47 protein-coding genes, 4 pseudogenes and 2 CRISPR repeat arrays (2 of these 53 cut by a window edge) are annotated in these 57671 nt (G+C 65.3%); of the genes and pseudogenes, 13 read left to right on the top strand and 38 right to left on the bottom strand.

The features are described 5' to 3' along the window. From trmB to EPD82_RS04080, 5 genes are all read left to right on the top strand, one after another. Window positions 1–509: the 3' portion of a tRNA (guanosine(46)-N7)-methyltransferase TrmB gene (trmB, locus tag EPD82_RS04100; RefSeq protein ID WP_141055616.1), read on the top strand. 229 nt of this gene lie to the left of the window's left edge; 509 of the gene's 738 nt are visible here — the last part of the coding sequence; its start codon lies off the left edge, out of view; it ends in the stop codon at window positions 507–509. 99 nt (window positions 510–608) lie between these two features. Beyond that, complete coding sequence (sppA, locus tag EPD82_RS04095; RefSeq protein ID WP_141055613.1) at window positions 609–2447, top strand: signal peptide peptidase SppA; 1839 nt, start codon at window positions 609–611, stop codon at window positions 2445–2447. A 14-nt stretch (window positions 2448–2461) separates the two neighbouring features. Continuing rightward, the gene (locus EPD82_RS04090) at window positions 2462–3067 is read left to right on the top strand and encodes a carbonic anhydrase (protein ID WP_141055610.1); all 606 of its coding nucleotides are present in this window, start codon (window positions 2462–2464) and stop codon (window positions 3065–3067) included. Between the two features lie 49 nt (window positions 3068–3116). After that, the gene (locus EPD82_RS04085; protein ID WP_141055608.1) at window positions 3117–3989 is read left to right on the top strand and encodes a phosphate/phosphite/phosphonate ABC transporter substrate-binding protein; all 873 of its coding nucleotides are present in this window, start codon (window positions 3117–3119) and stop codon (window positions 3987–3989) included. Next, the gene (locus EPD82_RS04080) at window positions 3986–5983 is read left to right on the top strand and encodes a putative bifunctional diguanylate cyclase/phosphodiesterase (RefSeq protein ID WP_141055606.1); all 1998 of its coding nucleotides are present in this window, start codon (window positions 3986–3988) and stop codon (window positions 5981–5983) included. The genes EPD82_RS04085 and EPD82_RS04080 overlap by 4 nt, the downstream gene beginning before the upstream one ends. Before the next feature lie 17 nt (window positions 5984–6000). Here EPD82_RS04080 and pdxH read toward each other — a convergent pair whose 3' ends face one another. From pdxH to argS, 6 genes are all read right to left on the bottom strand, one after another. Continuing rightward, on the bottom strand, window positions 6001–6645 hold the full coding sequence (gene pdxH, locus EPD82_RS04075; protein ID WP_055423129.1) for a pyridoxamine 5'-phosphate oxidase: 645 nt from the start codon (window positions 6643–6645) through the stop codon (window positions 6001–6003). A gap of 11 nt (window positions 6646–6656) precedes the next feature. Beyond that, entirely contained in the window at window positions 6657–8153 is a 1497-nt protein-coding gene (locus EPD82_RS04070; protein ID WP_055423128.1) for a YifB family Mg chelatase-like AAA ATPase, read from the bottom strand. Continuing rightward, window positions 8150–9412, bottom strand: coding sequence for a tyrosine--tRNA ligase (tyrS, locus tag EPD82_RS04065; RefSeq protein ID WP_141055604.1), 1263 nt, complete (start codon window positions 9410–9412; stop codon window positions 8150–8152). Before tyrS ends, EPD82_RS04070 begins: the two co-directional genes overlap by 4 nt. Before the next feature lie 101 nt (window positions 9413–9513). Next, window positions 9514–10152, bottom strand: a complete 639-nt coding sequence (locus EPD82_RS04060) for a thiol:disulfide interchange protein DsbA/DsbL (RefSeq protein ID WP_198288995.1) — start codon at window positions 10150–10152, stop codon at window positions 9514–9516. A 15-nt stretch (window positions 10153–10167) separates the two neighbouring features. Then, entirely contained in the window at window positions 10168–10785 is a 618-nt protein-coding gene (locus EPD82_RS04055) for an SPOR domain-containing protein (RefSeq protein WP_082438364.1), read from the bottom strand. A 7-nt stretch (window positions 10786–10792) separates the two neighbouring features. Beyond that, on the bottom strand, window positions 10793–12577 hold the full coding sequence (argS, locus tag EPD82_RS04050) for an arginine--tRNA ligase (RefSeq protein WP_141055682.1): 1785 nt from the start codon (window positions 12575–12577) through the stop codon (window positions 10793–10795). Window positions 12578–12685: 108 nt separating this feature from the next. On the opposite strand from argS, the gene ubiB reads away from it, so the two are divergent. Next, window positions 12686–14212, top strand: coding sequence for a ubiquinone biosynthesis regulatory protein kinase UbiB (ubiB, locus tag EPD82_RS04045; RefSeq protein ID WP_141055601.1), 1527 nt, complete (start codon window positions 12686–12688; stop codon window positions 14210–14212). 503 nt (window positions 14213–14715) lie between these two features. Here ubiB and atzF read toward each other — a convergent pair. The 8 genes and pseudogenes from atzF to EPD82_RS04005 form a co-directional block, all read right to left on the bottom strand. Next, window positions 14716–16518 carry an allophanate hydrolase gene (gene atzF, locus EPD82_RS04040; protein ID WP_141055599.1) on the bottom strand — a complete coding sequence of 601 codons (1803 nt, stop codon included), beginning with the start codon at window positions 16516–16518 and terminating at the stop codon, window positions 14716–14718. A 127-nt stretch (window positions 16519–16645) separates the two neighbouring features. Beyond that, on the bottom strand, window positions 16646–20245 hold the full coding sequence (gene uca, locus EPD82_RS04035) for an urea carboxylase (protein ID WP_141055597.1): 3600 nt from the start codon (window positions 20243–20245) through the stop codon (window positions 16646–16648). Window positions 20246–20404: 159 nt separating this feature from the next. Continuing rightward, window positions 20405–21040, bottom strand: a complete 636-nt coding sequence (locus tag EPD82_RS04030) for an urea amidolyase associated protein UAAP2 (RefSeq protein ID WP_141055595.1) — start codon at window positions 21038–21040, stop codon at window positions 20405–20407. A gap of 14 nt (window positions 21041–21054) precedes the next feature. Next, window positions 21055–21783, bottom strand: a complete 729-nt coding sequence (locus EPD82_RS04025; RefSeq protein ID WP_141055593.1) for an urea amidolyase associated protein UAAP1 — start codon at window positions 21781–21783, stop codon at window positions 21055–21057. Window position 21784: 1 nt separating this feature from the next. Then, on the bottom strand, window positions 21785–22606 hold the full coding sequence (locus EPD82_RS04020; protein WP_141055590.1) for an ABC transporter ATP-binding protein: 822 nt from the start codon (window positions 22604–22606) through the stop codon (window positions 21785–21787). Beyond that, entirely contained in the window at window positions 22603–23418 is an 816-nt protein-coding gene (locus EPD82_RS04015; protein ID WP_141055588.1) for an ABC transporter permease, read from the bottom strand. The genes EPD82_RS04020 and EPD82_RS04015 overlap by 4 nt, the downstream gene beginning before the upstream one ends. Before the next feature lie 132 nt (window positions 23419–23550). Further along, complete coding sequence (locus EPD82_RS04010) at window positions 23551–24615, bottom strand: putative urea ABC transporter substrate-binding protein (RefSeq protein WP_141055586.1); 1065 nt, start codon at window positions 24613–24615, stop codon at window positions 23551–23553. A gap of 45 nt (window positions 24616–24660) precedes the next feature. Next, window positions 24661–25287 (bottom strand): annotated as a pseudogene (locus EPD82_RS04005) (type III glutamate--ammonia ligase); the annotation flags it as partial. Window positions 25288–25508: 221 nt separating this feature from the next. On the opposite strand from EPD82_RS04005, the gene EPD82_RS12035 reads away from it, so the two are divergent. Continuing rightward, a complete protein-coding gene (locus tag EPD82_RS12035; protein WP_206202178.1) occupies window positions 25509–25772 on the top strand; it encodes an alpha/beta hydrolase family protein in 264 nt (87 codons plus the stop codon). A 362-nt stretch (window positions 25773–26134) separates the two neighbouring features. Here EPD82_RS12035 and EPD82_RS03995 read toward each other — a convergent pair whose 3' ends face one another. The 11 genes from EPD82_RS03995 to EPD82_RS03945 are packed head-to-tail and all read right to left on the bottom strand — an operon-like array spanning window position 26135 to window position 35348. Further along, a complete protein-coding gene (locus EPD82_RS03995; RefSeq protein ID WP_206202177.1) occupies window positions 26135–26974 on the bottom strand; it encodes an ABC transporter ATP-binding protein in 840 nt (279 codons plus the stop codon). A 2-nt stretch (window positions 26975–26976) separates the two neighbouring features. Further along, window positions 26977–27855 (bottom strand): ABC transporter permease, encoded by an 879-nt coding sequence (locus EPD82_RS03990; protein WP_141055582.1) that lies wholly within the window; start codon window positions 27853–27855, stop codon window positions 26977–26979. Beyond that, window positions 27852–28661, bottom strand: a complete 810-nt coding sequence (locus tag EPD82_RS03985; protein ID WP_141055580.1) for a hypothetical protein — start codon at window positions 28659–28661, stop codon at window positions 27852–27854. Before EPD82_RS03985 ends, EPD82_RS03990 begins: the two co-directional genes overlap by 4 nt. Beyond that, window positions 28658–29440 (bottom strand): N-acyl homoserine lactonase family protein, encoded by a 783-nt coding sequence (locus EPD82_RS03980; RefSeq protein WP_141055578.1) that lies wholly within the window; start codon window positions 29438–29440, stop codon window positions 28658–28660. Before EPD82_RS03980 ends, EPD82_RS03985 begins: the two co-directional genes overlap by 4 nt. Then, window positions 29437–30093, bottom strand: a complete 657-nt coding sequence (locus tag EPD82_RS03975) for a cysteine hydrolase family protein (protein ID WP_141055576.1) — start codon at window positions 30091–30093, stop codon at window positions 29437–29439. The genes EPD82_RS03980 and EPD82_RS03975 overlap by 4 nt, the downstream gene beginning before the upstream one ends. Further along, complete coding sequence (locus tag EPD82_RS03970) at window positions 30090–30851, bottom strand: creatininase (protein WP_141055573.1); 762 nt, start codon at window positions 30849–30851, stop codon at window positions 30090–30092. Before EPD82_RS03970 ends, EPD82_RS03975 begins: the two co-directional genes overlap by 4 nt. A 2-nt stretch (window positions 30852–30853) precedes the next feature. Then, window positions 30854–31732, bottom strand: a complete 879-nt coding sequence (locus EPD82_RS03965) for a DMT family transporter (RefSeq protein WP_141055571.1) — start codon at window positions 31730–31732, stop codon at window positions 30854–30856. Beyond that, entirely contained in the window at window positions 31729–32487 is a 759-nt protein-coding gene (locus EPD82_RS03960; RefSeq protein WP_141055568.1) for an SDR family NAD(P)-dependent oxidoreductase, read from the bottom strand. The genes EPD82_RS03965 and EPD82_RS03960 overlap by 4 nt, the downstream gene beginning before the upstream one ends. Next, complete coding sequence (locus EPD82_RS03955) at window positions 32487–33275, bottom strand: SDR family NAD(P)-dependent oxidoreductase (RefSeq protein ID WP_141055565.1); 789 nt, start codon at window positions 33273–33275, stop codon at window positions 32487–32489. The genes EPD82_RS03960 and EPD82_RS03955 overlap by 1 nt, the downstream gene beginning before the upstream one ends. Window position 33276: 1 nt before the next feature. Then, window positions 33277–34299: a fatty acid desaturase family protein gene (locus EPD82_RS03950; protein ID WP_141055562.1), complete on the bottom strand. Its 1023-nt coding sequence runs from the start codon at window positions 34297–34299 to the stop codon at window positions 33277–33279. A gap of 47 nt (window positions 34300–34346) precedes the next feature. Next, window positions 34347–35348: an ABC transporter substrate-binding protein gene (locus EPD82_RS03945; RefSeq protein WP_141055559.1), complete on the bottom strand. Its 1002-nt coding sequence runs from the start codon at window positions 35346–35348 to the stop codon at window positions 34347–34349. A gap of 231 nt (window positions 35349–35579) precedes the next feature. Between EPD82_RS03945 and EPD82_RS12030 the strand changes: the two are divergent. Beyond that, window positions 35580–35945, top strand: a pseudogene (locus tag EPD82_RS12030) (ubiquinone biosynthesis regulatory protein kinase UbiB); the annotation flags it as partial. A 24-nt stretch (window positions 35946–35969) separates the two neighbouring features. On the opposite strand, the gene EPD82_RS11895 reads toward EPD82_RS12030, so the two are convergent. Then, entirely contained in the window at window positions 35970–36131 is a 162-nt protein-coding gene (locus tag EPD82_RS11895; protein WP_170210782.1) for a hypothetical protein, read from the bottom strand. Window positions 36132–36306: 175 nt separating this feature from the next. On the opposite strand from EPD82_RS11895, the gene EPD82_RS11890 reads away from it, so the two are divergent. Continuing rightward, window positions 36307–36456 carry a hypothetical protein gene (locus tag EPD82_RS11890; protein ID WP_170210781.1) on the top strand — a complete coding sequence of 50 codons (150 nt, stop codon included), beginning with the start codon at window positions 36307–36309 and terminating at the stop codon, window positions 36454–36456. Window positions 36457–36667: 211 nt separating this feature from the next. Here EPD82_RS11890 and EPD82_RS11885 read toward each other — a convergent pair whose 3' ends face one another. Next, a complete protein-coding gene (locus EPD82_RS11885; RefSeq protein WP_170210780.1) occupies window positions 36668–36817 on the bottom strand; it encodes a phage virion morphogenesis protein in 150 nt (49 codons plus the stop codon). Next, window positions 36814–36987 carry a hypothetical protein gene (locus EPD82_RS11880; protein ID WP_170210779.1) on the bottom strand — a complete coding sequence of 58 codons (174 nt, stop codon included), beginning with the start codon at window positions 36985–36987 and terminating at the stop codon, window positions 36814–36816. Before EPD82_RS11880 ends, EPD82_RS11885 begins: the two co-directional genes overlap by 4 nt. 508 nt (window positions 36988–37495) lie before the next feature. Here EPD82_RS11880 and EPD82_RS03935 point away from each other — a divergent pair. Both EPD82_RS03935 and EPD82_RS03930 read left to right on the top strand, forming a co-directional pair. Next, window positions 37496–38758 (top strand): annotated as a pseudogene (locus EPD82_RS03935) (IS1182 family transposase); the annotation flags it as partial. Window positions 38759–38825: 67 nt separating this feature from the next. Further along, window positions 38826–40036 (top strand): IS3 family transposase gene (locus tag EPD82_RS03930; RefSeq protein ID WP_141055556.1). Its coding sequence is split into 2 segments (ribosomal slippage): window positions 38826–39108 and window positions 39108–40036, totalling 1212 coding nucleotides; the frame shifts between segments, so codons are not numbered across the junction. A gap of 357 nt (window positions 40037–40393) precedes the next feature. On the opposite strand, the gene EPD82_RS03925 is transcribed toward EPD82_RS03930, so the two are convergent. The 4 genes from EPD82_RS03925 to EPD82_RS03910 form a co-directional block, all read right to left on the bottom strand. Then, window positions 40394–41632, bottom strand: coding sequence for a type II restriction endonuclease (locus tag EPD82_RS03925; protein ID WP_141055553.1), 1239 nt, complete (start codon window positions 41630–41632; stop codon window positions 40394–40396). After that, complete coding sequence (locus tag EPD82_RS03920; protein ID WP_141055550.1) at window positions 41629–42075, bottom strand: very short patch repair endonuclease; 447 nt, start codon at window positions 42073–42075, stop codon at window positions 41629–41631. The genes EPD82_RS03925 and EPD82_RS03920 overlap by 4 nt, the downstream gene beginning before the upstream one ends. Before the next feature lie 5 nt (window positions 42076–42080). Further along, the gene (dcm, locus tag EPD82_RS03915) at window positions 42081–43352 is read right to left on the bottom strand and encodes a DNA (cytosine-5-)-methyltransferase (RefSeq protein WP_141055547.1); all 1272 of its coding nucleotides are present in this window, start codon (window positions 43350–43352) and stop codon (window positions 42081–42083) included. Window positions 43353–43530: 178 nt separating this feature from the next. Then, window positions 43531–43797, bottom strand: a complete 267-nt coding sequence (locus EPD82_RS03910; RefSeq protein ID WP_276607285.1) for a transposase — start codon at window positions 43795–43797, stop codon at window positions 43531–43533. 86 nt (window positions 43798–43883) lie between these two features. Here EPD82_RS03910 and istA point away from each other — a divergent pair. Continuing rightward, window positions 43884–45206: pseudogene (istA, locus tag EPD82_RS12350) on the top strand (IS21 family transposase). Next, the gene (gene istB, locus EPD82_RS03900) at window positions 45206–46003 is read left to right on the top strand and encodes an IS21-like element helper ATPase IstB (protein WP_141055544.1); all 798 of its coding nucleotides are present in this window, start codon (window positions 45206–45208) and stop codon (window positions 46001–46003) included. The pseudogene istA and the gene istB overlap by 1 nt, the downstream one beginning before the upstream one ends. Window positions 46004–46243: 240 nt before the next feature. Continuing rightward, window positions 46244–47683: a CRISPR direct-repeat array (repeat unit 29 nt; unit sequence CGGTTCATCCCCGCGCACGCGGGGAACAC). 187 nt (window positions 47684–47870) lie between these two features. Here the strand turns inward: istB and EPD82_RS03895 are convergent. The 6 genes from EPD82_RS03895 to cas7e all read right to left on the bottom strand — a co-directional run. Continuing rightward, window positions 47871–49229: an IS1182 family transposase gene (locus EPD82_RS03895; protein ID WP_141055675.1), complete on the bottom strand. Its 1359-nt coding sequence runs from the start codon at window positions 49227–49229 to the stop codon at window positions 47871–47873. Between the two features lie 80 nt (window positions 49230–49309). Then, a CRISPR array of direct repeats spans window positions 49310–54247; the repeat unit is 29 nt; unit sequence CGGTTCATCCCCGCGCACGCGGGGAACAC. A gap of 41 nt (window positions 54248–54288) precedes the next feature. Further along, entirely contained in the window at window positions 54289–54606 is a 318-nt protein-coding gene (gene cas2e, locus EPD82_RS03890) for a type I-E CRISPR-associated endoribonuclease Cas2e (protein ID WP_141055542.1), read from the bottom strand. Further along, window positions 54587–55507 carry a type I-E CRISPR-associated endonuclease Cas1e gene (gene cas1e, locus EPD82_RS03885; RefSeq protein ID WP_141055538.1) on the bottom strand — a complete coding sequence of 307 codons (921 nt, stop codon included), beginning with the start codon at window positions 55505–55507 and terminating at the stop codon, window positions 54587–54589. The genes cas2e and cas1e overlap by 20 nt, the downstream gene beginning before the upstream one ends. A gap of 10 nt (window positions 55508–55517) precedes the next feature. Next, complete coding sequence (cas6e, locus tag EPD82_RS03880; RefSeq protein WP_055423121.1) at window positions 55518–56243, bottom strand: type I-E CRISPR-associated protein Cas6/Cse3/CasE; 726 nt, start codon at window positions 56241–56243, stop codon at window positions 55518–55520. Beyond that, window positions 56228–56881 (bottom strand): type I-E CRISPR-associated protein Cas5/CasD, encoded by a 654-nt coding sequence (cas5e, locus tag EPD82_RS03875; protein WP_055423201.1) that lies wholly within the window; start codon window positions 56879–56881, stop codon window positions 56228–56230. Before cas5e ends, cas6e begins: the two co-directional genes overlap by 16 nt. Before the next feature lie 5 nt (window positions 56882–56886). Next, a protein-coding gene (gene cas7e / locus EPD82_RS03870) for a type I-E CRISPR-associated protein Cas7/Cse4/CasC (protein WP_141055535.1) crosses the window boundary here: on the bottom strand, window positions 56887–57671 show its 3' portion. 352 nt of this gene lie beyond the right edge of the window; only the last 785 of its 1137 coding nucleotides appear in the window; the start codon falls outside the window, past its right edge; the stop codon is at window positions 56887–56889.

Raw genomic sequence — 57671 nt, 5'->3', positions numbered from 1 at the left:
AGATCGCCGCCGCCAACCCCGGCAGCGATTTCCTCGCCGTGGAGGTGCACGGTCCCGGCGTGGGCAATCTCCTGAACCTCATCGAGACCCAGGGGCTCACCAACCTGCGCGTCATCCAGCACGACGCGCTCGAAGTGCTCGAACACATGATCGCCCCGGGAACGCTCGCCGGCATCCACCTCTTCTTCCCCGATCCCTGGCCGAAAAAGCGCCATCACAAGCGCCGCATCGTCCAGCCCGGCTTCGTTGCGCTAGCCGCCGAGCGGCTCGCTCCCGGCGGCTACCTGCACTGCGCCACCGACTGGGAAGAATACGCCCAATGGATGGAAGAGGTGCTCTCGGCCGAACCGCGCCTGGAATCGATCCACCCCGATCCCACCGAGCGGCCTTCCTGGCGCCCCGAGACCAAGTTCGAGCGCCGCGGCCGCGCCCTGGGGCATGGCGTGTGGGATTTCGTCTATCGCCGCCGCGCCGAAGCGCCGCCCATGCAAGCACCCGCCCATGAATGAGCGAACCTCCCGGCACGACACCAGGCAGCGATCCGTGCGCGTGACGCGGTGTCCGAACTTCCATTGCCCATCCCCCCGTCCGCAGGGAGGAGTCCAACCATGAGTTTTCGCCCCTTTCGCGCCCTGTGGCGGGCGCTGCGCTGGCTGATCCTGCTGCCGCTGCGCCTCGTCGAATTCCTTGGCCGGATCGCCATCGGCCTCGCGGTGCTCGTCTTCGTCGCGGCACTGCTGATCAGCCAATGGGAACCGGTCCTCAAACTGCCGCCGCGCTTCGTGCTCACGCTCGCGCTCGACGGCGACCTCGTCGAGCAGCCGCCGCTGCCCGACGGGCTGCGTTCACTGCGCTCGCTCGAACCGGGCCCGGCTCCCCTTGTGCTGCGCGACGTGCTGGATGCGCTCGATCGCGCCCGCCGCGACGAGCGCGTGCTCGCGGTGGCGCTCGACCTCAGCCGCCTGGGCGGAGCATCGTTTGCCCAAATCGAAGAGCTGCGCGGGGCGATCGCCCGGCTGCGCCAGGCCGGTAAGCCGGTATACGCCTACGGCGACGTTCTGCCGCAGAAAGCCTACTACCTCGCTGCTGCGGCGCAAGAAGTCACGCTCGACCCCGAGGGCATGGTGCTGCTGCCGGGCGTGGCCGTCACCCAGAACTATTTCCGCGACGCGTTCGACCGCCTCGGCGTGCGGGTGCACGCCTTCCGCGTGGGCAAGCACAAGTCCTTCGTCGAACCCTTCACGCGCAACGACATGTCGCCCGAAGAGCGCGAGGTCACCCAAGACCTGATCGGCGGCATCTGGCAGCGCCTGCTCGACGACCTCGCCCGCGATCGCTCGCTCGCGCCTGCCGTGCTGCGCCGCTACAGCGAGCGTTACGACGAGGTGCTCGCCGCACACGAAGGCGACTCGGCCAAGGCGGCCCAGGCCGAGCGCCTCGTCGACCAGCTCCAAGGCTACGAAGACTGGCACGACGGGCTCCTCGAACGGTATGGGCGCGAAGGAAACCAGGCCGAGGAAGTGGCTTTCGACGATTATCTGTACGCCACCGCGCCGGCCCTGCCCGCCGCCAAAGCCCCGGTGGTGGCCCTGCTGCCCATCCAGGGCACCCTCATCGACGGACCGCCGCGCGACGGCATGGCCTCGGCCGACAGCATCGTCGATCGGCTCGACGAGGCGGCTGAGGATGAGACCATCAAGGCCGTGGTGCTGCGCCTCGATACCCCCGGCGGCAGCGCCTTCGCCGCCGAGCGCATCCGCCGTGCCGTGCTGCGCGTCAAGGAAGCCGGCAAGCCCGTGATCGTTTCCATGAGCGGCACGGCCGCCTCCGGCGGCTACTGGATCGCCTCGGCCGCCGACGAAATCTTCGCCGACCGCTTCACCCTCACCGGCTCCATCGGCATCTTCGCCCTCTTCCCCGAAGCGGCGGGGCTGCTCGACAAACTCTCCGTGCACACCGACGGCGTCAAGACCGGGCCCTTCGCCGACGGGCTGGACCCGCGCGTGCCGCTCGCCGATCCCGTGGCCCGCGCCGTGCAAGCCGAGATCGAACACGGCTACCGCCGATTCCTCGCCGTCGTGTCCGAGGGGCGCAAGATCCCGGAAACCGAGGTCGATCCGATCGCCCAGGGACGCGTCTGGCTCGGCGAGACGGGCCAGAAGCTCGGCCTGGTCGACACCCTCGGCGGGCTGGATGCAGCCCTCGATCGCGCCCGCGAACGCGCCAAGCTCCCGCAGGCGCCGGCTCGCTGGCTGCTGCCGCCGCTCTCCGCCCGCGACGTGCTCATGAAACTGCTCTTCGAAGGGCGCAGCGACGAGTTCGACAGCCGCCTGCAATCGCTGGGGCTGCTCCCGCCGGGCGTGTCGCTCGCCGAACCGCGCCGCCTGCTTCGAGCCTTCGATGACCGCCGCGGCCTCTATGCCCATTGTCTGTGCGCCGCGCCTTGAAGAAAGGATCCCCCATGCTCCGTCCCCCTGAAATCGACGCCTTGATCGCCAACAACCGCGCCTGGGCCGAGGCCATGCGTGCGCGCGACCCCCTCTTCTTCGAGCGCCTGAAAAACATCCATCAGCCGGAATTCTTCTGGATCGGCTGCTCGGACGCCCGCGTGCCCGCGAACGAACTCATCGGACTCACCGCCGGCGAAGTCTTCGTGCATCGCAACATCGCCAACCAGGTGCAGGCGGCCGACCTGAGCTGTGCGGCGACCATCGAATTCGCCGTCGCCCGCCTGCAAGTGCGCCACATCCTCATCGTCGGGCATTCCGACTGCGGCGGCGTCAAGGCCGCCATCCGCGCCGACGCCCCCGAGCTCGTCCAGCACTGGGTGCATCCCATCCGCGAACTCTACCTGCAGCACCGCGCCGAGCTCGACGCCTTGCCCGAACCGGAGCGCACCAACCGCCTCGTGCGCCTCAACGTCGTCACCCAGATCGAGCGCCTGGCGCAGAACCCCGTCATCCGCCGCGCCTGGGATCGCGGCGAAGGCCCCATGCTGCACGGCTGGATCTACGACGTCGGCGACGGGCTCCTCGAAGATCTGGGCGTCTTGCGCGGACCTTGCTGAATCGAATCCGGCTGGCGCGGCATGCCGGCGTCTTCTACAATGAGGCATCATGGAACCGCCCATCGACCCTTTTCGCCGGCGCACGCTGGGCCTGCTCGCCGCCGTGGCGCTGGGCGCGCTGGGCTGCGCGCGCGCCGAGGAAGCGCAACCCCTGCGCTTCGGCATCCAGCCCTTTCGCACGGCCGAGGTCCTGCTCACCTTGCACAAAGGGCTGCTCGATACCCTCGCCCAAGCGCTGGGTCGGCCGCTGCGTTTCTCCACCCGCCCCACCTACGATGCCTATACCAAGGCGTTGCTAGCCGGTGAATTCGATCTGGCCATCATGCCGCCGCATATCGCCGTCTGGCTCGCCGGGCGCGGCGACTGGGAGCTCGAAGCCAAGTACGAAGTGCGCATGTCGGCGATCCTCGTGGGGCGCAACGCCACGCCCGCGCCCGAAGCCGAGGCCCTGCGCGGGCGGCGCATCGCCCTGGGCGACCCGGACTCCATCGTCTCGCTCGTCGCCCGCGAAACCCTCGACCGTCTCGGACTCGTGCCGCAGCGCGACTTCACCCTCGTGCTCACCGCCTCACATGGCGCCTCGCTGCAGGTGCTCGCCAACGGCAGCGTCGATTACGCCATCGTCGCCAACACGGTCTATGGCCAGTTTCGCGCCAGGTACCCCTCGCTGCAGGCCGTCCCCTTCGGCCTGGACGTGCCGCACCTCATGGCCGCGGCCCGACGTGCCCTGCCCGAGGCGCTGCGCACGCGCTTTCGCGCCGCGCTCCTCTCGTTCCATGAAACCGAGGCGGGACGCCGCTTCTTCGCGGACACGGGTTACCGCCGCTTCGTCCCCATCACCGAAGCCGACTTCGCCGAGATGGCCCCTTTTCTGCCGGCCCTAGATCGACGGTATGGCTCCCCGCCGGAGCTTTCACGATGAACTGGTACCGCCACATCCCCTTCCGCCTCCAGATCCTGCTGGCTGCCGGCGCCGTACTGCTCCTCATCGTCGCCGGCTTCACCTACGCCCATTGGCGTGCGCTCGACGAGGCCCTGTCGCGCGCTGCCGAGCGGGAAGCGCAGCACTACACGCGCCAGCTCGACACCCTCGCCCGTCAGGCGTTGCTCACGCACGACTACGAGCAGTTGCAGGATCGGCTCGAAGCGCTCCTCGCCGGCGAGACCATCGCCTTCGCCGTCGTCCTCGACGAAGACGGCCAACCAGTGGCCACCTACGGCTGGCAAGATTCCACGCAAACCCTCCCTCCCCCAGGCGCGAAACTCGAATGGCAGGGGCAGCCTGTGCGCGTCTGGCACCACGCCATCGCCAGTACCCCGGAAGGAGAACCCATCTCGTTCGGCAGTCTCGTGCTGGGCATTTCGCTCGCGCCTCTCGAGACAGGCCGAGAGCGGCTCGTCCTCAGTACTGCCCTGCTCCTGCTCTTCTCCCTCGCCTTGGGTGGGCTGCTGCTCGACGGGGTTGCCCGGCGGCTCGCCCAGCGGCTCGCGGCGCTGGCCGAATTGAGTCGCACGCTCGCCGCGGGCGATCTCTCACGCCGCGCCGAGGCAAGCGGCAGCGACGAAGTGAGCGTGCTCGCGCAGAGCCTCAACGCGCTCGCCGACGCCGTGGCCGCAAGGATCGACGAGCTGCACCACCGCATCGAATACGACGCGCTCACCGGCCTGCACAGCCGAATCTACTTCGACGAAGCGCTCGGCAACCTCCTGCAACGCTACGAACCGGGACGAATCTGGGTGTGTGCCATCGATCTCGACCACTTCGCCGCCGTCAATGACAGCTGCGGCCACGAGGCGGGGGACCGTGTCCTGCGCGACGTCGCCCGCCTCATGGAAGAGATCATTCCCCCGCGCGTCGAACAGGCCGTGCTCGCGCACCACGATGCCGACGAATTCGCCGCCTGCTGGGTGGGGACGAGCGAGGATGCACCCAACGAGGCGCTCGCGCGCGAGATCGGCGCCAAGATCCTGGCCCACCCCATCACCGACAACGGCCTCAACCTGACGGTGGCCGCGAGCATCGGACTCGTACGCGCCGACCGCGTCCCTTCCACCGTCGCCGACCTGAAGATCGCCGCCGACATCGCCAGCTACGTCGCCAAGCAGCTCGGCGGCAACCGCGTCGTCAATTACCTCCCCACCCATCCCTGGGTGGAGCGGCGCCGCCGTGAGATCGAGCTGCTGCCGGTGCTCCTCAACGCCATCCGCACCGAGGCGTTCGAACCCTGGGTGCAGCGCATCGTTCCCGTGGGCGAAGGCCGGCTGCACGCCGAGATCCTCATGCGGCTGGTCACCGAGCGAGGGGAACGGCTCACGCCGGGCGTATTCCTCTCCGCCGCCGAACGCTTTCAGCTCATGCCGCGCATTGACCGCATCGTGGTGCGCAAGGTGATGGCAGACCTGGGGCGGCGGCTCGCCGAGAATCGCCCGTGGCCGGCCGACGTCATCAGCCTCAACGTCTCGGGGCAGACCTTGTCGGACGAAGGCTGGGTCGAGTATCTCGAAGCCCTGCTCCGCGAACATGGCATCCCGCCAGAGCGCCTGGTCTTCGAGATCACCGAGAGCACCGTGATCGAGCAGACCGAAGTGGCGGTGGCCTTCATCACGCGGATGCGCGGCCTGGGCGCGGCGATCGCGCTCGACGATTTCGGCTCGGGCACATCCTCCTTCGGCTATCTGCGCCGCTTCACCGCCGATTACCTCAAGGCCGACGGTCAGTTCGTGCGCCACGTGCACGAGCGGCGCGAAGACCGGGTGATCGTGCAGACCATGGTGAGCCTGGCGCGGCTCATGCGCATGGCCACCATCGCCGAATTCGTGGAAAACGACGCCATCATCGAAACGCTGCGCGAGCTGGGCGTGGACTATCTGCAGGGCTACGCGGTGCACAAACCCCAGCCGCTCTCCGAGCTCTGAAGGGCGGCGTGAATGACCTACGGCGCCAGACGCTGGCGAACCCACCCCCCGGCGCCGTCGGGGCGGTAGGCGATGCGATCGTGCAGGCGCGAGGGCCGTCCCTGCCAGAATTCCCAATACTCCGGAATCAGCCGAAAACCGCCCCAATGCGGCGGGCGCGGCGGATTGAGGCCGAACTTGAGCCCGTAGCGGGCGGCTCGCTCCACGATCTCGGTGCGCGAGGCGATCGGTTGGCTCTGTTCGCTCGCCCAGGCGCCGAGGCGAGCCGCCAGAGGGCGCTGGGCGAAGTAGGCGTCCGACTCCTCGGGCGAGACCTTCTCGACCCGACCCTCGATGCGCACCACCCGTTCCAGATCGGGCCAGAAGAACTGCAGGGCGGCGAAGGGATGGTGCTCCAGCTCGCGCCCCTTGCGGCTGAGATAGTTCGTGTACCACACGAGGCCGCGCTCGTCGGCCTCCTTGAGGAGCACGGGGCGCGTCGACGGGCGGCAGCGCTCATCTACCGTGGCCACGGTCATGGCATTCGGCTCCGGCACGCCGGCGTCGATCGCCTCCTCGAGCCAGGCGCGAAACTGCATCAAGGGATCCGGATGGATGCGATCCTCGTCGAGCGTATCGCGGTCGTGTTCGCGGCGCACGTGGCGCAGATCGATGCGCGTCATGGTGTTTCCCTTTAGAACGGCAGCCGGCGCAGCTGCACGGCCTCGGCCACGTGCACCGGCTCGATCGTCTCATGGCCCGCCAGGTCGGCGATGGTGCGCGCGAGCCGCAGGATGCGGTGGTAGGCCCGCGCCGAGAGATCGAGCCGCGCCATCGCCCGCCCGAGCAAGGCCAGCGCCGGCTCGCCCGCCCTGCCGTGCGTTTCCAGTTCGCTGCCGGAGAGGCGCGCATTCTCCTTGCCTTGGCGCGCCAGTTGCCGCTCACGCGCTGCGAGCACCCGAGCGCGCACTTGCGCCGAAGACTCCCCCGGCGCGGCCGCGGCGAGCGTCTCCGGCAGCAGGCGCGGCACTTCCACCCACAGGTCGATGCGGTCGAGCAGGGGCCCGGAGAGCTTGGCGTGGTAGCGCTCGATCTGCGCCGGCGTGCAGCGGCAGCGCCCGGACGGATCGCCCAGGTAGCCGCAGGGGCAAGGGTTCATCGCTGCCACCAGCTGGAAACGCGCCGGGTATTCCACCCGCTCCTTCACCCGCGCCACCGCCACCCGCCCCGTCTCGAGCGGCTCGCGCAACGCCTCCAGCACCCGGCGCTCGAATTCCGGCAATTCGTCGAGAAAGAGCACGCCGCCGTGCGCGAGCGAGATCTCGCCGGGGCGCACCGCCCCGCCGCCGCCCACGCCGCCCACGATGGCCGCGGGCGAGGCGCTGTGGTGCGGTGCGCGAAAGGGGCGCACGCGCCAGTGCTGCGGCGTAAAGCGCCCATCGCTCGACCACACCGCCGCGGTTTCGATCGCCTCTTCTTCCGTCATCGGCGGCAAGAGCCCCGGCAGGCGCTGCGCCAGCATCGACTTGCCCGTGCCCGGCGGCCCATAGAGGAGCAGGGAATGACCGCCGGCCGCGGCGATCTCCAGCGCCCGTCGCGCCCCTGCCTGCCCCTTGACTTCGGCAAGGTCCGGCCAGACAGGGCTTGCGGCCTCTTCCATCGGCGCAGGCGGCGCCGGCTCGCGCTCGCCGCGCAGCCAGGCGACGAGCTCGGCAAGCGACGCCACCGCCACCGTCTGCGCCCCCACGCGCAACGCCTCATGGGCGTTCGCCCGCGGCACCACCACGCGCCTTCCCTCGCGCCGCGCCGCCAGGGCCGCGGCAAGCACGCCGCGCACCGGCCGCACGCTCGCGTCCAGCCCCAGTTCGCCGTGGAATTCGTGATCGGCGAGCACCGACGGCGGCACCTGGCCGCTTGCCGCGAGCAGGCCCACGGCGATGGGCAGGTCGAAGCGTCCGCCGCTCTTGGGCAGATCGGCCGGGGCGAGATTGACCGTGATGCGCCGCGGCGGAAACTCCAGCCCGGCGGTGAGGATCGCCGCGCGCACCCGCTCCCGCGCCTCGCGCACCTCGGCATCGGGCAGACCCACCAGGTTGAACGCGGGCAGCCCATTGGCCAGATGCACCTCCACCGCCACCCGCGCCGTGTCGACGCCGGTGGCCGCGCGCGTGAGCACCGTGGCGAGGTTCATCCCCAGACGATCAGGCAGTGGTTTTTCTTGCCGCGCTGCAGCACCGTGTAGCGTCCGAAGCGCCGGTCGGCGTCACCGATCACCGCGTCCAGCGCCGTGACCTTCACGCCATTGACCGCCACCGCGCCGCTGCTGATGAAGGTGCGCGCCTCGCTCTTCGACTTCGCCAGCCCCGCGGCCACCAGCGCATCCACCAGGCCGCTTTGCTCGCGCGACAGGGCCACGCTGGGCATGCCGTCCAGCGCAAGCTGCGCATAGTCTTCTTCCGTGAGCGCTTCGAGCGAGCCGGAGAAGAGCGCCGCGCTGATGCGCTCGGCCGCACGCAGGGCCTCGGGCCCGTGCACCAGCCGCGTCACTTCCTCGGCGAGCAGGCGCTGCGCCTGAGGCCGCTCGCGCTGCCGGTCCTCCTCCTCGATCGCCGCGATCGCCTCGACCGAAAGGAAGGTGAAGTAGCGCAGGAACTTGTAGACGTCGGCATCGGCCGTATTGAGCCAGAACTGATAGAACTTGTAGGGCGAGGTCTTGCGCGGGTCGAGCCACACCGCGCCGGATTCGGTCTTGCCGAACTTCGTGCCGTCGGCCTTGGTCACCAGCGGCAGCGTCAGTCCATAGACTTCGGCGCGGCACAGACGCCGCACCAGGTCGATGCCGGCGGTGATGTTGCCCCACTGATCCGAGCCGCCGATCTGCAAGAGGCAGCCGTGGCGGCGGTAGAGTTCGACGAAATCGTAGGCCTGCAGCAGGCTGTAGGCGAACTCGGTGAAGGAGATGCCCACCTCGTCGCGCGCCAGGCGCTGCTGCACCGCCTCCTTCTTGATCATGGCGTTCACCGAGAAGTGCTTGCCGACCTCGCGCAGGAAGTCGAGCACGTTCATGCGGCCGAACCAGTCGTAGTTGTTCGCCAGGATCGCGGGGTTGCCCCCCTCGAAGGAAAGGAAGGGCTCGAGCTGGTGCTGGATGCGCTCGCTCCACTGCGCCACCACGTCGAGCGAATTGAGCTTGCGTTCGTTGGCCTTGAAGCTCGGGTCGCCGATCATGCCGGTCGCCCCGCCCACCAGGGCGATCGGCCGGTGCCCCGCCTGCTGGAAGCGGCGCAGCACCAGCACCGGCACGAGGTGCCCCAGATGCAGGCTGTCGGCGGTAGGGTCGAAACCGCAGTAGAGCGTGATTTGGCCTTCCTGCAGGCGCTGCTGCAGCGCCGGGAAATCGGTCGTCTGCGCGATCAGGCCGCGCGCGCGCAAATCCTCCAATACGTCCATCCGTCTACGTCCTCGTCGCCGGCAGGACGATTCGCCCCGCCCCGTTCATGGGAAAGACCCGATTTTCCCACGAAAGCGCGGCGAAGGGCGAAACTTGCCCCTCAGCCGCGGCGCAGCTGGGCGATCAGCCGGTCGACTTCCTTGAGCGCCGCCTCGTGGCTGCCCGTGAGCGAGGCGGAAGTGAGGTAGCGCCCCCCTACTGCCAGGGTCGGCACCCCGTCGATTTTGTAGGCGCGGGCGCGCGCATCGGATTCCTTCACGCGCGTCTCCACGCCGAAAGAAGTCCAGGCGTCATAGACCGCCTTGCCGTCGCCGCCGTTTTCCTGCACCCAGGCGCGCGCGCCGTCGCGGTCGTAGACGAGACGACGCTCGTCCTGCACCGCCGCGAAGATCTTCGGATGCAGCGCCTCGAGCTGCCCCGTCGCCTCGAGCGAGAAATACAGCCGCGCCAGGCCCGCGAGCGCTCCCTGCCCCCAGATCACGGGCGAGCGATGAAACGCCACGTCTCCGCCCAAAGTCTTCTTCCATCCTTCCACCAGCGGATCGAGATGGCGGCAATGCGGGCAGCCGTAGTGGAAGAACTCGATCACCTCGATCTTGCCGGCAAGGGTGGGCTGAGCCGGGGAGAGCTCCACGAAGGTCTTGCCCTCCTGGGCCCGGGCGGCGCTGCCGACCCCGGCCAAGGCGAACAGGCCCAGAGCCTGCAGAAACCGCCTACGGTCGATACTTTCTTTCTTCATCGTCCTCGTCGCTCCTCATTTGACCAGCGTCGGGGCATAACCCGCCGCCAACAGCCGGGCCCGCGCCGCCTGCGCCTCATCCTGACTGCGGTAGGGGCCGGCGCGCACCCGGTAGAGCGTACGACCATCGGGCATCCTGGCCGGTTCCACCGTAGAGGTGATACCAGCCATCGCCAGCTCGGCGCGCACGCGACTCGCCTCTTTCTCGGTGGCGAAAGCCCCTATCTGCCAGTAGAGCCGCTCCGTGCCTTGCGGTTTCGGCGGCTCAGGCGCGATGGCGGCGACCTGCGGCGTCACCGGAGGCGTCGGCACCACGGTGGCCGGCTGCGGCGGCGTTTTGGTTTCGGCCGCCTTCGGCGGTTCGGCGGGTTTCTGGTTTTTCGCCTCGTTTCCGCCCCAACCCTCGGGCAAGACTTTGTAGAAATCGAACTTCGTCTCGGTCGGCGCCGTGCCCCCAGGCGATCCCTGGTTCTTGTCCGTCGGCGTCTGCGCCGGGAAAGGGGCATTGCGGGTGAACCACCACGCGATGCCGAAGGCGAGAATCGCACCCAGCGCCAAGCCGAGGAGGATGCCGAGCAGCGTCCCGCCCTCCTCTTTTCCTCCTCTACGGCGAAACCGCGGCATCCCCATCATCTTCCCCTCACATCGACTCCGGCGCCGAAACCCCCAGCAGCCCCAATCCCGTGGCGAGCACCGTCTTCACCGCCGCCGCGAGCGCCAACCGCGCCAGGCGCAGCGGCTCTTCTTCCACCAGGATGCGCTCGACGTTGTACCAGGCGTGGAAGTCGGCCGCCAGATCCTTCAGATAGAACGCGATGTGATGCGGCGCGCGCTCGGCGGCCGCCGCCTGCACCACTTCGGGGAAGGCCTGAAGGCGCACGCACAGCGCGAGCGCCGGCTCGCTCGTGAGCAGCGACGCGTCGGCCTCGCGCAGATCCTCCATCGCCCCGCCCCACTCGCGCAGCACCGAGCAGATGCGCGCGTGCGCATACTGGACGTAATAGACCGGGTTCTCGTTCGACTGCTTCTTGGCCAGATCGAGGTCGAAATCGAGGTGCTGGTCGCACTTGCGCAACACGTAGAAGAAGCGGCAGGCGTCGTTACCCACCTCGGCGCGCAACTGGCGCAGCGTGACGAACTCGCCGGCGCGCGTCGACATCGACACTTTCTCGCCATTGCGGTAGAGCACGGCGAACTGCACCAGCGCCACCTCGAACTTCTCCGGATCGAGCCCCAGCGCCTGGATCGCCGCGCGCACGCGCGGGATGTAGCCGTGGTGATCCGCCCCCCAGATGTCGATCATCAGATCGTAGCCGCGTTCGTACTTGTTCCAATGGTACGCGATGTCGGAGGCGAAATAGGTGTAACTACCGTTTTCACGGCGCACCACGCGATCCTTGTCGTCGCCGAAGTCGGTGGAGCGAAACCACCAGGCGCCGTCCTGCTCGTAGAGATAGCCGCGCTGCTTCAGGGTCTCCACCGCGCGCTCGACCATCCCCGTGTCGTAGAGGCTCTTCTCCGAGAACCAGCGGTCGAACCGCACCCCGAACTCGGCCAGATCGTCACGGCAGTCGCCCAACTGTTCGGCGAGCGCGAACTCGTGGATCCAGGCGTAATCCTCACCCAACAGGCACTTGGCGTTGGCGATGAGCTGATCGAGGTGCCGCTCGCGCTGCTCCACGGCCTGCGGGTCGGTGCGCTCGGGATCGGGTTCTCCCGGCGTACCCGCCAGCACGTCCTCGGCGCGCACCCTGGCGAAGCGATCGCCATGGCGCTCGGCAATGGTGGCTGCCATGTCGATGACGTAGCGCCCCTGATAGGCGTTGCTCGGGAAGGGGACGCGGATGCCGAAACGCTCGAGATAGCGCAGCCAGGTGGAGAGCGCGAGGATGTCCATCTGCCGGCCGGCGTCGTTCACGTAGTACTCGCGCTCGACGGTGTGGCCAGCAAAGGCGAGCACGTCCGAGAGCGCCGCCCCGTAGGCCGCCCCGCGCCCGTGGCCGACGTGCAGCGGCCCCGTGGGGTTGGCCGAGACGAATTCCACCAGGATGCGCCGCCCGGTGGATTCCCCCGCCCCGTAGCGCACCCCGCGCGCGAGCACCTGCGGCACCACCGCGTTCTTCGCCGCCGGCGCGAGCGTAAAATTGATGAAGCCAGGGCCCGCCACCTCCACCTTGGCCACCCAGGGATGCGGCGTGATCTCGCGGACGAGCTCCTGGGCGAGCTCGCGCGGATTGCGCTTGATCTGGCGGGCGAACTGCAAGGCAATGTTGCTTGCCCAGTCGCCGTGGCTCGCCGCTTTCGGGCGTTCGAGCGTGAGCGGCAGATGCGCGTATTGCGGCACGACCGCCATCAGCGCCTGGCGCAACAGCGCGGCGAGCAGCACCTTGGGGTCGGACACGGACAGGGAGGGATCTTGGCTCATCATGACTCGGTTCTGCGTTCGTCGAACTGCAATTATAGCCGTCCCGCCCGCCCCAAACGCGCCGATTTGCGCTAACCTTGGCCATTCCGCAACCCGTCGAATCCCACCGTGCGCCTGCTGCGACTGACCCGCATCTTCTGGATCGTCTATGCCTACTCGCTCGACGAGATCGTCGCCCAGGCCGACGCCTCGGGGCGCCTGACGCGCTGGTGGCGCCGGATCTTCTTCTGGCGGCGCAGCGCCGTGCCCCGCGGCGTGCGCCTGCGCCGGGCACTCGAATCGCTCGGGCCGATCTTCGTCAAGTTCGGCCAGATGCTCTCCACCCGGCGCGACCTCATCCCGCCGGACATCGCCGACGAGCTCGCGCTCTTGCAGGATCGCGTCCCCCCCTTCCCCAGCGAGCAGGCGCGGGCGCTGCTGGAAGCGCACTACGGCAAGCCGCTCGAATCCGTGTTCGCCCGCTTCGAGCGCGACCCCGTGGCCTCGGCCTCGGTGGCGCAGGTGCACTTCGCCGAACTCTTCGACGGCACGCAGGTGGCCGTCAAGATCCTGCGCCCGGGCATCGCCCCGGTGATCGAGCACGACCTCGCGCTCATGGACACCGCCGCGCGGCTCCTCGAAGCGCTGTGGCCCGAGAGCCGGCGGCTCAAGCCGCGCGAAGTGGTGGCGGAATTCGCCAAATCGCTGCACGACGAGCTCGACCTCATCCGCGAGGCAGCCAACTGCTCACAGCTGCGGCGCAACTTCGCCGGCAGCGACATGCTGCTCGTGCCCGAAGTCTATTGGGACTATTGCGGGCGCGAAGTGATGGTGATGCAGCGCATGGTCGGCACTCCCATCTCCCAGATCGAGACGCTGCGCGCCAAGGGGATCGACCTCAAGCGCCTCTCGGCCATGGGCGTGGAGATCTTCTTCACCCAGGTCTTCCGCGACGGCTTCTTCCACGCCGACATGCACCCCGGCAACATCCTCGTGGCCGACGACGGCCGCTACATCGCGCTCGATTTCGGCATCGTCGGCACGCTCTCCAACGAAGACAAGAACTACCTCGCGCAAAACTTTCTCGCCTTCTTCAAACGCGACTACCGGCGCGTGGCCATCGCCCACCTCGAAGCCGGCTGGGTGCCGCCGCACGTGCGCGTCGACGAATTCGAGGGCGCGATCCGCGCCGTGTGCGAACCCATCTTCGACCGCCCGCTCAAGGACATCTCCTTCGGCAAGACCTTGCTGCGGCTCTTCCAGACCGCCCGGCGCTTCGAGATGGAAGTGCAGCCCCAGCTGGTGCTGCTGCAAAAGACGCTGCTGAACATCGAAGGACTGGGCCGCCAGCTCGACCCCGAACTCGACCTGTGGCAGACCGCCAAGCCCTTCCTCGAACGCTGGATGAGCGAGCAGGTCGGCTGGCGCGCGCTACGCCGCCAGCTCGAAGAAGAAGCGCCGCAATGGGCGAAGATCCTGCCGCAGCTGCCGCGTCTCATCCACCGCGACCTCAGCGAACGCTTGGCCGAGCGCGAGCAGGAAAAACTGCGCCGCCGCCGCGCCGAACGCGAAGCGGCCAGCCGCCGCCGCGAGCGGCTCGTGTGGGTGCTGCTCTGGGCGGCGGCATTCGCGGCGGGGTGGTGGCTGAGGGGGTGACGCCTGCGATCCACGCGCGGTTTTGCAGATGGGCAAGGCGTGAAATTCGCTGCCTGTTCAGGAAAGCGGAAAAAAGTGAAGCCGCGCCAGACTTGGCCTTGCGTTGATCGACAGGGCTACCGGGTGCGCTACACCAGCGCCTCGAGCCTGGTTCAAGAGCTCCAGGCGGCCCAGTAGGCCTTGCGCGACCGGTTGGTGCATCACGCCACGCTGATGGAACTGAGCGGGGAGCGCTATCGCAAGCGTGATCAACGTCAACTACAAGGAGGAAAGACCGGGGCGTCGGACTGACGATAACTACTCCACCCAACCGGCCATTTTAATCGTCGCCGACCGGCCAAAGTAGTTGACATTGCATAAACGTCGAGTCTTCTTGGTCATGAACACCTCCATTGTTTCCATTATGAAGTTTATCGGCGTGTCCGCTCCTTCAGGTATTCCTGGCGGATGAGCCAGGGTGACGTCCTGTTCTTGCGGGCGATTAGGCACTGGTTCCTATATTTTCAGCCTCGGTTCTTCAGGTAGGCGCGCCAGCCGCCGAATGCGCTGATGTCCTGCGCGCCCTCCAGACCGTAGGGTTCGCAGATGAAGCCCGTCTCCCAGCGACCGTCGGCCAGTTGCACCTTGCCCAAGCCCAGCGGCGCGGGGATGCTGGTGAGGAAAGAACCGAACTCCGAACTCGGAATCTCCCAGACTTCCACCTCGATGGCCGCACCGCCCTCGGTGACTCGCACCATTCCCGGGCGCAGCGGCGGGCCGCCGGCCAAAGCATAGAGCCTGTAGTCTGGTGAGGTGCGGGTGGATTCGAGCAGGCGGCCACCGCGCTGCTTCAGCTGCCAATTCAGCGGCAGGCCGTCCAGGTGTGCGCCGCAGACCACCACCCGGGCGCGGTCGTTGTGTGCCGGAGTGGTCGGCGCCGGGCCGTCTAGGGCGTTTCCGCCGATCAGCGACAGCGCGGTCCGGCGCTGCAGGGCGTCGGCCAGGCTCAGCAGGTACTGATCGGTGAAAACCCGGCCGAACAGAGTCACGCCCCAGGGCAGGCCGTTGCCCATGAAGCCAGCCGGCACCGCCACCGCGGCGTAGTCCAGCATGTTCATAAAGTTGGTGTAGTAGCCCAGGTCCGAGTTGCGCTTGACTGGTTCGGCATGCAGCTCGTCCAGGGTTACCGGCCGCGGGTAGGGGGGGGTCAGAACGCAATCCACCTCGGCCATGATCCGATCGCAGATGGCCTTGAGCTGCTGCAGGCGGTACTGGGCGCGGAACAGCTGCACGGCGGTGATGCCGGGCGCCTTTTCCAGCACGGCCTTGATCACCGGCAGCACGGCGTCGGGCTGTTGTTCGATCAGATCGCCGACGACGCTATAGCGCTCGGCGACCCAGGGGCCTTCGTAGAGCAGGCGGGCAGCCTCGAGGAAGGGCTCGAAGTCGATCTCCACCGGCTCGCCGCCGACGGCTTTGAGCTGTTTGACGGTGGCGGCGAAGAGTGCGGGGCTTTCGGGGCAGCCGAGGAATTCTAGTTGTTTCGGCACGCCAAAGCGGAAGCTCGTCACCTGGCCGAAGGCCGAGCCGTCGTTCCACCCCGGATTGGCGCGGCTGTATTCATCACGCGGGTCGAGCCGGGCGGTCAGCGCCAGCAACTGGCTGGCCTCGGCGGCGGTAGCAGTGAAATAGGTGACGCAATCGAGCGTGCGGCATGCCGGAACCACACCGGCGGTGGAGATCAGGCCCTTGCTGGGCTTGAGCCCCACCAGGTTGTTCAGCGCCGCCGGCACCCGGCCGGAACCGGCAGTGTCGGTGCCCAGCGCGAAGCTCGCCACGCCCAACGCCACGGCCAGCGCCGAGCCGGCGCTGGAGCCGCCAGACGGATAGTCCGGATGCACGCTGTTGCGGCATTCGCCGTAGGGCGAACGGGTGCCGTTGAGGCCGGTGGCGAACTGATCGAGGTTGGTCTTGCCCAGAGGCACGGCGCCAAGGGCGATCAGCTGCTCGACGATGGTTGCACTGGTTTCCGGCGTATAGGCGAAGGCCGGGCAAGCAGCAGTGGTGGGGATGCCGGCCAGGTCGATGTTGTCCTTGATGGCGAAGGGGATGCCATATAGCGGCAGCTCGGCCGGCGACTTGCCGTCGAGCTCGGTGAGGTAGGGCTCCAGTTCCTGCAGTGTCAAGAGGCGGATGAACAAGTTGAATTCGGGGTTGAGGGCGGCGGCCTTGTCGTGCAGTTCGGCGAACAGCTGGCGCGGCGTGGTGTCACCAGCGGTGTAGGCGGCGCGCAGGGTGTCGAGGCGCAGGTCGAATGTGTTGTTCATGTTCGTGTCCTTCGTAGGGGAAAAACGGCGTAGCCTTTTCCTCAGTTGATGTTCAGGCCGGTCCTGCAGGCCGGTTGGTGGATCGGTGCAGCGTGATCCACCCTCCGGTTGTCCGACGCTATGAAGTTCAGGCTTCCTCGATCACCACCACGCGCTGGCCGGCGCGCACGGGGGAGCCGGGTTTCACGAGGACTTCCTTCACCACCCCGCCGACCGGCGCGGTGAGGGTAATTTCCATCTTCATGCTCTCGAGGATCACCAGCACGTCGCCGGCCGCGACCGTCGCGCCCGGTTCCACCTGCACTTGCCAGAGGTTGCCGGCGATGGGGCTCTCGATGCCGTGCTCGCCGGCGCTCAGCGGCGCATCCTCGCCGAGGTCGGCGGCGACCTCCTCGCTCTCGAAATGCGCCTGACCGGATTCGATCCAGCGCTGGCGTTCGGCGTTGAAGGCGGCGCGTTGCTGCTGGCGGAAGGCATCGATGCCCTCGGCCTCGCGGTCGAGAAACGCCTGGTAGTCGGACAGCCGCAGCTCGGTCTCTTCGATCTTCAACGGATAGCGGCCCAGCGGGAAGTCGCGACGGATCTTCAGCAGTTCGTCCGCCGAGACCGGGTAGAAGTGGATCTGGTCGAAAAAGCGCAAGAGCCATGGTTGGCCACCGAAGGCTTTCACCTCGCGGTAGCGGTTCCACATCTGCAGGGTGCGACCGACCAACTGGTAGCCGCCTGGGCCTTCCATGCCGTAGATGCACATGTAGGCACCGCCGATGCCTACGGAGTTTTCTGCGGTCCAGGTGCGCGCCGGGTTGTACTTGGTGGTCACCAGCCGGTGGCGCGGGTCCAGCGGGGTGGCCACCGGCGCGCCGAGGTAGACGTCGCCCAAGCCCATCACCAGGTAGCTAGCCTCGAAGACGGTGCGGTACACGGCCTCGAGGTTCGGCAGGCCGTTGATGCGGCGGATGAACTCCAGATTGCTTGGGCACCAGGGGGCGTCCTTGCGCACCGTGGTCATGTACTTCTCGATTGCCAGTTGGCACGCCGGATCGTCCCAGGACAGCGGCAGGTGGACGATGCGCGACGGCACCTTCAGGTCTTGCGCCGAGCACACCGAGTCCCACAGGCCGGCGACGATGTCGAGCAGCGTCTGCAGCGGCAGGGTTTCCGGCTGGTAGTGGACCTGCAGGGAGCGGATGCCGGGGGTGAGGTCGATCACGCCGGCGAGGTTCTTCGCTTCCAGCGCCTGCATCAGGGCATGGCCACGAAAGCGCAGCACCAAGTCGAGTTCCGGCTGGCCTATTTCCAGCAGTAGGTAGGTGTCGCCGGAGAGGCGCGCGGTCAGGCGCTTGTCTTGACTGCCGATGTCCAGCACCACCGGCGACTCCAGCGGGATCGGCCACCAGTCGACGGCGACCGGGGCCAGAGTCGCGATTTCCGCCTGGCGGGCCTTGGCCAGGGCGCGGGCGGTGTCGACGTCGACCGGCACGAAACGCACCTTGTCGCCGGCCTTGAGCTGGCCGAGCTGCCAGAGGTCGGCCTCGATCACCGTCACCGGGCAGACGAAGCCGCCGAGGCTCGGGCCGTCCGGGCCGAGGATCACTGGCATGTCGCCGGTGAAGTTCACCGCGCCAATGGCGTATGGGTTGTCGTGGATGTTCGACGGGTGCAGGCCGGCTTCTCCGCCGCTCTCGCGCACCCACTCGGGTTTCGGGCCGATCAAGCGCACGCCGGTGCGGCTGGAGTTGAAGTGCACTTCCCAGTCGGTGGCGAAGAAGCGGTCGATGTAGGCCGGGGTGAAATATTCCGGCGCGCCGTGCGGGCCATAGATTACCCGCAGGGTGCGCACGGCCGGCAGCGGCGCACACAGTTCGACGTCTAGCGCGGCACCTGCGGAGACGTCGGCCAGCGGGGCGAGGTGCAGCACGTCGCCAGCGCGCAGGGCGCGGCCGCTGTGGCCACCGAACTGACCGAGGGTGAAGGTGCTCTTGCTGCCGAGATAGTCCGGCACCAGCAGGCCGCCGCGCACGGCGAGATAGCTGCGTGCACCGGCACCGGTGATGGTGCCTAGGCTGAGGGTGGCGCCGGCCGGGACGAACAGCGCGGTGTTCATCGGCTGTGTGACCCCGTCCAGGGCAATGGGGATGTCGGCGCCGGTCACCGCCACTACGGCGTCGGCGTTGAAGCGCAGGATCGGCCCGTTCATGGTGATTTCCAGGCCAGCGGCACCTTCCGGGTTGCCGAGCAGGCGGTTGCCCAGACGCAAGGCGCGATCGTCCATCGGTCCCGACGGCGGCACGCCTACCGCCCAGTAGCCCAGGCGACCGGGGTAGTCCTGCACCGTGGTCTGGGTGCCGGCGGAGAGTACCTCGACGGTGTCGGCTCGGTAGGCGAGGCCATCCAGGCAGCGGGTCCAGGGATTGCCGCTGGCGAAGGGGGTGAAGGCAAGGATCTGGCGCAGGTAATCACGGTTGGTTTCCACGCCGTAGAGCAGGGTGTCGCCGAGGGCGGCATCCAGCGCGACGCGGGCTTCTTCGCGGCTCGGCGACCAGGTGATGACCTTGGCGATCATCGGGTCGAAATATGGCGGAATCTCGCAGCCGGCTTCCACCCAGGTGTCGATGCGCAGGTGCTTGCCGTCGGCCTCGGGGAAGTCGACGACGGTGAGCTGGCCAGGGCTGGGTTGGAAATCGCGGCCCGGGTCCTCGGCGTACAAGCGCGCCTGGATGGCATGGCCCCTAGGCTCTAGCCCCCGGATCAGTTCGACCAGCGGCGGCAGGTCGCCAGCGGCCAGCTCGATCATCCAGCGCACCAGATCGACGCCCCAGACCTGCTCGGTGACGCCGTGCTCCACCTGCAGACGGGTGTTCACCTCAAGGAAGTAGAAGCGCTGGGCTTCGACGTCGTAGACGAACTCAACGGTGCCGGCGCTGCGATAGCTGACCGCCTTGGCCAGGGTGATCGCCGCCTCGCACAGCGCCTCGGCCATGCCGTCCGGCAGGTTCGGCGCCGGGGTTTCCTCCAGCACCTTCTGGTTGCGCCGCTGCACCGAGCAGTCGCGCACGCCAAGGGCGATCACCTCGCCCTTGCCGTCACCGAACACCTGGACTTCCAAGTGGCGGGCGCGCTGGATGTACTTCTCGATGAACACGCCCGAGTCACTGAAATTGTTCTGCCCCAGACGCTTGACCGCCTCGAAGGCGTCCGACAGATCGGCGGCCGAACGACATACGCGCATGCCGATGCCACCGCCGCCGGCGGTGCTCTTCAGCATCACAGGATAGCCGACCTGTTCTGCGGCGGTCAGCGCCGCGTCGAGGCTTTCCAGTAGTTCTGTGCCTTCTAGCATCGGCACGCCGTGCCGCTTGGCCAGGGCGCGGGCAGTGTGCTTGAGGCCGAACACCCGCAGCTGTTCGGGCGTCGGACCGACGAAGGAGATGCCGGCGGTCTCGCAAGCCTCGGCGAAGGCAGCGTTCTCGGAGAGGAAGCCGTAGCCCGGGTGGATGGCTTGGGCGCCGCTCTGCCGGGCGATGTCGAGAATCTTGTCCACTACCAGGTAGGTATTGGCGGCGGGACCTTCGCCGAGACTAAAGGCTTCGTCGGCCTGCTGGACATGCAGGCTGGCGGCGTCGGCCTCGGAGTAAACGGCCACGCTCGCCACGTTCATGGCGCGCAGGGTACGTAGGATGCGGCAGGCGATGGCGCCGCGGTTGGCAATCAGCAGTTTGGCGAACATGCGAGGACTCATCGAAGGGTGGCGGGTCGTCCCGCCGTCATTCGGTCAGCACCACGGTCGTCCGTGGTCGAAATCCCTCAGGGGAAAGGATGCTCCGTTTCCTGCCCTACGGCTGCCGGGGACAGCCCAGGCTGGATGACCGTGCAGCGTCATCCACCATCAGTCCCAGATCAGCACTTCCACCGGAGTGGGGTTCCAGCCGTTGCACGGGTTGTTCAGTTGCGGACAGTTGGAGATCAGCACGATCACGTCCACGTGCGCCTTCAGCTCTACGTACTTGCCCGGCGCGGAGATGCCGTCCTCGAAGGTCAGGCCGCCCTCTGGAGTGACCGGCACGTTCATGAAGAAGTTGATGTTGGCGCCGATGTCGCGTTTGCTCAAGCGGCCGTCGTGCAGGCTGGCGCGCAGGAAATTGTCGCGGCAGCTATGCATGTAGCGCTTGTCCAGCGCGTAACGGACCGCGTTGCTTTCCTGCGCGCAGGCGCCGCCCAGGGTGTCGTGGCGGCCGCAGGTGTCGGCGACGATGGTCAAGAGCGGGTTGCCGAGGTTGGAATAGAGCACCGTGCCAGTGGTGAGGTAGACCTTGTTCTGCCGGCGCATGGTGCGCTGCGGGTCAAAGCGTTCGCGCGGGTTGTTCGCGGCGAAGAACAGGGTGTCGATCGCCTGGTTGCCTTCCAGGTCGAGCAGACGCAGGGTCTGGCCGGCCTTGACCTCGAGCAGATAGGGCTCGCCGGCCGGGATTACGTGGCGGAAGACGGCGGTTTCGGGACGCAGGTTGCTTTCGTGGATGGTCATGGTGGCATCCCCCCTCAGATGTAAAGCCGTTCGGTGTTGTGGAAGCCGCGCTCGTTCTCGGGGCACGAGGTGCGGCAGAGCACAGTGACGCCGTCGCTCTCGACCTTCTTCCAGGTGAGCTGCACCGGCTTGGGCGCATAGACCGGGTTTGGGTCCATTGGATGCTGCAGGGCGGTGAGCACCACCAGCGTGTCCATCGGCGCGTACAGCTCGACATAGTCGCCGGCATTGCTGTTGCCGGGCTGAAAGGCGAAGCCGCCGTCGACGTCCACGGTCACCTTGCTGAACAGGTTGAGAGTCATCAGCAGGTCCTGCAGATTCAGGTCCCACTTGCCCATTTCCACCAGCAGGTTGTCCACCCCATTGCGGAAGAAGCCGTTGCGCAGTTCTTGGTAACGGCCTTCGCCGTATTTCTCCTTCACCTCGTCGGCCGACAGCACGCCGCCGAAGCTGTCATGCCAGCCGCAGCTGTCGGCGGTGATGCAGGCCAACACGCGACCCATGTCCGAGTACAGGCAGTGGCCGGCGGTGAGTTTGGCGGTGTGCTGGCACTTGAGGGTGTCCGGCAAGTTCAGTCGTTCGCTCTTTTCCTGGGCGTTGAACAGCAGCAGGCTGACGTTGGCACCACCCTGGATGTCGGTGATGCGCAGCAGCTGGCCGCGCTTGAGCACGAAAGAGGTATGGCCGCCGCCGGGGACGGTTTCCTCATAGAGGGTTGGGCGAAGGCTGAGGGAAGCGCTCATATCAGGCTCCTTGGTAGGCAGTTTGAAAAGGACCGGCGAGATCGGCCGGCAGGCTGTCGGCCGCGACGGGGGTGCGGTGGCCGTCGTGCAGCGAAATGTCGTAGGTCACCCGCGCGCCATAGGCGCCCGGTGCGTGAGGATCGATGCGCGGCTTGTCGAAGACCAGGACGCGGCTGCCGAGGGAGAAGCCCTCCGAGAGGTCGTGAGTGACCATGAACACCGTCAGCCGGGTTTCCCGCCACAGTTCCAGCAGCAGTGCGTGCATGTCCTTACGGATGCCCGGATCGAGCGCACCGAAGGGTTCGTCGAGCAGTAGTACGCGGGGCTTCATGATCAGCGCCTGGGCAATCGCCAGGCGTTGCTGCATGCCGCCGGATAGCTGCGCCGGATACTTGTCCAGCGCGTGGTCGAGGCCGACCTTGTGCAACATCTGCGTTGCCTGTTCGCGGGCGTCGCGTTTGCTGCGGCCAAGCAGTCGACCCAGGAATGGGGCGCGTGGCAACTCCAGGCCGAGGGCGACGTTGTCCAGCACCGACAGGTGGGGGAACACCGAGTAGCGCTGGAAGACCACGCCACGGCTGACATCCGGCTCGGCGGCCAGCGGCTGGCCGTCCAGCAAAATTTCGCCGCGGCTTGGCGCTTCCTGGCCGAGCAGCAGGCGCAGGAAGGTGGATTTGCCGCAGCCGGAAGCGCCAACCAGGGTGCAGAATTCGCCTTCGGCGATGTTCATGTTCAGGCGTTCCAGTACCACCTGGTCACCGTATTGCTTCCAGACGTTCTTCACCTGGATGAATGCGCCGGTTCCGCCCTTCTTGTCACTCATGCCTTGGCTCCTTCATGCCAGGGGAACAGCAGGCGCGTGAGGCGCCACAGCAGGTAGTCCATGGCCCAGGCCAGGAGCGTGATCCAGGCGACGTAGGGCAAGATCACGTCCATCGCCATGTAGCGGCGTACAAGGAAAATGCGGTAGCCCAGACCATCGGTGGAGGCGATGGCTTCGGCGGCAATGAGAAACAACCAGGCCGAGCCCATCACCAGGCGCAGGCTGATCAGCAGGCGCGGCATCAGCTGCGGCAGCACCAGACGCAGAATCAGCGTCCAAGTGTTGGCGCCCAGGGTCTGCGCCTTGATCAGCAGCTCGGGGGGGATTTCCCGGGCGCGCTGTTCGAGGTCGCGGGCCAGTATCGGCGTGATGCCGATGACGATCAGCATCACCTTGGACAGTTCGCCGAGGCCGAAGACGATGAACAGGATGGGCAGGATCGCTAGCGGCGGCACCATCGAGAGCACGGTGATCAAAGGCGACAGCGGCGCGCCGAACAGCGGCAGGGTGCCGGCAGCAACGCCCAGGCAGAGCCCGGCAACGGCGGCGATGGCCAGGCCGGTGCCGAGGCGCTTCAGGCTGGAGGCGGTGTCCAGCCAAAACAGGTAGTCGCCGGAGCGCTCGTCGGGGGTGAAGGCGAGGCGTTCGACGGCCGCACTCATCTGGCCGAAGCTGGGCAGCAGCTTGTCGTTGGGATTGAGTTCCAGACGCTGCGCCGAGTGAGCCAGGTACAGCGCCAGCAGCAAGGCAAAGGGCAGGATGGCCAATGCCAGCCGGCCACCGCGGCTGGGCGAGCGATTGATCAGGCGCATGGGCAGGCACCCTGCATAGTCGCGGAAAGACCCAGTAGGCGGTTGGATGTTCCAGAGGTGGCCAAGGCGCCGGTATGCAGCGGGGAGATGACCGGCAGAGCCGATTTGAACGGACACATGGCGAACTCTCCTTCACAGTGCGCCGTCGGCGGCCATTTGCATGTAGGTGGTATCGAAGCGCAGCTTCAGGTTGCCCTGGTTACCGAGCTTGCCAGCTGGCATGGCGATACCGACGAAATCCGCCGAATCGGCGCCATCGCCCAGGAGGCCGTGTTTGAAGGAGAACTTGCGCACGCTGTCCATGGCTTCATATGCCTGCGGGCTTGAGATGAAGCTTACCGCCTCTGCCGGGGTGTAGAACATGTGCGTGCACTTCAACTGGGCCTCGTAGCCGGCCTGGTCGGTGCCGGAGGCGGCGCCGAGCTGGGCGCGCAGTTCGGCACCCTTGGGCGTGTCACTGGCCATGATCGCCATCACCTCGTACCAGGCGCCGGTGACCGCCTTGCCGAAAGCCGGGTTGTCGGCCAGCGTCGCGCTGTTGACGATAAGCAGGTCCATGATATGACCCGGAACTCTGGTCGAATCGAACACCAGATGCGCGTCGGGGGCGGAAGCCACTTCCTGCAGCAACGGGTTCCAGGTGACCACGTTGCGCACGTCGGCGGTCCTGAAGGCGGCAACGATATCAGCATCCGAGGTGTTCACCACCTTGACGTCTTTCTCCGATAGACCGACGCTGTCTAGCGCCTTGGCCAGGAGGTAATGCGACACCGACAGCTCGACCAGATGCACCTTCTGGCCCTTGATCTGCTTGAGATCGTCGGTGCCTTTCATCACCAGCCCGTCGTTCCCGTTGGAATAGTCGCCAACGATCAGCGCGGTGGTGTCGACGCCACCGGCTGCCGGGATCGACAGCGCATCCATGTTGGTGGCGGTCACGCCGTCGAACTGGCCGGCGCTGTACTGGTTGATGGACTCAACGTAGTCGTTCATCTGGATGATGTTCACTTTGATACCATACTTGTCCGCCCACTTCTTCATGATTCCGGACTCATCGGCATACTTCCATGGCATCCATCCGGCGTAGATGGTCCAGGCGATATTGAAGGTCTTTTTCTTCTCGGCATGAGCCAGAGGGGCGAGGACGGCGAGGGCGATGGCCCCAGCGCAGAGCAGTTTTTTGATGGTGCCGTGCATGGTGTTACTCCCTGGTCAGAAGAATTTCAGATAGCGCTGGATTTCTCAGTCGGAAACATGGGCATGGTCGGCATTCCATTCGTCGTGCTTGAAGTCGACGAAGGCCTGGTACATCGCGTCGCCGAACACTAGGAGAGATAGCGGGTCGGCCTCGAAGGCGTTGATGGCTTCGCTGAGGGTGCGCGGCAGGGTTTCGATCCCCATCTGCGCCACTTCCTGTTCGCTGTAGTGGTACATGTTTTCGCGGTGCGGCTGGCCCGGATCGAGCTTGTCGCGGATGCCTTCAAGGCCGGCGGCAAGGATCATCGCGGCGCCCAGGTAGGGATTGCAGCCGATATCCGCGGCGCGGCATTCCACGCGTGCACCCTGAAACGGAATGCGCAGCATGTTGGTGCGGTCGGCCGAGGGCTTGGGCATGAAAGTGGCGAAGGCACCGTGCTTGCACGCGATTTCATTGGCCATCATGCGGAAAAACACGAAGCGGCCGACCATGCTGAGGGCGTCGGCGTCCTTGAAGTCGGTTTCGAACTGGCCGTTGGCGTCCTCGTGGTCGAAGGAGTAGACGCCCCAGCCCATCTCGTTCATGGCATCGACCAGCTCGTCGATGATGGGCAGGTTGTCCATCAGCAGACGTGGGTCGTAGCAGGGCTTGGTCATGTCGTCGCGCTCGGAGGAGAGAGGAAAGCTGGTCATCTGCTTGTGCTCCTTGGCGTCATGAGTGGCGGCCAGGGCCGCTGGCACGATTCCTTCAACAATACAAATGCCACGCAGCAAGATACATGCCAGAGTGTATAAAAACGGGTCGTCGCTGGTGCCGCCTCATCCCTTTTAGTCGATGCCAGATTCACGCAGATGATTGAAAAAGGCAAAGAATTTTTTTCGTGTTGGGAGAAATGCACCAGAAAAACGGTGAGCACCTGCGCTATGCGCACTTTTGCTATCAGGTGCTGGGTACGCCGAAGCGCACGCAGGACACCCTGGTGCTGATTCCGAGCTACGACGGTGGTACACATTGGGGCAGACTGCCCCTTTTTGGTGCAGACGGCCTGCTCGAGAGCGGCGACTATTGCGTGGCGCTGACCGATCTGCTGGGTGCCGGCTGGTCGACGTCGCCGAGTCTATTCCCAGGCTTTCTATTGACACGAGCTATAGCGTGAACCAGGTTTCCATAGCCTTGAGGAGCTGCTCGATTACTGGGAGCATGACTATCTGGAGCAAGACGCCAACGACCTGCTCTGCGTGCTGCACAGCTGGCAATCGGCCGACCCGGCCCGCAGTTTTGGTGATGGCTCGCTGGCCGAAGCGCTGGGTCGTATCCGCGCACGGACCATCCTTATGCCCGGCAGCACTGACCTGTACCTCGCCGTCGAGGACGCGCGCCACGAGGCCTCGCTAATTCCGGGTACCGAGGTGGAGGTGCTCGAGTCGGCCTAGGGCCATTGCGCCGGCGGACCTAGTCGCAGTGCAGCGGCAATGCAGCAAGTGTTCACGGCGATGGCCAAGCTTCGGGTATTAGCCTTCAGCCGGTCACGGCACTGAGTTTGGCCAGCTGCTCAAGGTCGGTCTGCATGCCGGAAGTTTCGCGGATGCGGGCGAGGATCTCGCGCTTGAGCTCGGTGAATTCCGGCGACAGCTTCATGTCCTGATGCCGCTGGGCCGGCAGCGGCACCTCGTAGATGGAATCGATACGCCCAGGGCGTGGCGCCATCAGCACGATACGGCTGCCCAGATAGATGGCTTCCTCGACGTCGTGCGTAACGAACAAGATAGTGCTCTTTTCCAGCCGGTGCACATGGCGAATCAGATCGTGCATCACCTCTCGGGTCTGCGCGTCCAGCGCGCCGAACGGCTCGTCCATCAACAGCGTCGCAGGTTTGGGCATCAGCGCGCGGGCGATGGCGACGCGCTGCTGCATGCCACCGGATAGCTGGCTGGGGTAGGCGTCGGCGAAGCGCGTCAGGCCCATCAGGTTGAGCAGCGCGTCGGCGCGGCCGGCGGCGGTCTCCACGTCGCTGTCGTTGCGCACGGTATCGCGGATCACCTTGAGCTGGCGGCAGAACTTGATGTTCTGCATCACCGTCAGCCAGGGGTACAGGCTGTAGTGTTGGAAAACCATGGCGCGGTCGACGCCGGGGCCGTCGATGGGCTTGCCGTCGAGCAGGATCTCGCCGCGGCTCGGGCTTTCCAACCCGGCGACGATGCGCAGCAGGGTGGACTTGCCGCAGCCAGACGCACCGACAAAGGTAACAAACTCGTTTGGCTGGATATCCAGATCGATCGACTGCAGCGCCTGCACCTCGCGCTGCTCGTTGACGAAAGTCTTGCCGACCCCGCGGATACGAATCTTCGCATCGGACATGGTCATTTCCTCATCCAGGGAAAGGCGCGACGGTGCAACCAGCGAAAGGCCTGATCAGTGAGCAGACCGATCAGGCCTATCAGCAGGATACCGGCGAAGATCTTGTCGGTGTGCATGTAGCGCTGTGCCTTGAGGATGGCGTAGCCAAGGCCGGAATTGGCCGCCACCAGTTCGGCCACCACCAGGTAGGTCCAGGCCCAGCCGCAGGTGATGCGCAGGGTGTCGAGCAGCGCTGGTTTCGCCGACGGCAAGATCACCAGCTTGACGATCTCGCCGCGGTTGGCGCCCATGGTCTGTGCCGCCTCGATCTGCGCCATGGGCACGCGGCGCACGTCTTCGGCAACCATCAGCACCATCTGAAAGAAGGTGCCGATGAAGATGATCAGCACCTTCGAACCCTCATCGATACCGACCCAGAGCATCACCAGCGGAATGAACGCTACCGCCGGCATGTAGCGAATGAAGTCGATGAGCGGTTCGAGAAAGGCCTGCACCGGTCGATAGGTGCCGATATACAGCCCCAACGGCAGGGCGAGCAGCGCCGAGGCGCCGAAGCCCGCCATGACCCGCCAGACGCTGATGCCGATGTCAGTCACCAGCCCCTCGCTAGTCCACCAGCGGCCGATGCGTTCCAGCACGGCGCCGGGGCTGGGCATGAACATTGGGTCGGCCAAGCCGAGCGCGGTCCACAGCCACCAGACGACGAAGGGCAGGCTCAGTCCGGCAACAGTCAGCAGCCAGGCGCTGCGCCGGGATATCTCGCCGCGAATGCGCCAGAAACTGCTCTTGCGCACCACCTGCTCGGCCGGTGCAGCGGGTGTTGCCGTGTGTCGCTGCTGCGCGGAGGTGGAAGCGGAGGGGATGTTGATCTGCTCTGTCATGCAGGAACCCCCTGTGAAACGGTGGGCACATCGAGTTCAACGCGTTGCCAGCCACCTGCCGCTGGATAACGACCAAGCGCGGCGAGGTCGGCGGTCGGCAGGCTGGTGGGGTCGGCGAAGTTCCAGTAGCTCGACAGCAGGGTGTCGCCGACGCGGCCAGGGAGTGTCGAATGGGTGATCTGCCAAGGCGTGGCACCGTTGCGATGGCGGCCGAAGGAGAGCTCGAATGCCAGCAGTTGCGGCCGCAAGGCAGGATCAACGGCGCCCAGTTGTTCGCGCAGGTGCTTGTCGCCCGCTGAAATGGGCAGCGGACGATCGGCGGCGAACAGGAAGTAGTCGCCAGCTACCAGCAGGCAGGCCTGGCGTGAAGGCTCCTCGGCGGCACGCAACCAGAGGCCCCAGTTGACGCCAGCGGATTCGGGCAGGCGTTGCCAGATTTCGTGGTAGCTGCCGTCCAGCCCGTCTTCCAGCAAGCGCTCCGGGGTTTCGAAGCGCATCAGACCGATGTCCGCCGGCCCGTCCAGCGGCTGGAAGTCGATCAGCCGATGCCACTGGCAGATATCGCCGTTGACCTCGGTGACGCCGGCGAAGCCCGCCTGTTCGGCCAGCGCCAGCTGCTGGGCATAGCTGCAGGTTTTCAGCGAAGCTGCTGGCGGCAGCGCTTGCGGCCGCGGCAGGCGCAGGTCGGCGTGCAGGATGGCGGTTTGCAGCCAGTACACCTCACTGGTTTCGTCACGCAAGCCGGAAGTGGTGGTCAGCAAGCGCCGGCGCCACACACCGAGATAAGCATCAGGAACGGTCTTCATGCGTGGTACTCCGGAAAGCATTTGAGGGTACGCCAGAAGGCCATGTCGTGATTCGGCCACAGTTCGGCGCCGGTCTCGACAGCGGTCGCCTTGAGCTTGCGGATGCTGGCTAGCGCCAGGTCGTCGCGCTCCTGCCAGCAGAGGCCGGGTGCGATTTCGTCGACGAGATTCTCGGTCAGGTCGGCGGCGTCCCCGGCGAGGATCACCGGCTTGCCGTGAGGCAGCTCGATCAGCAGCGACATGTGGCCAGCGGTGTGTCCTGGTGTATTAATGGCGCGCAGTCCGGGCAGCAGCTCGTACTCGTCGTGCTGCAGCTTCCAGTGATGCTCGCCGGCAAAGTCATCGGCGAAGTAGACGTCGTCCGCTTGGGCGCGGGCGGCGGCGAGTTCCACTTCGTGCACATGCACCTCGCAACCGCACAGCTCACACAAGCCGCCGGCGTGATCGAAATGCAGATGGCTGAGAAACACCAGGTCGATATCTGCGGGTGAAAGCCCGTGTCGGGCGAGGTGGGCGGGTAGCCGCTGCTCCTCGGTCATCTCTGGCGGTCCCATGGGAAACGCCACCGGATCGAACCAGCGCGCACGCAGTTGCGGATCGCTGAGCTTGGCGTAGTCGCAGCCGACGTCGAACAGCACGCGACCCTGTCGGGTTTCGATAAGAAAGGCGAGGATCGGTGCATCGATCAGCGTGCCCTGGCCGCGATTGCGGGTGGAAATCGACTTGTCGTAGCGATGCGTGGCAGTCAGCAGCGGCCAAAGCTTCAATACATCAGTCATGCGGCACGCTCCAGGCGCCGCAGCAGGTCGGCGCTGTCAGTCACGCCGCCGAACAGCCCCCCTTCGACTTCGATCATCGCCAGTGCAGCGGTGTGCAGCTGTGGGTCGGACGAGGCACAGGCGTCGCGGACGGTCAGGCAGTCGAAGCCAAGGTCGATGGCCTGGCGCAGCGTCGAGGCAACACAAACCTCGGTGGTAACGCCGGTCAGGATCAGTTGCTCGATGCCGCGGCAGCGCAGGATCAGCTCCAGATCGGTATGTGCAAATGCGCTGTAGCCGGGTTTATCAACCACCGGCTCGCCGGTGCACGGCTGCAGTTCGTCGATCAGGTCATGGCCGAATTCGCCACGCACCAGCAAGCGGCCGAGTTGGCCGGAGCTGCCGATGGGCGCGCCGCTCGCTTCAGCACGGCGGCGTTTGGGTTCGGGCAGGTCGGAAAGATCGGCACGGTGCCCTTCACGGGTATGCACGACCAGCATGCCGAGACCACGGGCGCGATCCAGCAGCGTCTGGATCACCGGGATCGGCGCGCGCAGGCGGCTGACGTCCATGCCGACCTGGTCGGCGTAACCGCCCAGGGCGCAGAAGTCGCGCTGCATGTCGATCACCAGCAGTGCCGTGCGTCCATGGTTCAGGTTCGTCGTCAGACTCACAGCGCGAACTCCTTGCACACCGCGGTGGCAATGCCGTCGACGATGTCTTCGGCGAGCCGCCGGCCTTTCGCCGCACTAGAGCCCTTGGCCGAGGACAGCACGCCGGAAGGCGGCACCCACTCGGTACGGGTGGGATACATGTCGTAGGGCGGGAAATCGGCCGGGGCGTCGTCCGGAATCTTCTCCAGTGCCACCAGTTGCGGGTGGAAATGCAGCATCAACGAGGTCTCGATCACCGCAGCATGCTCCAGGGCAAAACCGGGAAAGCCGTCGGGGAAGACATCGACCAGGGTCTGCTCGCGGCAGAAATCCCAGTGCTCCAGGCGCATCACCTCCAGTCCGGCAGCCGGTCCGAGGTCGCGCAGCGCAAGCTGGATGCCTTCGGCGACGAACCATTGGTTCTCGTAATGACCAAGCACCAGCACGAGGCGGCGCACACCGTGGCGGTGGAACTCCCGCACAGCGTCGCGCACCAGGGCGCTCAAGGTCGCGCCATCCAGGCTGGTGGTACCACAGAAATGCTGCCCGCCGCCGCATTTGGGTTGCGACTTGTAGCCATAGGACAGCGCCGGCGCGACCAGTCCGCCGACCCGTGCTGCCACGTCGGCGCTGATGGCGCTGGCCAGCAGCGCGTCGGTGCCCAGCGGCAAGTGCGGACCATGCTGCTCGGTGGCGCCACAGGGCAGAAAGACCACGGCGCCATCGCCGATGTGGCGTTCATAATCGACCCAGCTCAGTTGATCCATATGCACGGTCATGCTTAGGTGCTCCTTGTCGCGATTGAAGGGGGACGTTCCGGCCAGCCGGCGATCAGCGCGGCGGTGGTGATTAGCGCCGAACCGAGCCATTCGTTCGGGCCGATGGCGTGGCTGCCGAACCAGGCGGACGACAGCACCGCGGAGATCAGCTCGAACACCACCAGCACCGCGGCGCGGCCAGCTTCCAGATGGGTGAGGCCGTACTGCACGGCCGTCATGCTGACCAGCCAGCCGAAGGCGAACAGAGCGATCTGCCAGGTTAGGGTCAGATCCAGCGGCGGCAGCGGCTGGCGCAGAAGCAGGCAGAACAGCCCACCGAGCAGCGCGCTGCCGACGAAACTGACCAGCGCCTTGCTCGCCAGCGGAACCCGGTCAGCGGCGCGAGTGGCTAGGTTGTTGAGGCTGAAGGCAAGGCCTGCGGACAGTGCCAGCCAATCGTTCGCGTCCGGCGCGTCCATGACTTCACCCGTGATGCCGAGGGTTAGGCCGATGCCGAGCATCGCCAGCCCCAGCGCGAACAGCCGTGTGCCGCTGAGGTGTTCGCCCAGCAGCAGCCAGCCGCCGACCATTGCCCACACAGGCGCCAGGTAGAACAGCAGCATCACCCGCACCACGTTCCCTGCGGCCAGCGCCGTGACCAGCGCCGCGGTGGCCCAGCCGCCGCACAGGCCCATGGTAAGCACCTGGCGATACTGGCTCGCCCACTGCCGACGCTGCTGCCATAGCACCGGCAGCGCCAACAGGCTGAGCAACGAATAGGTCAGAAGCACCAGCGGCATGCCGGCCAGACCGCGGGCAGCGAAGAACTGCAGCGGCAGCCAGCCCAGGCCCCACATGATGGCACCGCCGATCAGCATGCCCTGTGGCATCAGGCTGTTCATGCGCCCATCCATGAGCCGCCATTGGGCCCGAGCATCTGTCCGGTGAAGTAGCTCGCCTGTGGCGAAAGCAGAAAGACGATGGCCGCCGCGACTTCCTCCGGCGTGCCCAAGCGCGCCATGGGGATCGCAAGTTCCTTGGCCATCCACTCGTCGCTCATGTGCTCCGGGCTGACCATCGCCGTGGCGATGGGGCCGGGTGCGACGCCATTGATGCGTATGCCATCGATGGCAAACTCCCGTGCCAACGAACGGGTGAGACCAATCACCCCGGCCTTGGCCGTGCAGTAGGCGACGTACTGCTCGCGGCCAAGAAAGCCGAGGTCCGAGGCGACATTGACGATGGCGCCGTTGCGCCGGGGCTTCATCTGCACCAGCGCATGGCGACAGCAGCGGTAGACACCGGCCAGGTCGACGCCCAGCACCAGCGCCCAGTCCGCCTCGCTGGTCTCGAGAAAAGGCTTTTCTAGGATTACCCCGGCGTTGTTGACCAGCAGGTCCAGCGGCCCCTGTTCCTCGATGGTCTCGAACATCGCCGCGACCGCGGCCGGATCGCTGACATCGGCCTCGATGGCCCAGGCGTTGCCACCATTGGCGGTGATCTGCTCGACCAATCGTTGCGCTAGGTCGTGTTGGTCACGATGGTTGATCCAGACCCGCACGCCTCTGGCAGCCAGCGCAAGTGCGGTGGCGCGGCCGATACCGGTCGTCGCGCCAGTGACCAGGGCGGTCTGGCCTGCGAAGCATTTGGTAGCCATCAGTGCATCACCTCGCCGTAGCTGACCGATAGCGCCTGACCCGTCAGGGCAGCCGCCAGTGGCGAGCCTAGAAACAGGAAGATGCCGCCCAGATCGGCTGGCATTAGCAGCTCCGGAATGGCCTGGTTAGCAAGGATCGCCGCCAGCTCGGCGCTGTCGCTGCGACCGTTGACGTCGGCCATCACCTGCAGCGAGCGCATGGCCGCATCGGTGCCGACCCAGCCTGGACACACCGCGTTCACCCGAATACGTCGCGGGCCCAATTCCCAGGCCAGCGAGCGGGTCAGGCCGATCACCGCATGCTTGCTGGCAACATAGGCGGAAAAACCCGGCATGCCTTTCAGTCCCCAGATCGAGGCCTGATTGATCACACTGGCACCGGCACGCAGACGCGGCAGCAGGGCGCGGGTCAGGCGCTGCATGGAGCTGACGTTGTTCTCCAGCAGCGCTGACCAGCGTTGGTCGGCTTCGTGACTCCAATCGGCCAGCGGCGTGGCGTACTCGACACCGGCATTGTTCACTAGCACATCGGCATTGAGGCCGCGACAGGTGAGGTCTTCGGCATACTGCTTCACTGCCTGCCAGTCGCTGAGGTCCAGTGCGGTGCAATGCAACGGCGTCTCGCCAGCGAACTCGCCGGCAAGCCGGGCGAGAGCGTCGGCGTCGCGGTCGAGCAATTCCAGCGTGGCGCCGGCAGCGGCGAAGCTTTGTGCCAGGCCACGGCCGATGCCACCGCCAGCGCCAGTGATGACCACGCAGCGGCCGCGGTAATCCAGTTCCTTGTGCATGTCACACCGCCGTCAGAAAGGAGACGCCCACGGCGCCGTAGAAATTGTCGGCCTTGTGTGGCCCCTCGCTGACCACGCCGTAGTCATCGTCCAGCACGCGGCGTACGCGGTAGCGGTGGAAGCTACCGAGCAGCTTGCGCATCGGAATCACTTGGTTGTAGGTGCTACCGTACAGCTCGGCGTGCAGCTTGGGCAGGCGATACCAGGGCGCCCCCGGTTTCTCATGGTGGGCGTTGTGGAAGGAGAAGTTGAGCAGCAACAGATTCAACGCCGGCCAGCGTTCGGAGACTACATTGCTGTAGGTGTTCTGCTGCTCGTAGCTGCGGTCGCGACGCTTGTCCTCCGGCAACTTGCCGCCATCTTCCAGCATGGCGAATGCCTCGTAGGTGTGCTGGTAAGCATCGACGAAGCGCAGCACGCTGAGCATGATCATCCAGGCCACGGCGTAGAGCAGCACGGCCTTTAGCGAGAGCGAGGCGAGCCCGGCGAAGAGCAGTGTACGGACGACCAGCACACTCGCAACCTTGCCACGGCGGGCGCGGTGCTTGTCGTTGTCGGTGATGAAGGGCAGCACAACCACGTAGAAATGCATGATCAGCTCCACCGCTGGCACATAGGCCCATTCCAGCGCCAGCACCAGTTTCTGAAACCAAACGGGGCGCGCCTTGAGAAAGGCCTTGCTGTCAAAGGTGATCACGTCAGCGCGGTCGACGTGATGGCGCATGTGTTTCTTGCGCAGGTCCTGAAATTCGGCGTAGCAACTGCCGCACAGCCAGCTGCAGACGTTGCCAGCCCATTCGTTATGCTTGGGCACACTGAAGATCGTGCCATGAGCGAATTCGTGAATCAGGTAGGCGGCAATAATCATGCCGTGGGCCAGCAGTAGCGTGCCCAGTGCGTTCAGCCAGCCATTCGGGGCGAACAGCAGGGCCAGCCCACCACTATAGGCGAGTGCGGTATAGAGCATGGCCAGGGTGTTGGGCAAGCGGCCATCGGCATAACGGTATAGAGGTTTGGTAATCATGGTCTTCTTCTCCAGCACAGGCAGGCAACTGCCCGCCGGGCATCGGCTTAGCGGGCGAGCGCTTTGATGAACTGGGCGTCGTAGGTCTTGCTGAAATCAGGGATGGTCGGGATCTGCCCGTTGTCCTTGAGTAGCTTGGCGATGATTGCGCCGCTGCCATGGAACGAATGGGTGTCCTCGCCTGGCGTGAAAATCTTGCCCATCTCGGCAAGCGGGATGTTGTAAGCGCCGGCCATCTGCTTGATGGCCTCTTGGGCGCTGACCCCGAGCACTTCGCCGATGATCTTCGCCGACTCCTCGGGGTGCATCTGCATATAGGCCAGGCCGTCCAGGTACCCCTGGATCATCGCCTTGATGGCGGCGGGCTTCTTGGCAATCACCGCCTCGTCGAAGACCAGCACGTCGGTGATCAGCCCCGGCGCGTCCTTGGACGAATAGACCACCTTGAACTTGTCTCCACCGCCCATGGAGAGAATCTTCGAGACATTGGGCTCGTAGGTCACGCCAATCGGCAGGTTGCCCGAGGCCATGGCGCCGGGAATGCCCTCGGGAGTCATGTTGACGGCATTGATATCCTTTTCGCTCATGCCGTTCTGCTGCAGCGCGTAGGCCAGCAGGAAGTGCGACGGCGACAGCGGGTTGAAGCCGACCTTCTTGCCCTTGAAGTCAGCAATGGACCGGATCGAGGCATCGGCGACGATGGCATCGCCGCCGTTGGAGAAGTCGATGGGCATTACCACGCGATGCTTGAGTCCCTTGGCCACCGAGACGATCACCTGGTCGTAGGTGAGCGTGCCGCCATCCAGCGCACGGCTACTTATGGCGGAGGAAATCAGCGACGGGTCATTGAAGAACTGCAGGTCCACGTCCAGGCCGTAGGGCTTGAACAGGTCGAGCTTGTCGGCGACGTAGAAGGGGCCGTAGCCCGCCCAGACAACGGTGCCGATCTTCAGTTTCTCGGCGGCCAGGGTTGCCAGCGGTGAAAGCAAGGTCGCGACGGCGAGGCCGGCGGCGAGGAGGGTCTTGTTCAGCGAGCGCAATGTGGGCATGGCATGATCTCCTCGAAGTTACTCCTGATTGTGCTAAGCGTCATGAGTGCCGGAGGCGACCCATCCGGTTCACCTGTGCTATAGCAAGTTGCGCGCCATTTCTGCGTTTTCGGCGTTTGTCGTTTGAGTTCAGTTGGTTGGGCGCGGCGGGGCGATTTTGCAGCGCAGCCGTGGCACGCGTCGCGTGCGCATAAATGGGGAGGAATGCACCACGCTAGTGCCGGATGGAAGCAACCCCAGCTCGTGCTGCTGCAAAAGACGCTGCTGAACATCGAAGGACTGGGCCGCCAGCTCGACCCCGAACTCGACCTGTGGCAGACCGCCAAGCCTTTCCTCGAACGCTGGATGAGCGAGCAGGTCGGCTGGCGCGCGCTGCGCCGCCAGCTCGAAGAAGAAGCGCCGCAATGGGCGAAGATCCTGCCGCAGCTGCCGCGCCTCATGCACCGCGACCTCAGCGAACGCTTGGCCGAGCGCGAGCAGGAAAAACTGCGCCGCCGCCGCGCCGAACGCGAATCAGCCAGCCGCCGCCGCGAGCGGCTCGTGTGGGTGCTGCTCTGGGCGGCGGCATTCGCGGCGGGGTGGTGGCTGAGGGGGTGACGCCTGCGATCGACGCGCGGTTTTTTAGCCGGGAGGAACAAGCGGGGTGTAGTTGTCGGCCAGTTTGTCGACGGCGAACCCAGCCGCTTTGATGGCGGCTTGATTCTTCTCGATCTTGGCGCGAATGCCGTCTGCCGCAGCGGAGCCGGACAGATGGGCGGCCCGAAACTCCTGCTGGAGTTTCATCGTCTCGCCGATGACGTTTTGCCAGATTTTTGCCTTGTCGCCCTTTCGCTTCAAGTCGTCTATACGTCTATACTTTTGTCAACGACATTGAGCGCACGGCCAAATGTGGCGGAAACCACCCCGCCAATGACGACGCCAAGCGCGATGTCTTTACCTGCCATGATGGAGTCCTCTCGTGATTGATGCGCTTGCCACTATTGCCGCATGGAGCATCGTTGGAGGCATCGCGCTGCTGCTGGTCGGCTGGATGTTATGGCCGGCTATCATCGCCGGCGCGAACGTCATCGGCTGCATCCTCCAGTGGCTTGAGTCGCGCCGCCGCTAGTCGTCTGACGCCATCCACTCCACCAGATCGGAGGGCAGCATTACATACAGCTCGGTTTCAATCCACGCCCGGATTTTTAGCCGGGCGTAACGTCGGCGTCTGCCTGGTAGTGTAGCCGGGTGCGCACGAAGCTCTGGCTGTCGATCAGGGGCTTATCGCCTTTTTTGCGCGCCAGCGTCGCCGCGCTGTTGGGCGCAAAGGGCTGCCCGGTCTAATCCTGCCCATCGAGGATGCGCTCGTGGCTGCCCTCCGCTAGCGCCTGGCCGATGGCGTGCATGGCCTGGGTCATGTCGGATGCGCGCCGGCGCAGGTCTTCGAGCGCGCGGCACACTGCACGGTCGTCGAGTTCGATGCGGATCACTCTCTCGCCTCGATCAGCGCCATGATGCGCCGGATATCGTCACGAGCTGCCAGGAGTCCCCGATCATCCGGCCTCTCGCGCAGCAGCTCCTCGACGCGCTCCAGTTGGTTTTTTGCGTCATCCAGGCTCGACCACGGGGATAAATCATGGTCATACAATGTGTAGGTCATCGATGATCTCCCGGACCCAGTTAGGGACAGGTCTCGATCTAAAAGTGCAGCCCAGGATATTAGCGTATTCAGGATGTGATGGTCCCACAAACTGGCCTCGCCAACGTCGACCGAGTCGCCGGTTCATCCCCGCACATGCGGGGGTGAGGGGCTGATACCCCGGCCCTCAAGGTAGGCGCGGCGGTTCATCCCCGCGCATGCGGGGGCGAGATGGAGGTGGATGAGTTCGCGCAGTGGGGTCAGACGCACCGATCGCGTCATTCGCGCGCGCGGTCTCTAGAGCAGGATCAGTGCCAAGATGATCAAAAACGCCCACCAGCCCACGATGGCGCCGATGGCGCCAAAACCGCGCTCGCCTGCGGACCAGCTGATCAGCACGGGAGGCACAACCACCAACGCGCCGAACGCCCACTACGCCCAAGCGTGGCCGTCTAGCAGCCTGTCGGACTTGGCCAAGCTATCGGCATGAGATAATGAAGGCCTCTCAGGCGGCAATAGGACTTCGATGATGGGCCATTTCGTAGGTGCTGATCGGGACACCGACTTCCTGCTTCCCCCTTCCCTTCATGAGTGGTTGCCTGAAGATCACCTGGCCCGGTTTGTTGTTGAAGTGGTTGATCGGCTCGATCTGTCCGAGCTCACCCGGCAGTATGCGGGGCGCGGCTCACGGGCCCATCATCCTGCGGTATTGCTGAGCTTGTTGATTTATGGCTACGCGACTGGGGTCTTCTCCAGTCGCAAGATTGAGCGCGCCACGCACGACTCGATCGCGTTTCGTTATCTGGCGGCCAACACTCACCCGGATCACGACACGATTGCTGCCTTTCGCCGTCGCTTCCTTCCCCAGATTGAGTCCCTGTTCGTGCAGGTTCTGCTGCTGGCGCGGGAAATGAAGCTGGTGAAGCTGGGCCGGATCGCGCTGGATGGCACGAAGGTGAAAGCAAACGCCAGCAAGCACAACGCGTTGTCCTATGCGCATGCACAAAAGATCGAAGCGCAGTTGAAGGCGGAAGTCAGTGCGCTTGCCGCCCAGGCGGAGGCTGCAGATCAGGCGCCGGTGCATGAGGGGATGGAGCTTCCCGCCGAGATTGCCCGGCGTGAAGCCCGGCTGGAAGCGCTGGCTCAGGCCAAGCGGATCATTGAGGCGCGAGCGCAAGAGCGCTTCGAACAGGAGCAGGCCGACTACCAGCACAAACAGGCCAAACGACAGGCCCAGAGGGACGCCGGAAAAAAGCCCCGGGGCCGGGCGCCTAAACCCCCGCAGACTGGCCCCCGGGATAGCGATCAGGTGAATCTGACCGATGAAGCATCGCGCATCATGCCTGTCTCCGGCGGCGGCTTTGAGCAGTGCTACAACGCTCAGGCCGGGGTGGATACCGAGACGATGTTGATCATCAGTACGCACATGACCCAGGCGACAAACGACAAACAGCAGCTCATGCCCGCACTGGCCAGAATAGGTGCGCTGCCGCAGTGCCTGGGCAGCGTTACTGATCTGCTCGCCGACGCAGGCTACTTCAGTCAAGCCAATGTCCAGGCGTGCAGGGAGAAGAACATCGAGCCGTTACTGGCGCTGTCCCGAGAGCAACACCACTTATCCGTGTTTGATCGGTTTGCACCCGATGAGCCGGCGCCGGTCACGGACGACCCGGTGGCGCAGATGAAGCACCGGTTAGCCACCCAATCGGGGCGAGCTCTGTATGCGCTGCGAAAACAAACGGTGGAGCCCGTATTCGGAATTATCAAACAGGTGATGGGCCTGAGGCAGTTCTCGATGAGTATAGTGGTCCCCGAATTTGAGACACTGGTTTAAGCTGTCGCCCCAGGAGGACGATAGCATGAGTGAGGTCAAGAAACGCAAGGTGCACAGTGCCGAGTTCAAGGCGAAAGTCGGGATGGAAGCGCTCAAGGGGGTGAAGACGCTCAACGAGATCGGGCAGCAGTACGGCGTGCATCCCGTTGTGGTGGGGCAATGGAAGAAGGAGATCGTGGAGCGGGCAGCGACGCTGTTCGAGGGCAAGCGAGGGCCGAAGCCGACGCCGCAGGCCGACGAAGAGTGCCTGTACGCAGAGATCGGCCGGTTGAAGATGGAGCTCGACTGGCTCAAAAAAAAGTCCGGACTATGAGCGGCGAGCTACGAATGAGCTGGATCGAGCGGGAGGCGGAACTGGCTTTGTCGCGGCAATGCGATTTGGCCGGGGTGGCGCGCTCCAGCTTCTACGGGCGACAGGCGCCCCGCGAGGAATCGGAGGAAGAGCTGCTGCTGTGCCGGCTGATCGACGAGCACTACACGCGGCGGCCGTTTTACGGCAGCCGGCGGATGGTCGTGTATCTGGCGCGTCAGGGCCATGCGGTCAATCGCAAGCGGGTACAGCGGCTGATGCGCCTGATGGGGCTGGCGGGGATGGCGCCTGGGCCGTCGACCCGCGTCAAGCATCCGGAACATCGGGTCTATCCTTACCTGCTGCGCGGCATTACGGTGAGCAGACCAAACCAGGTGTGGAGCACGGACATCACCTACCTTCGGCTGGCGCGCGGCTTCGTGTATCTGGTGGCGATCATCGACTGGTATTCGCGGCGGGTGCTGGCCTGGCGGATCAGCAACAGCATGGACACGTCGTTCTGCGTCGATTGTCTGGAGGAGGCGTTGAGCGTGCACGGCAAGCCCGAGATCTTCAACACCGATCAGGGCTCGCAATTCACGAGCGCGGCCTTCACGGGCGTGCTCCAGCGCGAAGAGATCGCCATCAGCATGGACGGGCGCGGCCGCGCGCTGGACAATATCTTCGTCGAACGGCTGTGGCGCAGCCTCAAGTATGAGGACGTGTATTTGAAAGGGTACGGTACGGTGGCCGAGCTGACCATCGGGCTGACGCAGTATTTCGCGTTCTACAACGGTGAGCGAGCGCACCAGGCGTTAGGCAACCGGACGCCGAATGCGGTGTATGCCGATGCTACGGGAGGCGGCGCGAGTATCCCGGATCGGTTCGGCAGCGCAACCACAGGGCAGCGCTGTTGCGCTGCGAGTGAAGCGATGGACGCAGCTTAAACTCGGATGAAAGCTGTCTTGACAGTGGGGGCCAGTTCAGTTGGCTGCGCTGGCGTGGAATGTGAAACGGATGAAGGTGTTGAAAATGACGGCGTGAGCGCCTGTTGCCCCCGATGAAGGCTTGTCATGGCGCTCTTTGGGTGCCGTTGAAGGCGCTCCAGGCTCACTGAGCAGTCGGCTGACGCTCAAAGCCGGTAGCCTAACGCACAGAGCCGCTCAAAACGACGTCCGGCAACTGCAAGTCCGACAGGCTGCTAGACAGGTTTGGGTAGGTCTGAGAGAACAGTGATTCAGCGTGGACAACTGGGGCGCATCAGGCCGTGCCGATTGGCCACCCGTTGGAAGCGGTGGAGCGTATCAGGCGTTCTGCCGCTGCCTCACCAGCTGGATAAATGACTTCACATCCATGAGATAAGCTTGCTGTGCCGCCGTGTAGGTCTGATGCAGGCTGCGGGGCAGCACAAGTTGCACCTGCTCTGCCTTCATCTCGTTCGTCTGATCCTCGCTGATGCTGGGTTCGAGCGTCAGAAGATGCTTATACGGGATGCGGACAGCTTCGTTGAGGATTTGTCGCCACCTGTCCTTGCAGGTTGATTTCGAGGCCAGCATCGTCAGTCTAGCCTGAGGGAAAGAGGCATCGTAATAATGAGTTATGCTTGGAAAGATAAAGTCCGGCTTCAGTTTTTTTTCGGTGATGCCGGATCGTGTGTAGGTCACGCCGTGATCGGTGAACACCTGTTCCAGATGGTTTTCCAGCGCCGAACCGGCCCGTGACTTCCTGCGTTGCAGGGCGCTTTGCACCAGCTTGATGAATGGTCCCGTGTCCTCGATGCCGGACTGCACGAGGCGTCGAAGTTTCTCGCCGAGGAGGTGCTTCTCGAGTGTGCGGAACAGGACTTCTTCTCGTTCCATCCACGCAACCAGCGCCGCGTCCGGGTCGTCGCGGCTGGAAAGATCGCGGATCGTGCTTCTGGCGTAGGCCGAAAACTCGACCGTTTTCGGGAAGCCTCCGCCGAACCTTGCCAGCATTTCGTCCAGATAGTTAGGGGCTTCCTCTTCAGGTTCGATGCCGATCTGTTCGAGGATGACTCTTGCCGCAAAGCCAATCCTGTCCTGTTCGGTTTCCAGCTCTGACTTGACGGAAAAACCGGGGTGCGTGAGATCGGAAAACCCGAACAGCCACATGATCTGCCGTTCGATGGTCGTGTCCTTCTCTGCCACGATGGCCAGCAGCTCGCCATCGGCCCGCCTTGCGATTACCAGCAGGTCGCCTTCCGCTGCGCACTGTGAGACAAGATTGGTCGGGAAATACAGCCGGTATTCCCATCGCATTACTCCGCGCTCTTCCCTTGCCTTCTGCCGGGCGTCGTACCACGTCAGGAACCCATCCTCAACGACCGGTTCATCGTCTTGGTCGGAAAGGTAGAGGAACTTCGCCGCGAACCGCACTTTGCCGGATGGCTCTCCCAAGATTGAGCGCAAGGATTCCACACCGTTGAACTCGTGCTGGTTCGACCGCATGGTATCGGCCTCGACGGCGCTCAGGCGCTTGAGTGCCACCCCCTTGAAATACTGTGACAGATAGCCCTTCTTCATTTCCTGATCCCTGTTTCCGGTTCATTACCGCGCAGCCACCCGGCGAGTCTCTGCGCGACCTGTCCGACATCGGTTCCTGGTCCACGAAGAGCGCATTCCCAGACCACGGCAACACGCCAGCCCGCTGCAAGGAGCGCATCCCGTGCCCTGCGGTCACTGGCCCGGTTACGTTCGATCTTGTTCTGCCAGAAATCCGGCCTGGTACCTGGGAGCCTGTAGAGGGGGCAGTCGTGACCGTGCCAGAAACAGCCATGCACGAAGATGGCGGCGCGGTATTTCGGCAGCACGATATCAGGCTTGCCGGGCAATTCCCGGACATGCAGGCGGAAACGGAAGCCCTCCCGGTGCAGCAGGCTCCGCACAAGGATTTCAGGTTTCGTGTTCCGTCCCTTGATGCCGGACATCATCCGGCTTCGGGTTGCGGCATCTACTATGTCTGCCACGGCATTCAGGCAAATGCGAGGGGTGGCTGGAAGACGCCGGCCCGCTCCTGCTCGATCAGGGCTTCGACGTGCGGAACCATGATGCGGGCCACCTCGCGTATGACCGGCACCACTACGCTGTTTCCAAACTGGCGGTAGGCCTGCGTGTCGCTGACGGGGATACGGAACGTGTCCGGGAATCCCATAAGGCGTGCGCATTCACGCGGGGTCAGGCGGCGCGGCCGCTTGCGGTTGCCCTGCGCGACGAGGATTTCCGAGCCGTCCTTGTAATACCGGGCTGACAGGGTTCTGGCCACACTGTCAGGCGTGACCAGGCCGAAGCCGAAGCCGTTACCGGCGGCGCGGTGCTTCTCCGCATAGGCTTGGAGATAGGCCCACAGTTTTGGCGTCAGGGTGTATTTGGGCTGGACGGTCTGCCGCCTGTGATCGAAAAACCTGTCACCATCCCAAGGCAGCACGGGTTCGGTACCGTCCGTCCGGTGCAGGATTGAGGAAAGGCGCGGCCCTTCGGAAGGCAGTTGCAGGTCGTCCCATGAAAAGCTGGTTTTCTCGCGGAATCCGACGATGATGATCCGTTCGCGGTGCTGCGGGGTGAAGTGCTTGCCGTCGATGATCCGGTAATGCACGTCATAACCAAGCTCGTCACGCAGGATTTGCATGATGACACGGAACGTGTTGCCCCTGTCGTGCGAGAGGAGGTTCTTGACGTTTTCCAGCAGGAATGCCTTGGGGCGTTTTGCGGCGATGATCCGCGCCACGTCGAAGAACAGAGTTCCCTGCGTGGTGCATTCAAAGCCGTGAGGGCGCCCGAGCGAGTTCTTTTTTGAGACTCCTGCGATGGAAAACGGCTGGCAGGGAAATCCAGCCAGCAGCACATCGTGATCGGGCACATCCTCTGCCGGAAACGGGACAATGTCGCCGACGAACAGATGTCGGGGATGTCGGTCGCCGAAGTTCTCGACGTAGGTTTTTTTCGAGAACTCGTTCCATTCGCTGGTAAAGACGCATTCTCCGCCGTGAGCCTCAAAGCCCATGCGGATGCCACCAATCCCTGCGAACAGGTCGATGAACCGGAACCGACTGCCACTGGCCGGACTGTGCGGGGCTTTTTGCAGCAGATCGCGCAGCGCCGGTTCAAGCATGGCAGGACACGGGACTTCCCCCTTTTCCCAGCGTCTCACGGTCTTGGGCGTCTTGCCAACATGTTCGGCTATCTCGCGCTGTGTGAACCTGTCGCGGGCCTGCCGCAGAAGTTCCAGTGGTTGTGTGTTTGTCATGTTTTTGTCCTTCTCTGGTAATCTAAGAGGACATTATGGTCCATATTTTACACTTAAGCCAGGTTTTCTTGGGGCTATGGGGTCGATCCCCGCGCACGCGGGGGAGGCATGCGATCCGCGCCGTACTTGTCGGCTAGCCACGGTCGATCCCCGCGCACGCGGGGGAGGCCCTAAGAGCCTATCCGAATAATCCTGCTTGTTGAAACGCGATGATGCCTGCGGCAAGATGAAGCATCGCTTCGTAGTTGGCCGCCTTTTTCTCCCAGCGCACGAGCAGGCGACGGTAGCGATTGAGCCAGGAATGGGTCTGTTCGACGACCCAACGCCGCGCCTTTGCCCCGGCAGGTTTGGGCTCGGGTTTTTGCCCCCGGCGCGGGATATGCGCAATGAACCCTTGCTGGCGTAGCCACTGACGCAGTGCCTGACTGTCGTAGCCCTTGTCCAGGCACAGGTGTCAAGCGCCATGTAAAACTGACCCCCAAGCGACACGGAAAACTGCCCCCTCCGTGAGCTCACCAGGAGGGTTCGCCCATGAAGAAATCCGAATATAACGTTCCCCACACTCAGGTACGAGGGGAACCGATGCAGAGTCCAGAGGATGTTGCCGCCATGCTGCACCTGAAGGCCTGTGGCTGGGGGACGAAACGCATTGCCGACGAGCCCGGCATCAGCAGGAACACCGTCAAGCGCTACCTGCGCCAGGGTGGGTGGGCGCCCTACGCGAGCCCGAAGCGCAGCAAGTCGCTCGAGGGGCTGGAGGAATGGCTGAAGGCCCGCTTCCTGCAACACGCCGGCAACGCTGCCGTGGTCTTGCAGGATCTGCAGCTCGAACACGGCCTCACGGTCAGCCTGCGCACGGTGGAGCGCGCTTGCGCGCCCTTGCGCCAGGCACTGGCTGCCGAAGCCAAGGCCACGGTGAGGTTCGAGACGCCGCCCGGCAAGCAGCTGCAGATCGACTTCGGCAGCCGCCACATCACCATCGATGGGGAGTCGGTCAAAGTCTTCCTGTTTGTCGCCACCCTAGGATACTCCCGCCGCCACTACGTCCACGCCTTCCGGCACGAGCGGCAATCGGCATGGTTCGCCGGCCTGGAAGGCGCCTTCCGTCACTTTGGCGGGGTACCGGAGCAGGTGCTGCTGGATAACGCTCGTGCCTTGGTCGATCACCACAACGCGGCGACCCGTGAGGTGGTGTTCAACGAGCGGCTGGCGGCCTTTGCGCGTTACTGGGGGTTCCGGCCGCTGGCCTGTGCGCCATAGCGCGCCCGTACCAAGGGCAAGGACGAGCGCGGTGTCGGCTACGTGAAGCGTAACGCCATCGCCGGCCGCAGCTTCGCCTCTTGGGCGGCGCTGGAGGCTCACCTGAGCTGGTGGATGCGCGAGATCGCCGACCAGCGAGTCCACGGCACCACCGGAGAACTGCCGGCGGTGCGCTTCACCGCCGAACAGGCCAGCCTGAAGCCGCTGAACGACCGGGCGCCCTTCGAGCAGGCCCGAGAGCTGAGCCGTCGGGTTCAGCGCGACGCCACCGTGGAGGTCGACACCAACCGCTACAGCGTGCCCTGGCGCCTGATTGGCGAGCCGGTCCAGGTCAGTGTGACCGACGGCGAGCTTCGGGTGCACCACGCCGGCCGCGAGGTGGCCCGCCACCCAGAGCTGGGCGGACGCCGTCAGGTGCGCTGCCTGCCGGAGCACCTGCAGGGCATCGTCGGTTACCGACCGCCCAAGACGGACACCGAGGGTGCCGTGGCCACCAGCGAGATCGTGGCCACCTTGCCGTCAGCCACGCTCCCGCCGGCTGCGTTACAGCGCGACCTGACCGAGTACGAAGCCGTGGTGGGAGGTGGCTGGTGATGACGACACCGGAGACTGAGCGCCTGGACGCCATGCTGACGCGTCTCAAGCTGACCGCCATCCGCGAGCGGCTCGACAGCCTGCTCGACGAAGCCGCTCGCCGGGAGCTGACTCTGCGCGAGACGCTGGCCTACCTCTGCGAACAGGAGGTAGCCCACAAGGAGCAACGGCGCATCCAGATGGGGCTGAGCATCGCGCGCTTCCCGTTTCTGCGCACCCTGGAAGGGTTCGACTTCAGCGCCCAGCCTGCCGTCGATCCCGGTCAGATCCGCGAACTGGCCTGTGGACGCTGGATCGCCAACGGCGATGCCCTGCTGCTGCTCGGCCCGCCGGGCGTGGGCAAGAGCCATCTCGCCGTGGCACTGGGCCGGGAAGCGGTCAAGGCCGGCTACTCGGTGCTGTTTACCACCGCCACGGCACTGATCACCCAGCTCGTCCAGGCCCATGCCAGTGGGGAGCTGGAAGAGCGGCTGAGGCACTTCGCCAAGCCCAAGTTATTGATCATCGACGAGCTGGGCTACCTGCCGCTGGAGCCGGGGGCAGCCAACCTGTTCTTCCAACTGGTCACCCGCCGCTACGAACGCGGCAGCCTGTTGGTGACCAGCAACCGGGCGGTCAGCGAGTGGGGCGAGGTGTTCGGTGACGCAGTGGTGGCCACCGCCATCCTCGACCGGCTGCTGCACCACAGTCATGTCATCACCCTCCGCGGTGACAGCTACCGACTGCGTGCCAAGCGCAAGGCCGGGCTGATCAAGCCCGATTCCATCCACCATCCCGAGCAGCTCGTCAGAGAGTAAGGGGGTCAGATTTCACTGTCGCCAGGGGGTCACTTTCTGATGTCGCTTGACACAGCCTTGACGGCGGCGACCTCCTGGGTCTGGCCTTGTTGGCGTTGTGACATATAGAGCATGACCTGTTGGTTGGTGACCGCCATACCGGCTCCCTGGTGGGTCGGAACAAGCGGCCAAGCTTAGGGTAACCGGCCATAATAGTTGTCGTCCGCCGGCCAGAGTAATTGTCGCTCTATACGCAGACCTTGGTTCATCCCCGCGCACGCGGGGAACACCGGGGGCGGCGGATAGCGAAACGTGCAAAACGGCGGTTCATCCCCGCGCACGCGGGGAACACTCGTGGATGGTTGCGCAGCCGTCATGCCTAGGCGGTTCATCCCCGCGCACGCGGGGAACACGAAGCCCATCCCGAAAAAGAGCCTAGGCGTTGGGCGGTTCATCCCCGCGCACGCGGGGAACACATGGTCGAGGTGCGCACGGCGGCGGGGTCGCCCGGTTCATCCCCGCGCACGCGGGGAACACGCCGGCACCCCTGCCAAAACGCCGTCGCCAAGTCCGGTTCATCCCCGCGCACGCGGGGAACACGGCGTCCTCGTAGGCTGCCTTATCGGCCATCTCGGTTCATCCCCGCGCACGCGGGGAACACATGGTCGAGGTGCGCACGGCGGCGGGGTCGCCCGGTTCATCCCCGCGCACGCGGGGAACATACGATCTAGGTCGGCTACGTCGTAGCCCTCTGCCGGTTCATCCCCGCGCACGCGGGGAACATGCAGCGATGAACCCACGCTCCGCGATTTCCGTCGGTTCATCCCCGCGCACGCGGGGAACATTCCAAGTCGCGCGGCAGGGCCACGCCCAGCACCGGTTCATCCCCGCGCACGCGGGGAACATCATAGCCTATAGCTCGCCTTGCAGCTCTTTCTCGGTTCATCCCCGCGCACGCGGGGAACATGCTCGGGCTCCAGTCGCAGCGTCGGCAGTACCTGGTTCATCCCCGCGCACGCGGGGAACATAGGTAGCGTCGGGCTTGATCGCGCCCATTTTTCGGTTCATCCCCGCGCACGCGGGGAACATACGATGATCGTAGGCGGCTGCTCCCCCATGCGCGGTTCATCCCCGCGCACGCGGGGAACATACCGGGTCGTACTGCGAGCCATAGCCGCCCGGCGGTTCATCCCCGCGCACGCGGGGAACATATGTACACGTCGTTGCCCTTGGCGTTCATCCGCGGTTCATCCCCGCGCACGCGGGGAACACGTGGTGTAGGTACGTTCAGGCGTCCCTGTTGTACGGTTCATCCCCGCGCACGCGGGGAACACATCAACGCGGCGCTCGTCCTGCAGCAGCAAGAGCGGTTCATCCCCGCGCACGCGGGGAACACGCCTGTTGTCCATCGGCCTGCAGCAAGGCAAGCGGTTCATCCCCGCGCACGCGGGGAACACGCCGGCGCGCTGATGGGAACGCCGCTGGCGTGCGGTTCATCCCCGCGCACGCGGGGAACACTCTGTCGTGGTCGCGGCACATGAGGCATTTGTCGGTTCATCCCCGCGCACGCGGGGAACACTAGGTCTGCCGCTGCCTCACCCAGACAATACGCGGTTCATCCCCGCGCACGCGGGGAACACATGGCGCGCGCGCCGCGTTCGCCCGATGGCTACGGTTCATCCCCGCGCACGCGGGGAACACCATTACCACACATCTAAAAACGGCTTCTAGCAGCCTGTCGGACTTGCAGTTGCCGGACGTCGTTTTGAGCGGCTCTGTGCGTTAGGCTACCGGCTTTGAGCGTCAGCCGACTGCTCAGTGAGCCTTGAGCGCCTTCAACGGTACCCAAAGAGCGCCATGATAGGCCTTCATCGGGGGCAACAGGCGCTCACGCCGTCATTTTCAACACCTTCATCCGTTTCACATTCCACGCCAGCGCAGCCAACGTCCATTCGCCCGCAACCTTCTCTAGTCCCCTCATCGAGAACTGCCTCAGGCCCATCACCTGTTTGATAATTCCGAATACGGGCTCCACCGTTTGTTTTCGCAGCGCATACAGAGCTCGCCCCGATTGGGTGGCTAACCGGTGCTTCATCTGCGCCACCGGGTCGTCCGTGACCGGCGCCGGCTCATCGGGTGCAAACCGATCAAACACGGATAAGTGGTGTTGCTCTCGGGACAGCGCCAGTAACGGCTCGATGTTCTTCTCCTTGCACGCCTGGACATTGGCTTGACTGAAGTAGCCTGCGTCGGCGAGCAGATCAGTAACGCTGCCCAGGGACTGCGGCAGCGCACCTATTCTGGCCAGTGCGGGTATGAGCTGCTGTTTGTCGTTTGTCGCCTGGGTCATGTGCGTACTGATGATCAACATCGTCTCGGTATCCACCCCGGCCTGAGCGTTGTAGCACTGCTCAAAGCCGCCGCCGGAGACGGGCATGATGCGCGATGCTTCGTCGGTCAGATTCACCTGATCGCTCTCCCGGGGGCCAGGCTGCGGAGGTTTAGGCGCCCGGCCCCGGGGCTTTTTTCCAGCCTCCCTCTGGGCCTGTCGTTTGGCCTGTTTGTGCTGGTAGTCGGCCTGCTCCTGTTCGAAGCGCTCTTGCGCTCGCGCCTCAATGACCCGCTTGGCCTGAGCCAGCGCTTCCAGCCGGGCTTCACGCCGGGCAATCTCGGCGGGAAGCTTCATCCCCTCACACACCGGCGCCTGATCTGCAGCCTCCGCCTGGGCGGCAAGCGCACTGACTTCCGCCTTCAACTGCGCTTCGATCTTTTGTGCATGCGCATAGGACAACGCGTTGTGCTTGCTGGCGTTTGCTTTCACCTTCGTGCCATCCAGCGCGATCCGGCCCAGCTTCACCAGCTTCATTTCCCGCGCCAGCAGCAGAACCTGCACGAACAAGGACTCAATCTGGGGAAGGAAGCGACGGCGAAAGGCAGCAATCGTGTCGTGATCCGGGTGGGTGTTGGCCGCCAGATAACGAAACGCGATCGAGTCGTGCGTGGCGCGCTCAATCTTGCGACTGGAGAAGACCCCAGTCGCGTAACCATAAATCAACAAGCTCAGCAATACGGCAGGATGATGGGCCCGTGAGCCGCGCCCCGCATACTGCCGGGTGAGCTCGGACAGATCGAGCCGATCAACCACTTCAACAACAAACCGGGCCAGGTGATCTTCAGGCAACCACTCCTGAACGGAAGGGGGAAGCAGGAAGTCGGTGTCCCGATCAGCACCTACGAAATGCCCCATCATCGAAGTCCGGTTGCCGCCTGAGAGGTCTTCATTATCTCATGCCGATAGCCTGGTTAAGTCCGACAGGCTGCTAGAGGCGGTTCATCCCCGCGCACGCGGGGAACACACGTGGCGGATGCAGCCGGATGTCAAAGAGCGCCGGTTCATCCCCGCGCACGCGGGGAACACATGCTGGAACGTCCCTGCCTCTGGCGGCTACTGGTTCATCCCCGCGCACGCGGGGAACACCTCAGCCCGCGCGGCCGCCTCGGCGGCTTTTTGCGGTTCATCCCCGCGCACGCGGGGAACACGCACGCGATATCGCATGGCGTCGGCGATGTGGTCGGTTCATCCCCGCGCACGCGGGGAACACCTGAGATCCTTCACGACGTTGAAGGATTGCATCGGTTCATCCCCGCGCACGCGGGGAACACAGCCGAATGCCTTGCCGCGCCCGATACCCTGCTCGGTTCATCCCCGCGCACGCGGGGAACACGCCGTCCGCCTTCATGCGCTCCAGCGCCTGCGGCGGTTCATCCCCGCGCACGCGGGGAACACGATGGCATAGTATGGTTCGACGCCAAATCGTCCGGTTCATCCCCGCGCACGCGGGGAACACTTCTGTATCTGTGATTAGGCCGCTTCCGCAGCCGGTTCATCCCCGCGCACGCGGGGAACACTGCGCGAGGGAGCCGCCGACGTTGCCAAGCGACGGTTCATCCCCGCGCACGCGGGGAACACCCGCAACGCCAGCCTTGCCAAGCTGCAGAAGCGCGGTTCATCCCCGCGCACGCGGGGAACACGAGGCCTTCACGTCCATAGCGGCCGAAGCCGCCGGTTCATCCCCGCGCACGCGGGGAACACGCCTCTTGCGCCCGTTTCTCTGCCGCTGCGATCGGTTCATCCCCGCGCACGCGGGGAACACTCAACAACCTCGCGTCGCACGCGAGCTGGAGCAGGTTCATCCCCGCGCACGCGGGGAACACGGGGCAGGCGCAGCCGCTTGTCCTCCATGCGCTCCGGTTCATCCCCGCGCACGCGGGGAACACTTCTCTCCGGCCACGATGACACGCTCGGCCCGCGGTTCATCCCCGCGCACGCGGGGAACACGCTGGGTGATCGATGGATTCACCGCGCTGGTGTCCGGTTCATCCCCGCGCACGCGGGGAACACCTAACTGATACCGATCGTCTCGTGGCTGATATGCGGTTCATCCCCGCGCACGCGGGGAACACGCTCGGCGGTCAAGGTGTCGGCGGCGCGGATGGCGGTTCATCCCCGCGCACGCGGGGAACACGCCAACCAGCCCGCCAACGGCAACCGCGACCCACGGTTCATCCCCGCGCACGCGGGGAACACCCCACCCTCCACTGCTGGCGGCTGGCCCGCGCCGGTTCATCCCCGCGCACGCGGGGAACACACGATCGGGCGCTCGACGCCCTCGATCCCGCGCGGTTCATCCCCGCGCACGCGGGGAACACTGCTTTAGCGCCGCCGCCGGTATCGCTGCCGACGGTTCATCCCCGCGCACGCGGGGAACACGTAATTGCCGGACTGGTAGAGTCTATCGGCTTCGGTTCATCCCCGCGCACGCGGGGAACACGCGGGGCGTGCCGTGCCGTGCACTTGTCTGACAACGGTTCATCCCCGCGCACGCGGGGAACACCCGTTCCACGTATTCCGTGAAACTGCCGCAGCCCGGTTCATCCCCGCGCACGCGGGGAACACATGATTGCCACGGACATGGCGAAGTCAGGGCGCGGTTCATCCCCGCGCACGCGGGGAACACTCCCGAGTAGATCAGGCAGCGCTTGCCGATTAGCGGTTCATCCCCGCGCACGCGGGGAACACGTCGCTTGGCGGCACTAGCCTGTTTAAAGCGACGGTTCATCCCCGCGCACGCGGGGAACACTCGAGCGCGACGCGCCGGGGATGAGTTTGTAGCGGTTCATCCCCGCGCACGCGGGGAACACTGAGCCGCTCGATCCACAAGCGCTGCTCTTTGCGGTTCATCCCCGCGCACGCGGGGAACACGGCATAATGGCAACTGGCACGCGCACATCATGCGGTTCATCCCCGCGCACGCGGGGAACACGACGTAGTGCCTCCACCTCATCCTCCGCGTGGCGGTTCATCCCCGCGCACGCGGGGAACACTCAGGCCGAGTGCATCCCGCACCCGGTAGAGGCGGTTCATCCCCGCGCACGCGGGGAACACGCCGGACGATTGGGGAGAAGAGAAGCCATGAGCGGTTCATCCCCGCGCACGCGGGGAACACGCCGCGCCAGCCAGCCGGGGCCGCTTCGCGCCCGGTTCATCCCCGCGCACGCGGGGAACACATGGTCGAGGTGCGCACGGCGGCGGGGTCGCCCGGTTCATCCCCGCGCACGCGGGGAACACCATCACGGATATTCCGCCGGAGGTGAAAGAGGCGGTTCATCCCCGCGCACGCGGGGAACACGAAGACGAAATAACTATCGATCACGCTGGCGTGCGGTTCATCCCCGCGCACGCGGGGAACACGGCGCTACCCTAAGCGCACCGGCGCATATCGCCGGTTCATCCCCGCGCACGCGGGGAACACCCGAGCTGGCCGCGGGGCATCTGGTTTTCGATCGGTTCATCCCCGCGCACGCGGGGAACACCTCCGCGTGGCTTGGTTCAGAGCGTCCGCTGCCGGTTCATCCCCGCGCACGCGGGGAACACGAAGTTAGATAACCGGCTCGAACGGTTAGCTAACGGTTCATCCCCGCGCACGCGGGGAACACGATCGTATTCCAGCGCGCCGCGGAAGCCGCGGCCCGGTTCATCCCCGCGCACGCGGGGAACACAGCACATTGGCGTGCTATTGGGTGCCCCCTCGCGGTTCATCCCCGCGCACGCGGGGAACACACGGGCACGGGGCGCCGGTAGGGGACAATAAGCGGTTCATCCCCGCGCACGCGGGGAACACTTGGATAGGGCGGCAGGGCCACCAGTCCACTGCGGTTCATCCCCGCGCACGCGGGGAACACCGCGGTATTCCTCGTTGAAGGTCGCCATTCGGCGGTTCATCCCCGCGCACGCGGGGAACACGTAGTCGCGGCTGAGGGTCAGCACGTGACGGGCGGTTCATCCCCGCGCACGCGGGGAACACGTTCGGGTCGCCGCCGTAGCGCGTCGCCAGTTCCGGTTCATCCCCGCGCACGCGGGGAACACCTCGGCGGTCAAGGTGTCGGCGGCGCGGATGGCGGTTCATCCCCGCGCACGCGGGGAACACGCTCACAGACGAGCAGTGGCGGGAGATCGGGCAGGTTCATCCCCGCGCACGCGGGGAACACGGCATCGCAACTCAAGCAACCCTAGCCCACCCCTGGTTCATCCCCGCGCACGCGGGGAACACGATCGACCAGACGCGCAGGTGTGGCGGGTTGGCGGTTCATCCCCGCGCACGCGGGGAACACCAGTCCAGCGCCTCGTTTCGTGCTCCCGATGGCGGTTCATCCCCGCGCACGCGGGGAACACGGTGTAGTCGATATGGGGGCTGCCAATGGCAAAGGTTCATCCCCGCGCACGCGGGGAACACCACTCTACCGGGTTGAGCGCCTTCTTGGTATCCGGTTCATCCCCGCGCACGCGGGGAACACCCTCGAGATACCATTCCCAAACATACCGCAATTCGGTTCATCCCCGCGCACGCGGGGAACACGGAACAGGACGCCTTCACGCAACCGCTTCATGCGGTTCATCCCCGCGCACGCGGGGAACACGGCAGAGGCGCCCCCGGCAACGGGGCGCGCTGCGGTTCATCCCCGCGCACGCGGGGAACACGGCAGCAAGGCGCACCACCAGACCATCAAGGACGGTTCATCCCCGCGCACGCGGGGAACACCCCTACCCGGCTGGCCACGATGTGAATGTGATCGGTTCATCCCCGCGCACGCGGGGAACACCACTGCGCCGGGGTCATGCCCATCTGCTCGGCCGGTTCATCCCCGCGCACGCGGGGAACACGTTGTCCATCAGCACGCTGCGGGTGTCGCCGACGGTTCATCCCCGCGCACGCGGGGAACACGCTGGTATTGCCCCGCGCCGCCGCCAGTGGCGACGGTTCATCCCCGCGCACGCGGGGAACACGAGCGCGCAGGGGATGGAAGCTGGTTCATGGTTCGGTTCATCCCCGCGCACGCGGGGAACACCTCTTCGGCCTGCTGGACAACACCGCGACGCAAAGGTTCATCCCCGCGCACGCGGGGAACACTGCAGGTTGGCGCCGCTGACGATGTCGCCATCCGGTTCATCCCCGCGCACGCGGGGAACACGATGCCAAGCATCGCCTTGAACCGGTCCCGTACGGTTCATCCCCGCGCACGCGGGGAACACCCGGTCGATGGCCGTGTGGCCGTGGGGGTGCGCGGTTCATCCCCGCGCACGCGGGGAACACGCGCACCACATGCACATCCGCGTTAGGGATTGCGGTTCATCCCCGCGCACGCGGGGAACACAAGATCGCCCGGGCGGGGGGACATAATTCCGCCGGTTCATCCCCGCGCACGCGGGGAACACCTCGGCGGTCAAGGTGTCGGCGGCGCGGATGGCGGTTCATCCCCGCGCACGCGGGGAACACGGCAGACGGCGACCTCATCATGGCGCTGATCGCGGTTCATCCCCGCGCACGCGGGGAACACGCAGCCCTAGGGCGTCCAGTACGCGGCGCTCCGCGGTTCATCCCCGCGCACGCGGGGAACACCACCCGGCTGGATGGATGGTTGCCAATGCTGTACGGTTCATCCCCGCGCACGCGGGGAACACGGGGGGGATAAATGGAACCCCCCCCTCCGGCCGCGGTTCATCCCCGCGCACGCGGGGAACACGTGCTCATCTGCTGCGTCAGCTCGTCCAGCGTCGGTTCATCCCCGCGCACGCGGGGAACACTCTGGTGTTTAGTTTCGGCCCTAAAACGCAGCCGGTTCATCCCCGCGCACGCGGGGAACACGGGTCATAGGTCGAGCGGATACACTGGATTTTCGGTTCATCCCCGCGCACGCGGGGAACACACTTCCAGATTTTCCATATTTTTAAAGACATTACAAACCACCTACTGACCTACCGATGCACTCTCGGTTGGCAGCGCGGGCTCTGGCGGCAGAAACGACACAAGCTGGACGCCATCCAGATCGACGGGCACGCGTCGGTTGGTGCCAATGGTCACGAACTCGAAACCCGCCTCGTTGTTCGTGCGCCAAACCATTACGGCGTTGCCCTCGCCGATGCCGGCTTCGACGTGACGCCAGATTTCTTCCCGTACCTTGCGCGAATAGTTTCCGACATAGACGCCGGCTCGCACTTCCAGCAGCCATACGGCCAACCTGCCCCGCAGCCTGGGCGGAACGTTCTCAACCACGATGACCAACATCGCCCAATGGCTCCTTTTCGGCAATGGCTGGCAGCACTTGGTCGGGCGCCGGCTCAGGAGGCGCAATGCCGCCGGCGGCAAGCACATCCTCGATGGTCGGGATGATCTTCTCGAGAAGCCGCGTCCGGCGGAATACGTCGCGGCAGCGCAGGCGTACCTCGCGCTCGGCATTCGTTTTCGCCGATGCGGCCACTTCGAAAGCAACCGGCACGACGGTGTCGAATTTGAAGAGATCGGCGATGTCGTAGACGAAAGATAGGGGCTTCCCCGTGTGGATGAAACCGATGGCCGGCGCATAGCCCGCAGCGAGCACTGCCGCTTCGGTAACGCCGTAGAGCGCGGCAGTGGCAGCCGACAGGCAGCGATTGGGTCGGTCGGATGCATCCCAGGATTCGGGATCGTAGTCACGATGTACCCAATGCACCTTGTAGCGCGCGGCGAGCCGCTTGTACATCTCACGCACCCGCGCGCCCTCTATGCCGCGCAGTTGCTCGACGGAGCGGCGCTGCGGCGGCTCTTGGCCGAAACGGATGGCGAACATGCGGCGCACGACCTTGAGGCGCAACTCATCGTCCAGAGCGAGCTTTGCCTGATACAGCAGACGATCGGAACGTGCGCCGCCCGGCTGTCCGGCAGAATAGAGACGAACGCCGGCCTCTCCCACCCACACGAGCAAGGTGCCTACCCGCGCAGCGAGCGCGCAAGCGGCGTGCGAGACGCGCGTACCAGGCTCCAGCATCAAACAGGCCACGCCACCGACCGGGATATGCGTGCGCACGCCGTTGACGTCGACGATGACGAAGGCACCGTCGAGGACGTCGAGCTGCCCTTTCTCGACGTAGAGCACGGAAAGCCGCTCCTTGATCGGTATCGGGCGCGGTGGCGGCAGCGGTTCGTTCATGACGATGACCTCACGGCGCCACCGATAGCAGCCCCAGGCCAAACGCCTTGCCGCGCCCAAGCCCCTGTTCGATGATCTGCAGAAGACGCCCGGGATCGGTCACTTCCATGCGTCCGTCGTAGTAGGCGACGTCGAACGTGAGCCAAGCCGCGGCGTCGGTGCCCGGTTTGCGAAAACGCCAACGCGAGCGACGTACCTGGACGTCGAACAGGGTCGGCACCTCCGTTTCGCCGCTCGCGCCGGGGTCCGACCAAAACGCCTCGCCGGCTCGCACCGCGGCACGCTCGAGGCGACACAGCGTGAAACCTCCGCGTGTTCGGCCTTGGCCATCGAGCCATGCCAGCGCCTCGAGGTCATCGTGGATCCCCACGCGCTGCCCGCGACGCGCGGGCGTCCCGTCGACTTTCCGCGCCCGGGTCGGGTTGGCATACAGCCGAAAACGCAGTTCGCGCCCCGTTTGCAGCAGGCGCGCGGGGTCGTAGGGCTTGCTTTGGGCATGCCCATAGCGTGGTGGCAAGCGCTCCCAGTTCCCGGCTCGATCGCTCTGGATCAGGACGGTGGGCCGATCGAACGGCCCGCCCGGCTCCAGGCGCCAGAGAAAGCGCGCTGGCGGAGCATCCGGGTGCTCGGCAAAGACGCGCGCGAGCGTCTGGTGCATCGCATAGGGGTTTGCCACGTCACGGCGCGCGGCATGGTCGCGCGGATCGAGCACCAGCCGGCTCAGGATAAGGGGCATGTCCAGACCTCCGAGCGCACGAAACGCGCGCCAAAACGCCGCTCGGCAAAAGGCGCGATGGGTTGGTCGAGGCGTAGCGCGCCTTCGCCGTCATCGGGGTTTTCGAGGACGACGCGCAAAGGCCGTGCGCCCTCCTCGCCGCCCACGAGCAAAGGATGGCGGCGCAGAGTCTCTTCGAGCGAGGTGTCACACACGCCGTCGGGCAGGGCCACGGGCAATCCGGGCGGGCAACTCCTGCGGCCGAGAAAGATCGGCCAGACCGGACGATGGAGCGCCGCCTGGAGCGAGCGGAGAAAATCCACCTCGTCGCCTTCCAGCCCGACGAGGAAGACGGCGTCGGACAGGTAATAGCGCGGGCTGATGATGGTCGAATCGGCATCCGCCTTGCCATCGCGCTTGAGCACGCCCTGTACGGTCTGAAAATCGCGCACCCGCACGCCTTCCCGATCCACCCGCACGCCCATGCGTAGCCGCGCGAGGTCATCCACCGGCAGATGCCGGTCGCGGCCCAGCGCAGCGCAGAGCAGCCCCAGCACGCCGGATTTGCTCGGTTCGAGCTGGGAATCACGCTCGTCGTATCGGCTCGTCGTACCCCAGGATTGCAGGGGGCCGGCGAGGCGCAAAAGCAGCGTCGGCATGGCTTTCAGCCTCGCGCCGCGTAGCGTTCCGCCGCCTGCCGTGCCGCCCATTCGGCCAGGTCGGCGAGCTTGACCACGGCGGTTCCGCCCGCATCCCAGGCACCGGTGAGATCGAGCACGGCCCACGGTCCTTCTTCGCCATAGGCTTGGGCCAGGGTTTTTTCCTGATGCGCGAGCCGCTCGACCGAGAGCGCGGAGAGCGCCCGGTCGCGCTGCGGGAAAACGGGTTGCTCGAAGGCGTTAGCGAGGTTGATCGGCATCTTTTGGCGCAGCACCACGCCGACGAAAGCGGGCGGATTGTGCGCGGCAAAGCTGTTTTGCTTGCCGGAAGGCAGCGTGCACGCAAACGCCTCGATGAAAGCGCGCACGCTCGCCAGTGCGAGTTCCTCGTCGCCTTGCAGGTTGGCGAGGAGTTTCAGCGGGTCGAGCGCGGCGTAGCGGTAATGAGTGGCGGAGTTGAATTCGACGTTGTCGATCATCGCCGCACCGCTTTCCTCGGGCGTGGCAAGATCGTCCACCGCGGTGAAGTAGTCGAACTGGCGCTCGACCGCGTGGGTGGAGATCGAATGCGCCACCTGGCAGGCGGCGTCCTGGTTGGCGCCCGGCAGATCAGCGAGCATGCGGCCGAAAAGGGCGATGTCGGCAGCCCGCCCGCCGTCGAGAATCCGGCTCGCCTCGGCGATCACCTCCTTGGGCAGCGTCGATTTGGCGTCTTTCTTGGATTTTTTGCCATCCGCCTCGATGTTGAGCGCATCCCAATGGCGGTCGATAAGGTCGGCGAAACGCGCCA

It is taken from the genome of Tepidiphilus succinatimandens (assembly GCF_006503695.1).
GTDB classification, from domain to species: domain Bacteria; phylum Pseudomonadota; class Gammaproteobacteria; order Burkholderiales; family Rhodocyclaceae; genus Tepidiphilus; species Tepidiphilus succinatimandens.
Note: the sequence above shows the minus strand (reverse complement) of the source record. Positions and strands in the feature narration are given on the sequence as shown.

Bases quoted from the DNA above. Each gene is read 5' to 3' on its own strand.
- EPD82_RS03945 (WP_141055559.1), bottom strand. From the start codon at position 35,348: ATGCCCACATTGCGCTCGCTGAACAAGACCCTCCTCGCCGCCGGCCTC.
- cas6e (WP_055423121.1), bottom strand. From the start codon at position 56,243: ATGCCCCTTATCCTGAGCCGGCTGGTGCTCGATCCGCGCGACCATGCC.
- EPD82_RS04015 (WP_141055588.1), bottom strand. From the start codon at position 23,418: ATGCGCCTGATCAATCGCTCGCCCAGCCGCGGTGGCCGGCTGGCATTG.
- cas2e (WP_141055542.1), bottom strand. From the start codon at position 54,606: ATGTTGGTCATCGTGGTTGAGAACGTTCCGCCCAGGCTGCGGGGCAGG.
- EPD82_RS04010 (WP_141055586.1), bottom strand. From the start codon at position 24,615: ATGCACGGCACCATCAAAAAACTGCTCTGCGCTGGGGCCATCGCCCTC.
- EPD82_RS03970 (WP_141055573.1), bottom strand. From the start codon at position 30,851: ATGACCGTGCATATGGATCAACTGAGCTGGGTCGATTATGAACGCCAC.
- EPD82_RS03925 (WP_141055553.1), bottom strand. From the start codon at position 41,632: ATGAAGAAGGGCTATCTGTCACAGTATTTCAAGGGGGTGGCACTCAAG.
- EPD82_RS03980 (WP_141055578.1), bottom strand. From the start codon at position 29,440: ATGACTGATGTATTGAAGCTTTGGCCGCTGCTGACTGCCACGCATCGC.
- EPD82_RS04030 (WP_141055595.1), bottom strand. From the start codon at position 21,040: ATGACCATCCACGAAAGCAACCTGCGTCCCGAAACCGCCGTCTTCCGC.
- EPD82_RS03950 (WP_141055562.1), bottom strand. From the start codon at position 34,299: ATGATTACCAAACCTCTATACCGTTATGCCGATGGCCGCTTGCCCAAC.
- EPD82_RS03895 (WP_141055675.1), bottom strand. From the start codon at position 49,229: ATGGGGCATTTCGTAGGTGCTGATCGGGACACCGACTTCCTGCTTCCC.
- EPD82_RS03995 (WP_206202177.1), bottom strand. From the start codon at position 26,974: ATGTCCGATGCGAAGATTCGTATCCGCGGGGTCGGCAAGACTTTCGTC.
- atzF (WP_141055599.1), bottom strand. From the start codon at position 16,518: ATGAACAACACATTCGACCTGCGCCTCGACACCCTGCGCGCCGCCTAC.
- uca (WP_141055597.1), bottom strand. From the start codon at position 20,245: ATGTTCGCCAAACTGCTGATTGCCAACCGCGGCGCCATCGCCTGCCGC.
- cas1e (WP_141055538.1), bottom strand. From the start codon at position 55,507: ATGAACGAACCGCTGCCGCCACCGCGCCCGATACCGATCAAGGAGCGG.
- EPD82_RS03990 (WP_141055582.1), bottom strand. From the start codon at position 27,855: ATGACAGAGCAGATCAACATCCCCTCCGCTTCCACCTCCGCGCAGCAG.
- EPD82_RS04090 (WP_141055610.1), top strand. From the start codon at position 2,462: ATGCTCCGTCCCCCTGAAATCGACGCCTTGATCGCCAACAACCGCGCC.
- cas5e (WP_055423201.1), bottom strand. From the start codon at position 56,881: ATGCCGACGCTGCTTTTGCGCCTCGCCGGCCCCCTGCAATCCTGGGGT.
- EPD82_RS04080 (WP_141055606.1), top strand. From the start codon at position 3,986: ATGAACTGGTACCGCCACATCCCCTTCCGCCTCCAGATCCTGCTGGCT.
- EPD82_RS04020 (WP_141055590.1), bottom strand. From the start codon at position 22,606: ATGAGTGACAAGAAGGGCGGAACCGGCGCATTCATCCAGGTGAAGAAC.
- EPD82_RS04070 (WP_055423128.1), bottom strand. From the start codon at position 8,153: ATGAACCTCGCCACGGTGCTCACGCGCGCGGCCACCGGCGTCGACACG.
- EPD82_RS11880 (WP_170210779.1), bottom strand. From the start codon at position 36,987: ATGACCTACACATTGTATGACCATGATTTATCCCCGTGGTCGAGCCTG.
- EPD82_RS12035 (WP_206202178.1), top strand. From the start codon at position 25,509: ATGCACCAGAAAAACGGTGAGCACCTGCGCTATGCGCACTTTTGCTAT.
- EPD82_RS03960 (WP_141055568.1), bottom strand. From the start codon at position 32,487: ATGGCTACCAAATGCTTCGCAGGCCAGACCGCCCTGGTCACTGGCGCG.
- dcm (WP_141055547.1), bottom strand. From the start codon at position 43,352: ATGACAAACACACAACCACTGGAACTTCTGCGGCAGGCCCGCGACAGG.
- pdxH (WP_055423129.1), bottom strand. From the start codon at position 6,645: ATGACGCGCATCGATCTGCGCCACGTGCGCCGCGAACACGACCGCGAT.
- tyrS (WP_141055604.1), bottom strand. From the start codon at position 9,412: ATGGACGTATTGGAGGATTTGCGCGCGCGCGGCCTGATCGCGCAGACG.
- sppA (WP_141055613.1), top strand. From the start codon at position 609: ATGAGTTTTCGCCCCTTTCGCGCCCTGTGGCGGGCGCTGCGCTGGCTG.
- EPD82_RS11895 (WP_170210782.1), bottom strand. From the start codon at position 36,131: ATGAAACTCCAGCAGGAGTTTCGGGCCGCCCATCTGTCCGGCTCCGCT.
- EPD82_RS03955 (WP_141055565.1), bottom strand. From the start codon at position 33,275: ATGCACAAGGAACTGGATTACCGCGGCCGCTGCGTGGTCATCACTGGC.
- EPD82_RS03985 (WP_141055580.1), bottom strand. From the start codon at position 28,661: ATGAAGACCGTTCCTGATGCTTATCTCGGTGTGTGGCGCCGGCGCTTG.
- EPD82_RS04060 (WP_198288995.1), bottom strand. From the start codon at position 10,152: ATGAAGAAAGAAAGTATCGACCGTAGGCGGTTTCTGCAGGCTCTGGGC.
- EPD82_RS03965 (WP_141055571.1), bottom strand. From the start codon at position 31,732: ATGAACAGCCTGATGCCACAGGGCATGCTGATCGGCGGTGCCATCATG.
- argS (WP_141055682.1), bottom strand. From the start codon at position 12,577: ATGAGCCAAGATCCCTCCCTGTCCGTGTCCGACCCCAAGGTGCTGCTC.
- EPD82_RS04055 (WP_082438364.1), bottom strand. From the start codon at position 10,785: ATGATGGGGATGCCGCGGTTTCGCCGTAGAGGAGGAAAAGAGGAGGGC.
- istB (WP_141055544.1), top strand. From the start codon at position 45,206: ATGACGACACCGGAGACTGAGCGCCTGGACGCCATGCTGACGCGTCTC.
- EPD82_RS04085 (WP_141055608.1), top strand. From the start codon at position 3,117: ATGGAACCGCCCATCGACCCTTTTCGCCGGCGCACGCTGGGCCTGCTC.
- EPD82_RS04025 (WP_141055593.1), bottom strand. From the start codon at position 21,783: ATGAGCGCTTCCCTCAGCCTTCGCCCAACCCTCTATGAGGAAACCGTC.